At 45.0% G+C, this 57,269-nt stretch carries 55 protein-coding genes (1 of these 55 cut by a window edge); 31 read left to right on the forward strand and 24 right to left on the reverse strand.

Annotation, left to right across the window (positions count from 1 at the left end; genetic code table 11):
* Positions 1–1,254: the 5' portion of a translation elongation factor 4 gene (gene lepA / locus ACRRS1_RS03820; RefSeq protein ID WP_432468361.1), read on the reverse strand. Its footprint begins 540 nt before the window's first position; the window shows 1,254 of its 1,794 coding nt (coding positions 1–1,254); it begins with the start codon at positions 1,252–1,254; the stop codon falls past the left edge of the window.
* Positions 1,255–1,592: 338 nt separating this feature from the next.
* Here lepA and ACRRS1_RS03825 point away from each other — a divergent pair, with 338 nt between their 5' ends.
* Positions 1,593–1,976 (forward strand): hypothetical protein, encoded by a 384-nt coding sequence (locus ACRRS1_RS03825; protein ID WP_432454480.1) that lies wholly within the window; start codon positions 1,593–1,595, stop codon positions 1,974–1,976.
* Between the two features lie 117 nt (positions 1,977–2,093).
* Here the strand turns inward: ACRRS1_RS03825 and ACRRS1_RS03830 are convergent, their stop codons facing one another.
* The 3 genes from ACRRS1_RS03830 to ACRRS1_RS03840 all read right to left on the reverse strand — a co-directional run bounded on the left by ACRRS1_RS03830 (position 2,094) and on the right by ACRRS1_RS03840 (position 5,075).
* Positions 2,094–2,603 carry a YgjV family protein gene (locus ACRRS1_RS03830; protein WP_432468359.1) on the reverse strand — a complete coding sequence of 170 codons (510 nt, stop codon included), beginning with the start codon at positions 2,601–2,603 and terminating at the stop codon, positions 2,094–2,096.
* Positions 2,604–2,613: 10 nt separating this feature from the next.
* Positions 2,614–3,270, reverse strand: coding sequence for a hypothetical protein (locus tag ACRRS1_RS03835; protein ID WP_432468357.1), 657 nt, complete (start codon positions 3,268–3,270; stop codon positions 2,614–2,616).
* Positions 3,271–3,611: 341 nt separating this feature from the next.
* A complete protein-coding gene (locus ACRRS1_RS03840; RefSeq protein WP_432454477.1) occupies positions 3,612–5,075 on the reverse strand; it encodes a fructuronate reductase in 1,464 nt (487 codons plus the stop codon).
* Between the two features lie 844 nt (positions 5,076–5,919).
* Here ACRRS1_RS03840 and ACRRS1_RS03845 point away from each other — a divergent pair.
* From ACRRS1_RS03845 to ACRRS1_RS03875, 7 genes are all read left to right on the forward strand, one after another.
* Entirely contained in the window at positions 5,920–6,702 is a 783-nt protein-coding gene (locus tag ACRRS1_RS03845; RefSeq protein ID WP_432460965.1) for an FCD domain-containing protein, read from the forward strand.
* Between the two features lie 132 nt (positions 6,703–6,834).
* Positions 6,835–8,013 (forward strand): mannonate dehydratase, encoded by a 1,179-nt coding sequence (uxuA, locus tag ACRRS1_RS03850; protein ID WP_432454475.1) that lies wholly within the window; start codon positions 6,835–6,837, stop codon positions 8,011–8,013.
* 619 nt (positions 8,014–8,632) lie between these two features.
* Entirely contained in the window at positions 8,633–9,460 is an 828-nt protein-coding gene (locus ACRRS1_RS03855; protein WP_432454474.1) for an HDOD domain-containing protein, read from the forward strand.
* A 78-nt stretch (positions 9,461–9,538) separates the two neighbouring features.
* A complete protein-coding gene (gene rluF, locus ACRRS1_RS03860) occupies positions 9,539–10,402 on the forward strand; it encodes a 23S rRNA pseudouridine(2604) synthase RluF (RefSeq protein ID WP_432460967.1) in 864 nt (287 codons plus the stop codon).
* 44 nt (positions 10,403–10,446) lie between these two features.
* Positions 10,447–10,833, forward strand: coding sequence for a DNA polymerase III subunit psi (locus ACRRS1_RS03865; RefSeq protein WP_432454472.1), 387 nt, complete (start codon positions 10,447–10,449; stop codon positions 10,831–10,833).
* Positions 10,806–11,270, forward strand: coding sequence for a ribosomal protein S18-alanine N-acetyltransferase (gene rimI / locus ACRRS1_RS03870; protein ID WP_432460968.1), 465 nt, complete (start codon positions 10,806–10,808; stop codon positions 11,268–11,270). The genes ACRRS1_RS03865 and rimI overlap by 28 nt, the downstream gene beginning before the upstream one ends.
* Before the next feature lie 407 nt (positions 11,271–11,677).
* Positions 11,678–12,967, forward strand: a complete 1,290-nt coding sequence (locus tag ACRRS1_RS03875) for a DEAD/DEAH box helicase (RefSeq protein ID WP_432454470.1) — start codon at positions 11,678–11,680, stop codon at positions 12,965–12,967.
* 113 nt (positions 12,968–13,080) lie between these two features.
* Here the strand turns inward: ACRRS1_RS03875 and ACRRS1_RS03880 are convergent, their stop codons facing one another.
* The 5 genes from ACRRS1_RS03880 to ACRRS1_RS03900 form a co-directional block, all read right to left on the reverse strand.
* Positions 13,081–14,397 carry a MipA/OmpV family protein gene (locus tag ACRRS1_RS03880; protein ID WP_432454469.1) on the reverse strand — a complete coding sequence of 439 codons (1,317 nt, stop codon included), beginning with the start codon at positions 14,395–14,397 and terminating at the stop codon, positions 13,081–13,083.
* Complete coding sequence (locus ACRRS1_RS03885) at positions 14,381–14,953, reverse strand: thioredoxin family protein (protein WP_432454468.1); 573 nt, start codon at positions 14,951–14,953, stop codon at positions 14,381–14,383. Before ACRRS1_RS03885 ends, ACRRS1_RS03880 begins: the two co-directional genes overlap by 17 nt.
* Positions 14,954–15,221: 268 nt before the next feature.
* Entirely contained in the window at positions 15,222–15,407 is a 186-nt protein-coding gene (locus ACRRS1_RS03890) for a DUF2986 domain-containing protein (RefSeq protein ID WP_432454467.1), read from the reverse strand.
* 125 nt (positions 15,408–15,532) lie between these two features.
* Entirely contained in the window at positions 15,533–16,207 is a 675-nt protein-coding gene (locus ACRRS1_RS03895) for a Bax inhibitor-1/YccA family protein (RefSeq protein ID WP_432454466.1), read from the reverse strand.
* 71 nt (positions 16,208–16,278) lie between these two features.
* Positions 16,279–16,620, reverse strand: a complete 342-nt coding sequence (locus tag ACRRS1_RS03900; protein WP_432454465.1) for an HPF/RaiA family ribosome-associated protein — start codon at positions 16,618–16,620, stop codon at positions 16,279–16,281.
* A 115-nt stretch (positions 16,621–16,735) separates the two neighbouring features.
* Between ACRRS1_RS03900 and nhaR the strand changes: the two genes are divergently transcribed.
* Positions 16,736–17,629 (forward strand): transcriptional activator NhaR, encoded by an 894-nt coding sequence (gene nhaR, locus ACRRS1_RS03905; RefSeq protein WP_432454464.1) that lies wholly within the window; start codon positions 16,736–16,738, stop codon positions 17,627–17,629.
* A gap of 573 nt (positions 17,630–18,202) precedes the next feature.
* Here nhaR and ACRRS1_RS03910 read toward each other — a convergent pair.
* Entirely contained in the window at positions 18,203–18,937 is a 735-nt protein-coding gene (locus ACRRS1_RS03910; RefSeq protein WP_432454463.1) for an SDR family oxidoreductase, read from the reverse strand.
* A 120-nt stretch (positions 18,938–19,057) separates the two neighbouring features.
* Here ACRRS1_RS03910 and ACRRS1_RS03915 point away from each other — a divergent pair, with 120 nt between their 5' ends.
* Both ACRRS1_RS03915 and prfC read left to right on the forward strand, forming a co-directional pair.
* Complete coding sequence (locus ACRRS1_RS03915) at positions 19,058–19,951, forward strand: LysR substrate-binding domain-containing protein (protein ID WP_432460972.1); 894 nt, start codon at positions 19,058–19,060, stop codon at positions 19,949–19,951.
* 427 nt (positions 19,952–20,378) lie between these two features.
* Positions 20,379–21,968 (forward strand): peptide chain release factor 3, encoded by a 1,590-nt coding sequence (gene prfC / locus ACRRS1_RS03920; RefSeq protein WP_432454461.1) that lies wholly within the window; start codon positions 20,379–20,381, stop codon positions 21,966–21,968.
* 62 nt (positions 21,969–22,030) lie between these two features.
* On the opposite strand, the gene ACRRS1_RS03925 is transcribed toward prfC, so the two are convergent.
* The 4 genes from ACRRS1_RS03925 to ACRRS1_RS03940 form a co-directional block, all read right to left on the reverse strand.
* Entirely contained in the window at positions 22,031–22,996 is a 966-nt protein-coding gene (locus ACRRS1_RS03925) for an ABC transporter permease (RefSeq protein ID WP_432454460.1), read from the reverse strand.
* A 1-nt stretch (position 22,997) separates the two neighbouring features.
* Positions 22,998–24,119 carry an ABC transporter permease gene (locus ACRRS1_RS03930; RefSeq protein WP_432454459.1) on the reverse strand — a complete coding sequence of 374 codons (1,122 nt, stop codon included), beginning with the start codon at positions 24,117–24,119 and terminating at the stop codon, positions 22,998–23,000.
* Positions 24,116–25,681: an ABC transporter ATP-binding protein gene (locus tag ACRRS1_RS03935; RefSeq protein WP_432454458.1), complete on the reverse strand. Its 1,566-nt coding sequence runs from the start codon at positions 25,679–25,681 to the stop codon at positions 24,116–24,118. Before ACRRS1_RS03935 ends, ACRRS1_RS03930 begins: the two co-directional genes overlap by 4 nt.
* Before the next feature lie 67 nt (positions 25,682–25,748).
* Positions 25,749–26,744: a BMP family lipoprotein gene (locus tag ACRRS1_RS03940; protein WP_432454457.1), complete on the reverse strand. Its 996-nt coding sequence runs from the start codon at positions 26,742–26,744 to the stop codon at positions 25,749–25,751.
* Between the two features lie 419 nt (positions 26,745–27,163).
* Here ACRRS1_RS03940 and ACRRS1_RS03945 point away from each other — a divergent pair, with 419 nt between their 5' ends.
* Together ACRRS1_RS03945 and ACRRS1_RS03950 are read left to right on the forward strand one after the other, a co-directional pair.
* Positions 27,164–27,307 (forward strand): DUF5363 family protein, encoded by a 144-nt coding sequence (locus tag ACRRS1_RS03945; RefSeq protein ID WP_432454456.1) that lies wholly within the window; start codon positions 27,164–27,166, stop codon positions 27,305–27,307.
* 2 nt (positions 27,308–27,309) lie between these two features.
* Positions 27,310–28,104, forward strand: coding sequence for a TatD family hydrolase (locus tag ACRRS1_RS03950; RefSeq protein WP_432468355.1), 795 nt, complete (start codon positions 27,310–27,312; stop codon positions 28,102–28,104).
* An 84-nt stretch (positions 28,105–28,188) separates the two neighbouring features.
* Here the strand turns inward: ACRRS1_RS03950 and ACRRS1_RS03955 are convergent, their stop codons facing one another.
* On the reverse strand, positions 28,189–29,619 hold the full coding sequence (locus tag ACRRS1_RS03955) for a hypothetical protein (protein ID WP_432468353.1): 1,431 nt from the start codon (positions 29,617–29,619) through the stop codon (positions 28,189–28,191).
* Between the two features lie 608 nt (positions 29,620–30,227).
* On the opposite strand from ACRRS1_RS03955, the gene ACRRS1_RS03960 reads away from it, so the two are divergent.
* The 5 genes from ACRRS1_RS03960 (at position 30,228) to deoD (ending at position 35,688) form a co-directional block, all read left to right on the forward strand.
* Positions 30,228–31,466 (forward strand): NupC/NupG family nucleoside CNT transporter, encoded by a 1,239-nt coding sequence (locus ACRRS1_RS03960; protein WP_432460975.1) that lies wholly within the window; start codon positions 30,228–30,230, stop codon positions 31,464–31,466.
* Between the two features lie 79 nt (positions 31,467–31,545).
* The gene (gene deoC, locus ACRRS1_RS03965; protein ID WP_432454452.1) at positions 31,546–32,322 is read left to right on the forward strand and encodes a deoxyribose-phosphate aldolase; all 777 of its coding nucleotides are present in this window, start codon (positions 31,546–31,548) and stop codon (positions 32,320–32,322) included.
* A gap of 25 nt (positions 32,323–32,347) precedes the next feature.
* Entirely contained in the window at positions 32,348–33,688 is a 1,341-nt protein-coding gene (gene deoA, locus ACRRS1_RS03970) for a thymidine phosphorylase (protein ID WP_432468352.1), read from the forward strand.
* 9 nt (positions 33,689–33,697) lie between these two features.
* Positions 33,698–34,918, forward strand: coding sequence for a phosphopentomutase (locus ACRRS1_RS03975; RefSeq protein ID WP_432454450.1), 1,221 nt, complete (start codon positions 33,698–33,700; stop codon positions 34,916–34,918).
* A gap of 65 nt (positions 34,919–34,983) precedes the next feature.
* Positions 34,984–35,688 (forward strand): purine-nucleoside phosphorylase, encoded by a 705-nt coding sequence (gene deoD / locus ACRRS1_RS03980; protein WP_432454449.1) that lies wholly within the window; start codon positions 34,984–34,986, stop codon positions 35,686–35,688.
* Between the two features lie 216 nt (positions 35,689–35,904).
* On the opposite strand, the gene ACRRS1_RS03985 is transcribed toward deoD, so the two are convergent.
* Positions 35,905–36,690, reverse strand: coding sequence for a YtjB family periplasmic protein (locus ACRRS1_RS03985; RefSeq protein ID WP_432460976.1), 786 nt, complete (start codon positions 36,688–36,690; stop codon positions 35,905–35,907).
* Here ACRRS1_RS03985 and serB point away from each other — a divergent pair.
* The gene (gene serB / locus ACRRS1_RS03990) at positions 36,685–37,683 is read left to right on the forward strand and encodes a phosphoserine phosphatase SerB (RefSeq protein WP_432460977.1); all 999 of its coding nucleotides are present in this window, start codon (positions 36,685–36,687) and stop codon (positions 37,681–37,683) included. The two genes, ACRRS1_RS03985 and serB, sit on opposite strands and share 6 nt — an antisense overlap.
* Before the next feature lie 145 nt (positions 37,684–37,828).
* Here serB and ACRRS1_RS03995 read toward each other — a convergent pair whose 3' ends face one another.
* Positions 37,829–40,204 carry a PilZ domain-containing protein gene (locus ACRRS1_RS03995; protein ID WP_432468351.1) on the reverse strand — a complete coding sequence of 792 codons (2,376 nt, stop codon included), beginning with the start codon at positions 40,202–40,204 and terminating at the stop codon, positions 37,829–37,831.
* Positions 40,205–40,350: 146 nt separating this feature from the next.
* On the opposite strand from ACRRS1_RS03995, the gene radA reads away from it, so the two are divergent.
* A complete protein-coding gene (gene radA / locus ACRRS1_RS04000) occupies positions 40,351–41,715 on the forward strand; it encodes a DNA repair protein RadA (RefSeq protein WP_432454444.1) in 1,365 nt (454 codons plus the stop codon).
* On the opposite strand, the gene ACRRS1_RS04005 is transcribed toward radA, so the two are convergent.
* A complete protein-coding gene (locus tag ACRRS1_RS04005) occupies positions 41,712–42,092 on the reverse strand; it encodes a PilZ domain-containing protein (protein ID WP_432454443.1) in 381 nt (126 codons plus the stop codon). The genes radA and ACRRS1_RS04005 overlap by 4 nt on opposite strands.
* Positions 42,093–42,487: 395 nt before the next feature.
* On the opposite strand from ACRRS1_RS04005, the gene ACRRS1_RS04010 reads away from it, so the two are divergent.
* The 9 genes from ACRRS1_RS04010 to ACRRS1_RS04050 all read left to right on the forward strand — a co-directional run bounded on the left by ACRRS1_RS04010 (position 42,488) and on the right by ACRRS1_RS04050 (position 49,676).
* A complete protein-coding gene (locus tag ACRRS1_RS04010) occupies positions 42,488–43,225 on the forward strand; it encodes a type 1 glutamine amidotransferase (protein ID WP_432468349.1) in 738 nt (245 codons plus the stop codon).
* Positions 43,222–43,608, forward strand: coding sequence for a hypothetical protein (locus ACRRS1_RS04015; protein WP_432468347.1), 387 nt, complete (start codon positions 43,222–43,224; stop codon positions 43,606–43,608). Before ACRRS1_RS04010 ends, ACRRS1_RS04015 begins: the two co-directional genes overlap by 4 nt.
* A 374-nt stretch (positions 43,609–43,982) precedes the next feature.
* Positions 43,983–45,347 (forward strand): YjiH family protein, encoded by a 1,365-nt coding sequence (locus tag ACRRS1_RS04020; RefSeq protein WP_439036004.1) that lies wholly within the window; start codon positions 43,983–43,985, stop codon positions 45,345–45,347.
* A gap of 114 nt (positions 45,348–45,461) precedes the next feature.
* Positions 45,462–46,109, forward strand: a complete 648-nt coding sequence (locus ACRRS1_RS04025; RefSeq protein ID WP_432454439.1) for an HAD family hydrolase — start codon at positions 45,462–45,464, stop codon at positions 46,107–46,109.
* 79 nt (positions 46,110–46,188) lie between these two features.
* Complete coding sequence (locus tag ACRRS1_RS04030; protein WP_432454437.1) at positions 46,189–46,767, forward strand: hypothetical protein; 579 nt, start codon at positions 46,189–46,191, stop codon at positions 46,765–46,767.
* 46 nt (positions 46,768–46,813) lie between these two features.
* Entirely contained in the window at positions 46,814–46,972 is a 159-nt protein-coding gene (locus ACRRS1_RS04035; RefSeq protein ID WP_432460980.1) for a hypothetical protein, read from the forward strand.
* A 74-nt stretch (positions 46,973–47,046) separates the two neighbouring features.
* On the forward strand, positions 47,047–48,327 hold the full coding sequence (locus ACRRS1_RS04040) for a diguanylate cyclase domain-containing protein (RefSeq protein WP_432468345.1): 1,281 nt from the start codon (positions 47,047–47,049) through the stop codon (positions 48,325–48,327).
* 497 nt (positions 48,328–48,824) lie between these two features.
* Positions 48,825–49,379 (forward strand): hypothetical protein, encoded by a 555-nt coding sequence (locus ACRRS1_RS04045; RefSeq protein WP_432468344.1) that lies wholly within the window; start codon positions 48,825–48,827, stop codon positions 49,377–49,379.
* Positions 49,380–49,511: 132 nt separating this feature from the next.
* A complete protein-coding gene (locus ACRRS1_RS04050; RefSeq protein ID WP_432468343.1) occupies positions 49,512–49,676 on the forward strand; it encodes a hypothetical protein in 165 nt (54 codons plus the stop codon).
* Between the two features lie 225 nt (positions 49,677–49,901).
* Here ACRRS1_RS04050 and ACRRS1_RS04055 read toward each other — a convergent pair whose 3' ends face one another.
* Genes ACRRS1_RS04055 through ACRRS1_RS04065 form a run of 3 tightly spaced genes read right to left on the reverse strand, consistent with a single transcriptional unit; the run spans position 49,902 to position 52,187 of the window.
* Complete coding sequence (locus ACRRS1_RS04055; RefSeq protein ID WP_432468342.1) at positions 49,902–50,369, reverse strand: heme-degrading domain-containing protein; 468 nt, start codon at positions 50,367–50,369, stop codon at positions 49,902–49,904.
* Complete coding sequence (locus ACRRS1_RS04060; protein WP_432468340.1) at positions 50,366–51,415, reverse strand: oxidoreductase; 1,050 nt, start codon at positions 51,413–51,415, stop codon at positions 50,366–50,368. The genes ACRRS1_RS04055 and ACRRS1_RS04060 overlap by 4 nt, the downstream gene beginning before the upstream one ends.
* On the reverse strand, positions 51,405–52,187 hold the full coding sequence (locus tag ACRRS1_RS04065) for a DeoR/GlpR family DNA-binding transcription regulator (protein WP_432468339.1): 783 nt from the start codon (positions 52,185–52,187) through the stop codon (positions 51,405–51,407). The genes ACRRS1_RS04060 and ACRRS1_RS04065 overlap by 11 nt, the downstream gene beginning before the upstream one ends.
* A gap of 136 nt (positions 52,188–52,323) precedes the next feature.
* Between ACRRS1_RS04065 and ACRRS1_RS04070 the strand changes: the two genes are divergently transcribed.
* On the forward strand, positions 52,324–53,283 hold the full coding sequence (locus ACRRS1_RS04070; RefSeq protein ID WP_432468338.1) for an aldo/keto reductase: 960 nt from the start codon (positions 52,324–52,326) through the stop codon (positions 53,281–53,283).
* Positions 53,284–53,448: 165 nt separating this feature from the next.
* Here ACRRS1_RS04070 and ACRRS1_RS04075 read toward each other — a convergent pair whose 3' ends face one another.
* Together ACRRS1_RS04075 and ACRRS1_RS04080 are read right to left on the reverse strand one after the other, a co-directional pair.
* Entirely contained in the window at positions 53,449–53,949 is a 501-nt protein-coding gene (locus ACRRS1_RS04075) for a GNAT family N-acetyltransferase (RefSeq protein ID WP_432468337.1), read from the reverse strand.
* 131 nt (positions 53,950–54,080) lie between these two features.
* Positions 54,081–54,998: an alpha/beta hydrolase gene (locus ACRRS1_RS04080; RefSeq protein ID WP_432454425.1), complete on the reverse strand. Its 918-nt coding sequence runs from the start codon at positions 54,996–54,998 to the stop codon at positions 54,081–54,083.
* 204 nt (positions 54,999–55,202) lie between these two features.
* On the opposite strand from ACRRS1_RS04080, the gene rarD reads away from it, so the two are divergent.
* Complete coding sequence (gene rarD / locus ACRRS1_RS04085; protein ID WP_432468953.1) at positions 55,203–56,132, forward strand: EamA family transporter RarD; 930 nt, start codon at positions 55,203–55,205, stop codon at positions 56,130–56,132.
* Here rarD and ACRRS1_RS04090 read toward each other — a convergent pair.
* On the reverse strand, positions 56,116–57,078 hold the full coding sequence (locus tag ACRRS1_RS04090; protein WP_432468336.1) for an endonuclease/exonuclease/phosphatase family protein: 963 nt from the start codon (positions 57,076–57,078) through the stop codon (positions 56,116–56,118). The genes rarD and ACRRS1_RS04090 overlap by 17 nt on opposite strands.
* Positions 57,079–57,269 lie beyond the last annotated feature (191 nt).

Genomic DNA, 57,269 nt, shown 5'->3' on the forward strand with positions numbered 1-57,269 from the left:
TCCCGAAAAACGAGAGGGGGTGCTAATGCTCACCCTTACTAAGGGTTCTTCGGCATAGTTTAGAATATCGTGAGATGGAAACAGAGCTGGATTATCGACTTCTAGAATCGTGTTATTTTTTAAAATACACCGGTAATTCACGGTTGGTGCAGTGGTGATTACGTGTTGTTGATATTCCCTTTTAAGGCGTTCTTCAATTATTTCTCGATGCAGCATGCCGAGAAATCCGCAACGAAATCCAGCGCCTAAAGACTCTGATACGTGAGGCTCTACGGAGAGTGAGGCATCATTCAGTTGTAGTTTTTGCATCGCATACCTCAGGTTTTCAGCATTGCCTTGTAGGTCGGGATAAATGCCGCAAAAAACCATTGGTTTTATTTCTGTGAACTTTTGCACTAGCTCTGTTGCCGGCTGGTGGCGTGATGTTATTGTATCTCCAACATGCACCGCGCGAATATCTTTTATAGCCCCAGTGATATAGCCTACATCACCCGTATTGAGTCTTCGAGTCGGGGTCATTTGGGGCATGAAATAACCCGTCTCAATCACTTCAAATGACTGACCTGTCGATATGAATTTAAGTGTTTCCTTTGGCGATAGTTTGCCATCCATTATTCTTACATGCAGGATCGCACCACGGTAACAGTCGTAGTGAGAGTCAAAAATATAGGCTCTTAGAGGGTTTTTGGGATTGCTCCTGGGGCTAGGGAATCGTTTTGGGATCGTGTCAAGCAAGGCTTCAACACCCTCTCCGGTTCTTGCTGACAAGTGCATGATATGTTGTAGGGCAAGGCCATCAATTGCCGATAGCTGCGTCATCACCCGCGCAAGATCAGCCTGAGGGCTGTCAATTTTATTCACGACAGGCAATATTGTGAGCCCATGTTGTTGAGCAAGACGCAAGTTAGCCAGTGTTTGTGCTTGTACACCTTGAGTCGCGTCAATCAGTAGGATAGCACCTTCACAGGCAGTAATGCTGCGGGATACTTCAGAAGAAAAATCGACATGACCTGGGGTGTCAACAAGATTGAATTGCCACTTTTTTCCAGTTTTGTCTTGCCAGAGCATGTGAACGGTTTGCAGTTTAACCGTAATCCCTCGTTCTTGTTCGATATCCATCGAATCTAATATTTGATCTTTCATTTCACGGGCTGTGAGGGTATGGGTGTATTCGATCATGCGGTCGGCAAGGGTTGATTTGCCGTGATCGATATGGGCGATGATGCAGAAATTACGAGTGTTAGAATTATTCATTGAATGGAGCCTTGTATCAATATGGGGAACCCACAGAAAATCAGCATTTCTAAAGGAAGTGCTGGGGGGAGCGTGGCGCCATGAAAGCGCGTTTTGATACATTTTTTAGCCGTCGGCATGATAAAACGGCTAAAATTTTCAGTCAATTATTTTTATCGTAGGGAGATCCTGTCATTTTTGTGGGTGTGAAAAGCGTTTGGTGGCATGGCGGTGGTATAATGCCTTACTCCATACTGTTTGATCATGTGGTGACCAGAAAGCAATAAGGGAGATTCGATTGTCGACCCTCGCTTAGTTAAAAAATACCATTGTTTCCTCTGTAATAGATAAGGAATGACATGAACGCAGAAATGACGATCCTCGAGTGGACCGATACCGCGATTGGCCATCGACTGTGGCTGGAAAAACAAAGCTATTCTAGTACTAGATTATGCTTGAAAGTGGTGAAAGATGTGGTGCCGGAAATTTTATATCTCGATTTAGTGATGTGTCATGATAAGGCGGTAAAAGCGTGGCAAGGTCAAGCCTTCGCGGTATCTTCAGTGTTTGATGATGGCCACTTGTATTCTCAAGTTCGTTGTTTACTGAATCTAAGTGATGGCTGTGTGCTCTGGTTAGTTAATCATATTAAGCTACCCAATGGTCAAAAGATGTCGGCAGATAAGCTGACTTTTGTACCAGGTATGCGCTGTGTGAATGGTGCCTTAGCCGCCATTGATTAACTGCAATTATAAGCAATTCAAGCGGTGAAAGCCTTTGCCTAAGCTGTCGCAATAATAGTCGTTTATGATTGTTTTATGCCATCTACAGCCACCGTGCCCTTGGCTTATCTCGAATACTTATTCAATCGCTTGCTTGTTGTTGGCTCTGATGAGCTTGATGATGGTATAGGAATTGACCAAGATAAAGGTTGTTTCCATCATCGTGCCACCAATGGAGCCCAACAACAGGTTGTTGCCTAACCAACAAAAGGAGTTGAATAGAAGCAAGGCGCGAAGTTTTAAGCCTTCCGTTTTAAATAGCCCCCAAGTCGCTAAGGACGTACCAATAATGGGGAGCAGTTCATAGGGATTATGCATCGCCAGCACACTCATTAACCACAACAGGGCAATAAAACTCCACATGACGCCGCTGGACTGAGTTTTGCTAGACGCATAGGTTCTTAACGCGCTAATGGCACTGGCAAACACCGCCGTATAAGCCCCCATTAATATAAAGTGACCACACAGCACAATTTGAAAAATGGTCAGTCGGCGTCTAAATGCATAGCCATCTTGGGTAAAAAAGGCACTGATACCGATTAGGAAAGCGATCAGGCCGACAACTTGCGCGAGGTTTAATTCTGGCATGATAATTCCCTTAAATTTGACTGAATTGCAATTGCTCGCGTAAGTAGTGAGCGGCTAACTCGGGGCTGTTTAATATGCTTATATTTGGTTGTTGAATATATTGAGTCGCATGGGCCATCGAAGCCTGTGCAAGTACAATGACATCATCATCGAGACGCTGTTGATTGATGTGTTGGGCAATGGTACGTGCATAGTTGTCGGTGTCGCCCGCCAGATAATAGGACCAGGCTTGGGGGACTAGTTCGGCGTTTACTCTGGGGGTTTTCGCCTGTTGTTGGGCACAGCTGGCGATTAGCTCAAGGGTTGGAGTGAGTGTGCTTTGCAGCGCGGCAAATACTCGCACTCGCTGGGCTTGAACTGCTTGATTGGCCATGGGACGGTCGACTCGGATCACTCGGGCGGACACATTCGGGGTATTTTCTGCAATGTCTCCGATGGTTGAGCAGGTACATACAATCAGCTCTGCGCCTGCCTGTGCGATTTGTTGTATTACTTGTTGTACAGCTTTAATCAGCTGTTCACTTAAGCCTTGCTCGATGGCTCTTTGTAGTAATTCGGGGTGAACATAGTGCTTGATATCGAGTTTGTTCATCTCTAAGTGTTGCTCAAGGTAGGGTTTAAACAGGGCGATATTGGCCTCTAGAGTATAGAGCAGAGCTAGTTTCATGCAGTCTTGCCTCATCCCCTGTGAATCTGGAGATCATGGTTGATTTTACTGGATAAATAAAGGTTTATTATGGAAGCTTTTTGGCTTGAAGCAAGCAGTATACTCGTTCTTCAGCGGTGAAAGCGCTTGTTCCTTAAGCTGAGCATATACACCTCCAGCACCCATGGCGATCGGTTTTATGGTTTTCCGTGCCGTGCGCAAAGATTGCAGTTGCCCATATTTGAAACAATTCTTCGCCATCTTTGGATGGCCGATTATTGCGAAGCGGGTATTCGCTTCGCAATGATATGGGTTTGTTTAGCAATGCATCCTTCGACGCCCCACCTTCGGAGTCGGCTTGTTTATAGGGAAGCCACGGCCGCGCGAGCGCCTGTTTGACAAATGATTTGGTAGGCTTTGCTGATTTCGGCAACCAAGTGATGATGATTCACAAGCTCTTTACCGAAGACGGATTCAAGTCCTAGCAGGGCTTTGACTCGTGATGCTTGTTCTGGATGTGCTTGGTAAATCGCTTTTAATTGCTCTGCCATCGGATCTCGAACCTCTATGGGCTGTTGGTTTTCATCTTCGCCACCGACGTATTTCATCCAAGCAGCGATGCCCATTGCTAACCATTTGTAGTCTGAGCCTTGGTTTAAGTGATAACGCAAGGCGCTACCAAAACGCTGTGGGATCTTTTGGCTACCATCCATAGCGATTTGCCAAGTTTGATGTTTTAAACTTGGATTACTAAAACGTTCTATCAGTTGCTTGGCGTAGGCAAGCAAATCGGTACCCTCTGGCATGTTTAAAGTCGGAGCTTGAGCTTTGATCATTAAATCGAAAGCGGCTTGGCGGTAACTCTCATTGCTCATGGTATCGGAAATATGTTGATACCCTCCCAGATAGCCGAGATAAGCGAGGAAGGAATGGCTGCCGTTTAACATGCGTAGTTTCATTTCTTCGAAGGGAACCACGTTGCTTACAAATTCTGCACCGGCGATATCCCAATCAGGACGCCCATTAACAAAATTATCTTCAATCACCCATTGTTTAAAGGGTTCACAGGCGATACCACAGGGATCGGCGACGCCAAGTTGTTGGCTGATTTCTTCCAAGGTTTCGGCGGTTGCCGCAGGAACGATACGATCAACCATGGTACAGGGAAAGCTTACTTCTGCTTCGATCCAAGCGGCAAGCTCTTGATCAACCGCTTGGGCAAAATCGAGTACGGCGGCGCGGGCAACATGACCGTTTTCTTGAACATTATCGCAAGACATCACCGTAAAGGCGCGCCGACCTAAATCGCGCCGCATTCTCAAGGCTTCAACGATATAGGCGATGGCCGAACTCGGTTGTCGAGGATTAGCCAGATCGGTGGCTATCAACGAATTATTGAGATCTAAACGACCGCTTGTCGGATCGACACAGTAACCTTTCTCGGTGATGGTCATCGAGATAATTGCTACTTGTGGCTCGGCCATCTTCGCTAATACCGCCTGCGAGCCTTCAAAGCTGGGATGCAAGGATTCGGTTACTGAAGCGATGAGTTTCACGGTGGTTTCGGTAGCCCCTTTTTCGCTAACCGTATATAGATGATCTTGTTGGCGGAGTTGGCGGATTAGTTCCTCTCCGCCAAATAGGTTGATCTCGCAGATCCCCCAATCACTGCTGGATTTATCTAATACTTCGTTGGTGAATAAGGCTTGATGGGCACGATGAAAGGCGCCAAAACCAAGATGGACAATGCGACTTTTCAGATTTAATCGAGGGTAGCTCGGGCGGAGTACTCCAGCCTTAAGAGTGGTATTAGCAATATTGTTCATTATTTTTCCTTATTTTCCGTCAGTCAAACTGGCGGAATGTTTATCGATAATAAAATTCATTTTTGATTGAGTCTTCAAGTCTCACCCTTCCCCCCTGGAGGCAAAGGTTGCTTTGTGAAATCGAGTCCACTGTATTTGCGCGATAATCGAGGCTGCATAGAAGCACCTTTGTTGTTTCATTGCTTTGTTGGTGAGTTTGCTAAGCATCGAGCTGTGGAGAAATCGCATAGCAGTCGTCGATAAAGATCGCCCTCGGTTCATTGAATTTGTTAACTTTGGTATACCAATTGTTAGTTGTTTTCCATTTGAGCGAATAAAGTAACTAGTGATAAATTTGGTTGAGCAGTTATTTTTGACGATAAATGGTCTTGGGCTTCTTTAGGTCAGGATTATAAGGAAATACCATGAAACAGATGGTGATCGGTGTCACGCAATTGGTTAACCAAAGCGTTGGGTTGAATTGTATTGGTCGGTTATTTCTGGATATTGGTTTGACATTGCGTTGTTTTATCGCGAATATGTGCGTCGAAGCTGAATCAAATCGAACTTACAAGCTTTGAGGTTTCTACTGCTCGAGAGTAAAGCGATGAAGCTGGCTCTGCTTTGGCCGCTGTGAGTGCTATACAGCAATAAACGGCGATGCAACTGAAGTATTTCGGCCTAGAACGCGTGGCTCTGCCGCTGTATTGATGATTTCTTTAGGGCGATTGGGGAAGCCAGCTGTTGAGCCGATGAAGGCTATTAATTCAATTGATTATTGAAACATGAAAACAAGGTGTTACGGCAGTTTTAGATAAACAGGTTGACCAATTTGCTTGGGCCATTATGATGAACGCATAATGTAATGGACAATAGTGATAAGCAGATCATGATGCTTTTTGAACCGAAACGACCGTATCAGGAACTCGGTCTAATACTGAGACAAGAATTAATGGATGGTCATTACCAAGTGGGTGACCGTCTACAACCTGAGCGTGAGATTGCCGAAAGGCTTCAGGTGAGTCGCACCGTGGTGCGTGAAGCCATTATTATGCTGGAGTTGGAAAATTTAGTTGAAGTCAAGAAAGGTTCTGGGGTTTACGTTGTGAATATTCCGGACCAATCGAATGGCCGTGAAAATGTGATGAAAGATGATGCAGGCCCTTTTGAAATGCTGCAAGCTCGGCAATTACTCGAGAGTAATATTGCTGAATTTGCGGCGATTCAAGTAACTCCAGGCGATATCGTGAAGATGCGGGCGGCTTTAGAGCTGGAACGCAAAGAACTGGCCGAAGGCTCTTGTAATAGCAGTGGCGATGAGTTGTTTCATTTAAGCATTGCCGAGGCGACGCAAAACTCGGTTTTGGTGGATATGCTGAAGCATTCTTGGGAGCGCAGAGAACAAAGTCCAATGTGGAAAGTTCTTCATTCATACATTACTGATACGGCTTATCGTGAAGAGTGGCTTGCTGACCACGCCCGTATTTTGGCGGCGATGCAACGTAAAGATCCGATAGCGGCTAAAAATGCCATGTGGCAACACCTTGAAAATGTAAAACAGCGACTATTGGAGCTCTCAGACATTGACGACCCCAGTTTTGACGGCTATTTGTTTAGCTCGAATCCGGTGGTGTCGTTGGGGAAATGATGATCGGCCCCTGTTGGTTCTCCAAAATTGCTATGACTTAAATTTTGCAATGAATTGCTATTTTTAGTTTGTTTCATCGTTGGCACTACGATGGTGAAGTAAATTGATTATATAGATAAAAAGGTGGTTGTAATGGAACAAACTTGGCGTTGGTATGGTCCCAATGATCTGGTGTCTCTCGACGATATTCGTCAGGCGGGGGCGACCGGAATTGTGAATGCTTTGCACCATATTCCTAATGGGGAAGTATGGAGTAAACCGGAAATTCTAAAGCGTAAGCAAATCATCGAAGCGAAAGGTTTAAGCTGGTCGGTGGTAGAGAGTGTTCCGGTACATGAAGATATCAAAACTCAAACCGGTGATTACCAACAATGGATCGAAAACTACAAGCAAACCCTGACTAATTTGGCGCAGTGTGGCATCGATACGGTATGTTATAATTTCATGCCTGTTTTAGATTGGACTCGCACTGATTTGGCATTCGAAATGCCTGATGGTTCCAAAGCGCTACGCTTCGATCAAATCGCTTTTGCCGCGTTTGAGCTACATATTCTTAAACGACCAGCGGCCGAAAAAGATTATTCCGCTGATGAGCAACAACAGGCGCTGGCATATTTTCAGCAAATGTCTGAACAAGATGTGATTAAACTGACCAGCAATATTATTGCAGGTTTGCCGGGCGCAGAAGAGGGCTATACGCTCACCGAGTTTCAGGCTCAGTTGGACCGTTACGCGGGTATTACTAAAGATCGTTTGCGTGAACACATGGTTTATTTTTTACAGCAGTTAATGCCTGTTTGCGAAGCTTATGGTTTGAGAATGGCGGTTCATCCGGACGATCCACCACGACCTATTCTAGGTTTGCCGCGCATCGTATCTACCATTGAAGACATTAATTTTCTCACTGAACAAGTTCCCAGTAAAATGAATGGGATTACCATGTGTACTGGCTCTTATGGGGTACGTGGTGACAACGATTTGGTGAATATGATTAAGCAACATGGTGAGCGTGTTTACTTTACTCATCTGCGTTCGACTATGCGTGAAGAGAATTCGAAGAGTTTTCATGAGGCGGCTCATCTGGAGGGTGATGTTGACATGTATCAGGTCGTCATGGCGCTGTTAGCAGAAGAGCATCGCCGTAAACAGCAGGGGGAACAAAGACTGATCCCAATGCGTCCTGATCATGGCCATCAAATGCTCGATGATTTGAATAAAAAAACTAACCCTGGTTATTCGGCAATTGGCCGTTTGAAGGGCCTTGCTGAAGTCCGTGGCCTTGAGCTCGCTTTGCGCCGCGCTTTTTTTTAAGCGGGTTGTTTAGCGAATCTTAAACATTTTCTTAAGCTGGATCTGCTGCTGAGTGCTTATGCCACTTCGCTGTGATTCGATTGCCCGTTTGAGTCTCGAGCGCAGATTTGTGTCTCGCTCGATATTTTGCCGCTACAGTGAAGTGACAGTTGATGAATATTTGTAGTCGGTGCTGATCCATGCGGTGTTCGAAGGGCTAAAACTCGCGTGGTTAGCGGGGCGTCATTTTGGCTAGTTCGATTGGCTCATTAGCTTATGCTTTAGCTGACACTTGAATCGGTCGCCTGCGAATCTATTCTTTGGCTCATCGTCTGAGCGATCAATCATAAAACTTTAATTATAAGTAGGGCGCTACAGATGTAGTGCCTTTTTTACTTACAATATTCACTAGTTTGTCGCTGACTAATTGGCCGGGTGAACGTTGGTTTGCGCTTACGCAGATTTATCTTTATTGTGTGTTATCAAATACTGATAAATTTCATATTTTAACAATTCGTCAACTCAAAGTTACTCGACTGGCTTAAAGCAGCTATATTAGTAGTTAAAATTCGTCCTTAAATCGACATATTGAGTGAGTCTGCCGACACTCAGCAATGATATTGGTGGCAGGGAGGTTAGGATGACCGAACAAGAATTGCTTGCCCGGGTTAATGAATTACCGAAAGTTTCGAGCGTGGTGCAAGAGTTAGTGAGTATGCTTAATCACCCTGATTGCGATTTTGCGGTGCTCGCCAAGAAAATCTCGATGGACCAAGTGATTAGCGCACGGGTATTGCGCTTGTCTAACTCCGCTCATTTTGGTCATAGCAGAACGATTGCTTCGGTCAATGAGGCGGTGATCCGTTTGGGGGTTATCCCTTTAAAAACAATGATTGTGGTCTCTTGGTTGACCAATGCTTTCCCCAGATTTAAAACCTTAGACATGAAATTATATTGGGGAGATACCTTCGAGATTGCGATTATCGCCAGTAAAATTGCAAATAAAGTTGGGATCGATGCCAACGAGATGTTTACGGCTGGTATTTTGCACAACATTGGCGACTTGATGATCCATAGCTTGGTACCCGATATTGCCTGCGAAATTCTCGCGAGGGTGGCAGAAGGTGAAGATGAGCTTGAGTTACAACGGCGTTTGTTGGGGACGACAACTGCCAAATTGGGCGCGGAATTGGCCCGCAGCTGGAAGTTTGCACCGCGTTTAGTGGATACCATTGAGTTTTATATGAATCCTGATTTAGCGACTATTGAGCCGCTCAGGGCGTTGGTATTGAACTTTGCCTGTAAAGTGCATCGAGACTGGGACTCATTAGAAAGTAAAGCCGCGAAAATCGATTACTTGGTTAGCCATGCCCATTCTGGGCGTTTGATTCTGCCTTCGTCATACTATGTATCGATCGATAAGGTGAGAGGACAGGGGCGTGAAATGGCCGAGCAAATGTCTAGTTAGCTTGTTGTCGCATTTATTGGATTGGTGTTAGCGACCTGTGTTCTAATAGGCGGGTAAACTAGCCAGTGGAAGCCCTTTGTGAGTGCCTCAAGCGAAAAACGTCTAAATAAATTTATCAGTGACTCCGGTTTTTGTTCTCGTCGTGAAGCAGACAAGCTCATTGAGCAGCAGCGAGTCACCATTAATGGCATCAAACCCGAATTGGGAACCAAGGTTCAGCCTACCGATCGGGTTGCCGTGGATGGCAAATTAATTAAAGCCATCGCTAGCAATAAGTCTGATCGGGTTTATATCGCTTACAATAAACCGATTGGGATCACCAGCACCACCGAGCGTCATGTGAAAGGTAATATCATCGACGCTATTGCTCATAAACAGCGTATTTTTCCGATTGGTCGACTGGATAAGCCCTCTGAAGGTTTAATTTTTCTAACCAGTGATGGCGACATCGTTAACAAAATTTTGCGCGCTGAGAATGCCCACGATAAAGAATATGTGGTGACTGTGGATAAACCGCTGAGTGAGCGTTTTGTGGAGCGAATGTCACGCGGCGTACCGATCCTCGATACGGTTACCAAGCCCTGCAAGGTCAAAGTAAATAGCAAATTTGTGTTTACTATTATTCTCACCCAAGGACTCAATCGACAAATTCGTCGGATGTGTGAATACCTCGGCTATGAGGTGCTGAAGCTCAAGCGTACCCGGATTATGAATGTGCGTTTAGATGATTTACGACCGGGGCAGTGGCGTAATTTAAGCGAAGCTGAAATGTCTGAAATTAATCAGGCGGTGGCTCACTCGAGTAAAACGGCGGTTGAAGCGAGCAAATCTGGCGCTAAAACAGTATGGCATAACAAACAAGCGACGAGCACTCATCGGCTGAAGAATGCTCCCAAAAACAGTGGCAAAACCACGCTGAGTTTAAAGAAAAAACCACGTTGAGAACGGTTCGTGTGGATAACTGAAGATAGATATAGAGGCGTGAAATGTTAGATAAGCAGGCGCTGACCTACTTGGCTGAGATGGATATTGATGTTTGGCAAACTCGTGCTAACCTCGTCAGCCAAGTTATGACTGAGCCCTTGGCTTGGCCTTTGGTGATAGTGATTGAGCCAGATGAGTTACAAGTGCATATCGATCTATTTAAAGCTATTGTTGCTGCTATGGAGCTCGAATGGCAGGATGTTCATTGCGTTAGCGCCGCTCATTTTCCAGCGGCTTACCAAGCGTGGGTATTATGGGCAGATCCGCATCAGCCGGCACCAATTCACCCTTGCTTGATTGAATGTGATCCGCAACGCCTGCTCAGTGATCGCCAGGCAAAACGTATTTTATGGCAGCAAATATGCACTCAGCTCCTCAAGTCGAAGTAAGTCATCTGTCGGTGATGGATGTGCCGATGATGTTGAATATTGAACAGGCGGCTCATTCACATCCTTGGAGTCGCCAATTACTCAGTAGTAATTTTGGTGGTTTGTACCGTAATTTGGGTCTGTGGCACAAAAATCATTTGTTAGCTTATATGATCTTACGGGTGGTCGCCGGAGACGCAGAATTGATTAATTTGGCCGTTGATCCAGCACATCAAGGGCAGGGTTTAGGTAAGCGCCTGATGCAAGCGATGTTTGCGTTGGCTGAGCAGCAACAATGGCAGCAAATTATGCTGGAAGTTCGTCGCAGTAATGTGATTGCTCAGAGTCTATATCAGCGTTTTCAGTTTGTTGAAATTGATTGTCGTAAAGGATATTACCCCTGCGATAAGCTGGGCCGAGAAGATGCCCTGATTATGCAATATTGTTGCACTGTTTAGATTTATCAATTTGTTTTCTTACTCCTTTAGACTAACTGATGATTTACATCAGTGTATGTAGGATGCGATTGGCTTTGTTCATGCGCTCGTATTCCCGATACTAGCCTAGCATCGTCGTTATTAAAGCACGCAAAGCGCTCACGCTTTGGCGGTTCATCATGGCCTTCGAATTGACTAAACCGCTTACTCAATTCGCAATACTTGGCGTTTTCATTGCAAGATTGCGCAAAATAGCTGATTTGAGTCGATGTTGTCGACTGAGCTTGATTCTGTTGTTAGGATGGCCGCCCTATTATTTGTCGGTATTTTCCAATGTATAAAATGGCTGTCTCAACATTTTGTATTTTATTTGGATACTGACGCTGTGCGCTTGAGCTTGGCGTGATGCTGTAAAGGAAGATTTATCTATGTCATTTGGCTCTTTAGGCTTGTGTGCTCAGCTGTTGAAAAGCGTTGCCGAGCAAGGTTATGTAAGACCATCTCCAATACAGCTTGAAGCGATTCCGGTGGTACTTAGTCAGCGTGATGTGGTGGCAGTGGCACACACTGGCACTGGAAAAACGGCTGGTTTTACCCTGCCTATGGTGCAGCTATTATCAGGTGGCCCTTGTCCACAGACTCATTCGGTAAGGGCTTTAGTGATTACGCCAACCCGAGAGCTTGCCGCTCAAGTGGTCTTGAGCGTTCAAAATTACAGCCGGCATATGAATATTCGCTCTGCGGCTGTGTTTGGTGGCGTGAGGATTGAACCACAGATAGCTCAGTTGGAAAGTGGTTTGGATGTGCTGGTTGCGACTCCTGGTCGTTTGATTGATCTTTATAATCAAGGGGCGATTAACTTTGAACAGCTTGAGATATTAGTCTTGGATGAAGCTGATCGGATGTTGGATTTAGGATTTGTCGACGATATTCGTCACATTCAAAGCTTGCTCCCGAGTAAACGTCAAACGTTGATGTTTTCAGCAACATTTTCTAAAGAGATCAAGTTGCTTGCGAAGGGGATGTTAAATAACCCTGTTTTGATTGAAGTAACCGCTGCCAACAGTACCGTTGATACGGTTAAGCAGCTTATCTATCCAGTCGATAAGGCGCGTAAAAGCGAGCTATTGATCCACTTAATTAAAAGTAATCATTGGCATCAAGTTTTAGTCTTTACTCGTACTAAAGTAGGCGCCGATAACATGGTTACTCAGCTACAAAACGCTGGGATTAGTGCCGCATCAATCCATGCTAATCGAACTCAGCACGCCCGCACTCTTGCTTTAGAGGGTTTTAGAAATGGTGAACTAACCGTTTTAGTCGCCACTGATATCGCCTCTCGGGGGATTGAAGTTCACCAGTTGCCTTGTGTGGTTAACCTTGATCTCCCTTATGTACCGGAAGACTATGTGCATCGTATTGGTCGTACCGGGCGTGCAGGTACCTCTGGTTTGGCAGTTTCATTGTTTAGTGAAGATGAAGCCAAGCAGTTAGCGGCGATTGAACGTGTGATTGGTGGTAAATTTAAGCGGGAGTTCATTCCAGGCTTTGTGCCCACCCCCAAAGAGAAGGTCACAGTAGATGTATCCGATGATGAGGAGTATGGTAATTTTGAGCCCGATCCAGCACCTCAAGGTCGAAGAAAATCGAAGGGGCGTGGGAAGCGTGGTGGGAGTTCATCGAGTCGAAGCCGTAACAAAGGAAGTCGCAATAAATAAAAAGCTTAGAGCCCAGTATTCGATAAATTGATTTATCAGAGATTTTGATACTTAGGCTTGTTTTTGTTTGACTGTCGGAACCACAATATTCGAACTATATTGCGTAACCTAGACTACCAGGTCCATTGAATATGTAGCCCTTGGTAGTTGCTACCACCTTTAATACGGCCAAATAGTGAAGAGTTTTCAAATATCCCCGAGCGATGGTGGATGTTGTAACCTACCCAAATATTTTCTAGTTGCTTCTTATTGAGTAAATCACCTAAGTTAAGGTCTAGAGAAAAGTTCAAATAATTTAATAGCTTACTAGGCTTGTAACCCTTTCCTTCCTCACCTAATTCTGATGCTTCGAGGTAGGTTATGTTGCTGGTATAAGATAAACCTTCTGCAGCACCAAATCGCCAGCGTAATGGCCAGTGAAAGGTGTAATAGGCTTTAAATGCCAAGATGTATTCTAGGATCGGATCTTGAACCGCCGAGCTGTAGTGATAGGCGAAGCCGGGCGTGAGATATACTTCAACGGGATAACCTAGTAGGGTCTTACTGAGTAAATGTCCATAAAAAATTGAAGTTAATTGATTGTTATATTCATCTTTTTCCGCTTTAAAGTGGATGATGTCCCCTAGATTCGATGGTGTTGCCCAGGCGTGGGAGAGTTGTAAGTACCCCTTTGGCCATTTGCTGGATGTATTTGAATATTGATAATTAAAGAAGCTGATCCCTAAAAAGCTTTCATATTGAAAACGTTGATCGATGATCGGGATATTTTGAGTGCGCTTACCCAGATAAGAAGCGCCAACCTTCGCCATTAAGTAAAAGTCTCGCCACACTTGATAACGTAAATTGATGCCCATTTTTAAGTCGGTATCGGCTTTGGTTTTAAAAATTTCAAGGCCATAGTAGCGAGTATTATAGTTACTACTCTTCAAGTGGGCTGAGGCATAGGGTTCGAAATACCAAGCTTGATAGAATTGTTGCCAGGTTAGCTCAAGTTGACTGTGAAAGTGACCGAGGTCGTCACTCAATAATTCTAGGTTGAGCGAATAGTCGGGTTTAAAGCGCCATTGAGTCCTTAAACCAAAGTCGATGCCATCGCCACGTATCTTGTTTTGGTAGTTCGCCGGAATGTCGAAAAAACGGTAACGCCCCATTAGCGCGAGGTCAAAATCTTGTTCTTTCCATAATTTATAGCCAGCGCTTAAGCCATCTAAATACAGTCGCTCTCCTCGATAATAAAATAAGGGAACTACATCGGACACGGTACTAATGTTAGAAGTGTAGGGAATACTCGCATGACGCAGACCTAATGCAATTCCCCAGTCGTGCTGTTGTGGACCATCAAGTATGGGGTTGGCATGAGATGGTAAACTGGTGAGGCATAGACTTGCCAATAGACACGCAACTACTTGAACGTTAAGGAATTGATTCAACGGTAGATTTATCCCTGAGCGCAGCTTCTTGGGCCAGTATTGTTGCATGGCTGAGAGATAAACGAAAGCTCGCTTCAGAGAGCGGCATAAAATTACCACTATTGATATTATCTTGGGCGACCCAAATTTGTTGCATCGCTAACACTAAATATAGCGAAACCGGGTGTTCGTCGTCGAAAAGGATAAATGCAGATGGATAGGTATTGAGTTTAAAACGTTCGGCAAATAATCGATGACGGCGGTCGGTATCGGTAAGGATTTGCACCTTCACATAATCCGCTAATACTCGTTTTAATTCGGGATTATTCAGATAGTATTGTTCGAATGCTAAGCAACGTTGGCAGGCTTTACGCCGCAGATATAGAAATACCGGACGTTGACTCAGCTTTGATTCGCGAATCGCACCGTAATAGCCATCGATATCAAACAACCAGCCATCTTTAGCGCTGACACCTCTATCCTTTACATGATAAATAAAAATGTAACTTAGAGCGCCTACACCGAGTCCAATCAGTAGCAGGCTAAAAAATGTTTTTTTTATCGGTGCTAAGTTCATCTCATCTGCTCTTCTTGTTTCACAATGACGATGCGGCTACAAGTCTATATCGGCTTTGTATCAGTAAGCTTGAATTACATTAGAAAATCAACTGAGTACTTGAAAAGTGTGGCTTGAGTCTGCGATTCAGCTAAAGCGACTCCGCACTAAATTTATTTATCACAAATTTACGATTTTATTCTGCTTCAATCGGGATGTTTTACTTCTCGATTGGTTTTAAATGGTAATTAATGACGTCTATTTTGATGAATGATTCAATTTCAAGAGCTTAGGCTTGATTTGGCGACTCGCTGTCAGCTAAGGGGGGATCATTTGGGATGCCCGCGTCTCGTTCAGCTAAGGTCGCTCGTTCGGCCTTGCTGACGTAGCGAGGTTTGTTGGTTTTTTGATTTTTAGCATTCGCCTTTTTTGCTTTCTTTTTGAGGGTTTCGTTAATTTTCTTTTTACGATTCATCTACGGCTCGTTCAAGGTATTATTTATGCCTGTAAGGATAACAAATTCGTGCTTTCTTCGCATAGTTGAGCGTTAACAGAAAGGGCAGCACATTGGTGCTGCCCTTTGACGCGGACTAAAGCGTGTTAATCATCGCCATTAAGAAAGCCAAGCAATTGCAGCAGACTGGTGAATAAGTTAAAGATGGCAACAAATAAGGTGACGGTCGCCATAATGTAGTTGGTTTCTCCACCGTGAATAATGTTGCTGGTTTCATAGAGGATCAGTCCAGACATCAGCAATACAAACATCGCCGATACACCTAATGACAGGGCTGGGATACTAAACAGCATCGCACCTAATCCGGCTAGAAACGCCACCAAAATACCAACCATTAAAAAGCCACCCATAAAGCTGAAGTCTTTTTTGCTGGTGAGTGCATAAGCTGATAATGATAAGAAGATGGCGGCGGTGCCTACCATAGCTTGCATCACAATTTGGCCACCATTTGGTAGGCTTAAGTAGCTGCTTAAAATCGGCCCTAGAGTGAGACCCATGAAACCAGTTAGGGCAAATACACAGACTAAGCCCCAGCCACTGTTACGACATTTTGTCGTGGCAAACAATAGTCCAAAATAGCCAACCATAGTGAGGATTAAACCAGGGTGGGGGAGGTTTAGAGCCATCGAGGTGGCAGCCATCAGCCCGCTAAAGAGCAGGGTCATGGACAATAAGGTATAAGTATTACGGATCACTTTATTACTTGCCAGCACGCTCTCGTTGGTGGTGCTTGGTGCATTTGAAAAAGGTGATGTGTTCATTTTGGTATTCCTTATTACTGCGAATCGCTCAGTTGTTTGTGGTAAATAACGCTCAAAGTGCGCTTGGTCGTTTATATCGGTTCGCTGATTAGCGGTGCGCGTAACGCTTTGTTGCGTATTCGAGCTATTTTACGATTTACAGTGCGGCTGGCTCGGCTGGCCGCGCGATCAACTGCAACACTGATCTGCGATTGAGTATCCTCAATCACCACATCTGCTTGACCACTCAGTTTCACTAATATTTGACAGCGTTTATCGTTGCCACCGCGCGTCCCGTTCGTATCGGAAAGTCTCACCATAATGCGCTTAATACGTTGGTATTGAGATCCCATGGCGAAATGTAGCCGACGGCGAATATAATCTTGTAAAGACGGTGTTAGGGGTAAATGACGTGACTGCATGTCTATTTGCATCTGCTTCTCCTCACCAATAAAAACTGATTAGAGCGATTAGCTTATGTTGCTTTCATTGGCAGGTATACTCGAATATAGTTGTTGTATGGTTCGTATAAAACGAGGTATTTGATTCGTGATTAATTACAAGCACCTGCATTATTTTTGGGTCGCAGCCAAGCAAGGCGGAATAGCTCGTGCCAGTGAGCGCTTGCATATAACGCCACAGACAATTAGTGGACAAATTACGTTGCTGGAACAGCATTTTGGTGAAGCCTTGTTTAACAAGGTGGGGCGAAACCTAGAGTTAACCGAAATTGGTCGTTTGGTGCTGAGTTATGCCGATGAGATTTTTTCCTTGGGTGATGAACTTGAAGATACGATGCGCAATAAAATTGCACAGCGTCCACAGTTATTGAAAGTTGGGATTGCCGAAGTTGTGCCTAAATCCATCGCTTATCGTCTATTGTCACCGGCGCTCAATTTGGCGGACTCGGTACGTATGATATGTCGAGAGAGTAGCCTTGATAATTTACTGGCCGAACTGGCCTTACATCGCTTAGATATTGTGATCGCCGATGCGCCAGTTCCCCCAGGTTTAGGGGTTAGAGGCTTTAATCACTCTTTGGGGGAATGTGGTGTGAGCTTTCTCGCCATTCCTAGCTTAGCCGAGCGTTTGGTTGGTGATTTTCCTCATAGTTTACATGGTGCGCCGTTATTGATCCCTAGTGAGAGTAGTGTGATGCATGTGCGTTTATTGCAATGGCTGGATAAACTTCACATTCATCCGCGAGTGGTGGGCGAATTTGACGATAGCGCATTAATGAAGGCTTTTGGTCAAGCCGGGGTCGGGGTGTTTCTTGTGCCGAGTGCAATTGCCGCGGAGGTCGCGGCGCAATATGGTGCAGAAGTGATTGGTGCGAGTGATGTGGTACGCGAGCAGTTTTTTGCGATTTCGGCGGAACGACGTTTATCCAATCCTGCGGTGCTTGCGATTACTGAAGCGGCCAGAGAGTGGCTAAAAAAATAGACTAAATATGCTCGCAGAGTTTGTTTAGATTTAGCGTTTAATATTGCTTGCTCATCACAATAACAAGCAAAAATCAGCGAACGCAGGTGTTTGCTCGGGATTGCTCAATGGCGAATTTTTGATTATTCAGAGTCTTCCTAACACCCTAAATAATGAATGGTATTTGAATGGCAATTAATATTAATTCCTCTCGGTTCGGGCCAGCTATATGTTGGTTTTCGAATATCCCCATCCTGTTTTAGCAACGCTAATCGCTGATCGTTCCATCGGCGTTGCATGTGTCGAGGTGATTAATGAGCGAGTGCTTAAAGTTCGCATTGCTTGCTCGTTAGTTCGTGTAGGCAAAGCGCAACACTCACACTGCAATCGTTGGTGGTTTTACCATAAACCACCATGGCACCACGCTCTCACTCGGCCGGTCATATAACAACTGCGCATATCAGCTTGGAATTGGCTGAAACAGGCATTCAGCTAAGCACTTCGAAAAGAACGCCTCTTGTCACGGTGGCGCCTGGAGCGACATCGATAGAGAGCTTTAGTGATGATGTTCGGGGTCTGGCTTCTTACTTTGGTTTAAATCATACCGCCATTGGCGCGAATAACCTGACCATTTATCCAGCCACCTTCTGGACTCGCCAAAAACATCACCACATTGGCAATATCTTGTGGGGTGCCAAGGCGCTCTAATGGGTTCATATTTGCCAAACGGTCAATCAATTGTGGTGATTTTCCGTCTAAAAACAAATTAGTGGCAGTAGGGCCGGGAGCCACGGTATTGACTGTAATACAACGTCCACGAAGCTCCTTTGCCAGTATTGCAGACATTGTTTCTACCGCTGATTTAGTTGCCGCGTACACGCCGTAGCTTTCTAGTTTTAGTCCTACGATGCTGGTGGACAGGTTGATAATCCGTCCTCCATTTGTGACTCGTTCTGCAGCGAGGCGCAGGGTATTAAAGGTGCCTTTAAAATTCACGGCGACTTGGCTATCAAACAGCTCCTCATCACTCTGAGAGAGTTGAGCAAGTTTCATGATTCCAGCATTGTTCACCAATAGCGAGATCGCTCCCAATTTCTCCTCGACAACATTAAACATGTGTGCGACCTCTGTTGAGTTGCCCACATTACCCTGTACCGCGATAGCGTTTCCTCCACTGGCTTTAATGTCTGCGACCAGACTTTCTGCCACATCTGCACTTGATGAATAATTCACGCCGACGGCATAACCTTCAGCGGCTAATTTGTTTACGATTGAAGCACCGATTCCTTTGGAGCCGCCAGTAACAAGGGCGATTTTTGACTGAGACATATTGCATTACTCGTGAGTTGTTAAAAGATTATGGCCAGTATATGGTTATATCAATGCTTAATAATTACCCATTATTTAACTTAATAATTCCAAATAAATTAATAATGTCGAGGTGAGTGGGTGGATAGATTCAAAGAGATGCAGGTGTTCGTGAGGATTGCAGAGCGTAACAGTTTTGCTTTAGCGGCGGATGACCTGAGTATTCCAAGGCCGACGATGACAAATATAATCAAGCGACTTGAAAGTCGCTTAGGGATCCGCCTGTTAGAACGAACTACCAGGCAAGTGCATATGACTCATGAAGGTGAATCCTATTATCGGCAATGTGTTGGGCTACTTTCAGATCTAGAGGAAATTGAATCTTCCTTTTTGGAGGTTTTACCTAAAGGTCATTTGCGGGTAAATCTGCAAGGCACTTTGGCAAAGTACTTTGTGATGCCCAAGATTGCTGACTTTATTCGCCAGTACCCGGATATTACGCTACACATCGCTGAAGATGATAAGTTAATCGATCTCGTCCATGAAGGAGTCGACTGTGTTCTCAGGGCTGGACCACTGCAAGATTCCTCGCTGATTGCTCAGAAAATAGCTGAAATGACGCAAGTCACTGTGGCAAGCCCTGCGTATCTTGAAGCCTTTGGGATCCCTAAGTCGCTGGATGATTTACAAGAGCATCTTGCTGTTGGTTATTCTTTTGCGCAGTTATCTAAACCTTCAAGCTTGGCGTTTAAGTTAAAAAACAAGTATATATCTATCAATTTAGCTAGCAGAACTTCAGTGGCTGGCGCAGATTTGTACACTGGGTGTGCTGTCGCGGGTTTAGGTTTAATCCAAGTGCCTAAATATCGTTTGGTGAATGAACTCGCAAATGGTTCTTTGGTTGAGGTGTTAGCGGACTTTCCGCCTCCACAGATGCCAGTATCCATTGTTTATCCAAATCATCGACATCTTTCCGCCAGAACCCGGGTATTTATCCAGTGGCTTAAAAGCCAGTTTCAAGAGAATAAAAGATAGCGAATACAAGCTAGCCTGCAGTTAGTGAAAGCGTATAAAAGTGAAGTTTATACTATGGCTTATTGAACCTAAATCAGCGGGATTGAATAAGCATTGATTGTTTATATAGTCAAGATCGGTGAAAATAGCGCCCAATTATGATTAACATCGCAGATTCGCCCAGAGCAGAGCCTCGAGAGGGACTTCTAAATGGTTTGCCAATCTGTGTGTAAACTAAAAGAACTCTAAGCCATGTAAAAATTAAGCCTGCATTACGACTTACTGAGCCTAAATCAGCGGGACTGAATAAGCATTGATTGTTTATAAAGTCAAGATCGGTGAAAATAGCGCCCAATTATGATTAACATTACAGATTCGACTAGAGAAAGCCCTCGAGCGGGATTTCTAAACGGTTTGTCGATCTGTGTATAAACTAAAAGAATTCTTAATGACAGAGCCCAATTCTCTTCACCAAATCAACAAGCGAAGAACCTTTGCTATCATCTCTCACCCGGATGCGGGTAAAACCACCATTACTGAAAAGGTGTTGTTATTCGGCAACGCGATTCAGAAAGCCGGTACCGTAAAAGGCCGAGGCAATGCTACGCATGCTAAGTCGGACTGGATGGAGATGGAAAAAGAACGGGGGATCTCGGTGACTACCTCGGTGATGCAATTTCCCTTTAACCATTGCATCGTCAATTTATTAGACACTCCTGGCCACGAAGATTTCTCGGAAGATACTTACCGAACTCTCACCGCGGTTGATTCGTGCTTGATGGTAATTGATGCCGCCAAGGGTGTGGAAGACCGTACCCGTAAGTTGATGGAAGTGACCCGCCTGCGGGATACACCAATTGTGACTTTCATGAACAAATTGGATCGAGATATTCGTGATCCTATGGAAGTGATGGATGAGGTTGAAAACGAACTTAACATTATGTGTGCGCCAATTACTTGGCCAATCGGTTGCGGCAAGTTGTTTAAGGGGGTGTACCACATCCCTAGAGATGAAGTGATTTTGTATCAAACAGGTAAAGGTCACACCATTCAAGATGAGCAAATCATTAAGGGTCTTGATAACCCTGAAGTTGAGGCGGCAATCGGAGACGAATTGGCGGAGCAAATGCGTGAAGAGCTCGAGTTGGTTTTAGGTGCTTCCAACGAATTTGATCACGAGTTATTTTTACAAGGCGAGCTTACCCCCGTTTACTTTGGTACTGCCTTAGGTAATTTTGGCGTGGATCATATGTTAGAAGGCCTAACAGAATGGGCGCCTTCACCCAAGCCTCGAGCAACCGATGTGGGTGAAGTGCAGGCCAGCGACGCTAACTTTTCTGGTTTTGTATTTAAAATTCAAGCCAACATGGATCCGAAGCACCGTGATCGGATTGCCTTTATGCGGATTGTTTCCGGTGAATATAATAAAGGCATGAAGATGCGTCACGTACGTTTAGGGAAAGATGTCAGCATTTCGGATGCGGTTACCTTCATGGCTGGCGACCGTAGTGCTGCAGAAAATGCAATTGCTGGTGACATTATTGGCTTGCATAACCATGGCACCATTCAAATTGGCGATACTTTTACTCAAGGTGAGATGATTAAGTTCACCGGTATTCCCAATTTCGCTCCGGAGTTATTCCGTCGAATTCGATTGAAAGATCCCTTGAAGCAAAAACAGTTGTTAAAAGGCCTGATTCAGTTATCTGAAGAAGGTGCAGTGCAATTGTTTAGACCTTTACGTAACAACGATTTAATCGTGGGTGCCGTTGGGGTATTGCAGTTTGATGTGGTGGTTCACCGGCTTCGTACCGAGTATAAGGTGGAAGCGGTCTACGAAGGGATCAGCGTCGCGACTGCGCGTTGGTGTGACTGCGATGATAGTAAGAAGTTTGAAGAGTTTAAGAAGAAAGCGCATGATAACCTTGCTTTAGATGGCGGGGATAACCTGACTTACCTCGCGCCAACCATGGTGAATTTAAACTTAGCCATTGAACGTTATCCTGCGGTGCAGTTCTTCCAGACTCGGGAACACTAAGCAATTTTGGATAAATAAAAAGGTCGCATTAAGCGACCTTTTTTTATGGGGGAAGTTATGTTTTATTCGCGTTCTTTGGTGTAAGGCACGCCAATCGCTTTGGGGGCCACAGCTTTACCAATAAAGCCAGCCAATAAGAAAACGGTGAGCACATACGGAATGGCTTCGATGGCTTGTACTGGAATCGCGAAGTTACCAATCGATACCCCTTGCAGACGAATAGCCAAGGCATCCAAAAATCCAAACAACAAACAGGCGCTGAGCGCAGTAAACGGACGCCATTTCCCAAAAATTAATGCGGCTAGGGCCATATAACCCTTACCCGCACTCATGTTGGGAATAAACTGAGCCGTTTGTGCCACCGATAAATATACGCCACCAATGCCAACCAGCAGACCACAAATGAGTACTGCGCTATAGCGCATTTTTACCACCGAGATCCCTGCGGTATCTACCGCTGCGGGCGATTCACCGACAGCTCGAAGACGTAAGCCAAATCGGGTTTTAAACATCACATACCAAGCTAATGGTACGGTGATAATCAGTAAGTAGACTAAGGCAGAGTGGCCACTGATCAGTTCTGAATAAAGTAAGCCGATCACCGGAGTATCGGCGAGAGCATCTGCGCCGGGTAGGTGGATTGGCGCAAAACGTGCGGCACCACTTAAAGCTGGCGTTTGCCCGCCTTGATGGAACCAATGTCGGCCTAAGGTAATTGTTAATCCGGCGGCTAAAATGTTAATCGCCATACCACTGACAACATGGTCTCCGCGGTGAGTAATGGTTGCAAAACCATGGAGTAGTGCGAGTAGCATCGAAATAGCTACCCCAGCCAGTAGCCCTAGCCAAGCAGACCCTGTCACATGGGCGGTGGCAGCACCAGTAAAGGCCGCGGCTAGTAATTTTCCTTCTAAGCCAATGTTCACGATCCCTGAACGTTCACAGAACATGCCCGCAAGCGATGCAAAAATTAGCGGTGTGGCAACCCGAATCGTTGCATCTAGCATTAAGATAATGGTTTCAAACATCTTAAGCAGCTCCTTCTGAATGGTTTGGTTTTTTGCCAAATAGCTTAAGATAGCCGCGCTCCAGCGAGGGCTTAAACATGTGCTCTAAGGCTCCAGAGAAAAGGATCACCAGCCCTTGCAGTACCACCACAATATTACGGTCTACCCCATATTCAAAGCTGAGTTCAGCACCGCCTTGATAAAGAAAACCAAATAGTAAGCTGGCGAGTAGCACTCCGAGTGGGTGGTTTCGTCCCATCAGGGCCACCGCAATTCCGGTAAAACCAAAACCTTCTACAAAGTTAAGCTTGATTTGGTGCAGTTCTCCTTGCAGAACATTCAGACCGAAGAAGCCCGATAACATACCGGAAATTAACATGGTTAAAACTACGATTTTTAGATAGTTGATACCAGCATATCCAGCGGCGTTGGGATTCGCGCCCACCGATCTGATCTCATAGCCCCAGCGAGTGTTCCAAATAAATAGCCAAACAAATACACAGCAGGCTAACGCAAATACGAAGCTTAAATTGAGTGGACTCGGTGCTAGTTGAATACCAAACCAAGCCAGCATTTCGTGCACTTTCGGTAGCCAAGATGAGACTGCAAAAACGCGACTTTCGGTGGCCATGGTACTGTCTGGTTTTAAAACGTCGACCAGTAAGTAGGCCATTAGGGAAGCGGCGATAAAATTGAACATGATGGTGGTAATTACGATGTGTGACCCGCGTTTCGCCTGTAAATACGCAGGAATAAAGGCCCACGCCGCACCGAATAAACCGCCAACTATAATGGCAAGGGGAAAGACTAGATACCAAGGTAAATACTCACCGACGGTTAGGCAGACTAAACCGACGCCAAGACCACCGATGTAGGCTTGACCTTCGCCACCAATATTAAATAGTCCAGCGTGGAAGGCCACCGCTACGGCTAAACCCGTGAAGATAAAACCAGTCGTGTAGTATAAGGTATAACCAAAACCTTCGGCATAACCAAAGGCGCCAGTCCACATGACTTTGATGGCATCTACCGGTGATATATCGATGTACATAAACAACAGGGCAGACACGAGAAACGCGGCAAAAACGTTGATCGCAGGCAGTAAGGCTACACTAACCCAAGCCGGTACCGGTGATTGACTCATTGTGCGCCTCCTTGTGCTGAGTTTTTAATATGTTCAGGCACAATGTTGGCCATCATTAATCCTAAAGTTTTTTCATCGGCCTGTTCAGCACTGACTTCGCCAACGATGGCGCCGTCGAAGACCACTAATATACGGTCTGCCAAATTCATGATTTCGTCGAGTTCCACCGAGACCAATAGTACCGCCTTACCGGCATCGCGGGAGTGGATAATCTGTTGATGAATGTACTCAATGGCACCAATATCGACGCCACGGGTTGGTTGCCCTACCAAGAGAATATCTGGATTTTGTTCCATTTCGCGGGCAATCACTAATTTTTGCTGATTGCCCCCAGAAAAGTTAGCGGTTTTTAAATTGCTATCATCGGGTCGAACATCCCATTTCTGCATGCTGTCCAGACAAGCCTTATCAATAGCGGCTTTATCTTGTAACAGCCCTTTGTTGTATTCTGCTAAATGATGGTAGCCGAGAATATAAGCTTCCTTCGCTGAAAACTTATTGATTAAGCCCTGTTTATGGCGGTCTTCTGGAATGTGACCAACGCCCATGGCTCTCACTTCTCGTGGGTCTTTGGATTGTTCGGCGCTCAATTGGTGTTGATTAAGGCGAACGCTACCGCTACTCGGTTTTAAGATCCCGCTAAGCAAGCCGAGGATCTCTGACTGACCGTTGCCTGATACACCCGCGATCCCCACAATTTCTCCTGCGCGCACTTGGAAAGAGACTTCTTTCACTCGTTTTACGCCTGCGGGATCAACATAACTGAGTTGATTCACTTCGATTAAGGCTGCTTCCGGTTTTGCTTCGCCGCGCTCTACTTGTAATAACACTTTTCTGCCAACCATTAGTTCAGCGAGATTCTCTTGGTCGGTTTCGGCAGTCACCACATGTGCAACCATTGCACCTTGTCGCATCACCGAAACGTTATCGGTAATGGCTAATACTTCACGCAGCTTGTGGGTGATAATCATCACCGTGGTGCCCTGTTCGCGTAGTTTCGCTAAGATATCAAACAGGTGGTTTGCTTCTTGAGGGGTTAATACACCAGTAGGCTCATCTAAGATTAAGATTTTTGCCCCACGGTAAAGTGCTTTAAGAATTTCAACCCGCTGTTGTAGTCCAACCGCTAGATCTCCCACGAGGGCATCTAAAGGGACATCTAGGCCATAATCAGTCGCAAGTTGTTGCAATTTTTTACGGGCTTTACTAAGGCTTGTTTCTAAATTCCAGCCGCTTTCGGCACCTAATACAATATTCTCTAAGACGGTAAAGGTGTCGACCAACATAAAATGTTGATGAACCATACCAATGCCGGCTTGAATGGCTTCTTGAGAATTATGCGGCTCGTAGGGACGACCGTTGACTCGCATTGAGCCTGAGTCGGCATGATAGAAGCCGTAAATGATACTCATCAGAGTGGATTTACCGGCACCATTTTCACCAATAATGCCGTGAATAGTGCCTTTAGGGACTGCTAAATCGATGTTTCGATTCGCGTGAACGCTACCAAAACGCTTGTCGATTTGTTCCAGTTCAATGGCAAAATCAGCTGCTTGTGTCACTTTAGATTTCCAATATCTAGCGAATAAAAATACGCCAACCCCGTGGGTTGGCGTATTTTATCGACGTTTAGAAGTTACAGGTATTATCAGACATGTAGTCATGAACGCTGATCTTACCAGCGATAATGTCAGCTTTAAGACCATCTACGTATGCTTTCATTTCATCGCTAATTAAGGCTGCATTGTTTTCATCTAGCGCCCAATCGATAGAATTTTCTTTTAAACCTAAGGCTTTAATCCCTGGTTTCCAAGAATTGTTGATGCCGTCTTCCCAAGTTCCGTAGGCTGCGACACCGACTTTCTTAACCATAGAAGTCAGCATAGTACCCGGTTGAAGGTGGTTTTGGTTTGAATCAACACCAATCGCAAATTTACCAGCGTCTTTTGCTGCTTGGTAAACCCCTAAACCAGTACCGCCTGCGGCAGCGTAGATTACATCAGCTCCTTTAGAGAACTGAGATTTAGCCAGTTCTGAGCCCTTTGCAGGATCGGCAAAGGCTGCAGGTGTTGAGCCTGTCATATTTTCTAATACTTTAATATCAGGATTGGCGTAAAGCGCGCCTTGTTTATAACCACAGGCGAATTTACGGATTAATGGGATGTCCATTCCACCAATAAAACCAACGGTGTTGGTTTTTGAGGCTTTTGCCGCAAGCGCTCCGACTAAGAATGACCCTTCCTGTTCTTTAAATACGATAGATTGCACATTCGGTTTATCAACGACCATATCGATAATGGTAAATTGCGTATCTGGAAACTCAGAGGCGACTTTTTCGACTGAAGATGCAAAGTTAAATCCGACAGCGACAATCGGTCCAAAACCGCGACTGGCTAAGCGACGTAAACCCTGTTCACGTTGTGCTTCGTTTTGCGGTTCAAATTCGCGAACATCTACGCCTTTGTCTTTTTTAAATACTTCGACACCGTTGCGATATACGGCTTCGTTGAACGACTTATCAAATTTACCTGCGGTATCGTAAACTACTGCTGGTTTAGCGGCTAAAGCGCTAAAAGATGCTACAGCGAAAGCGGCAGCTGTAAGCTTGGTTGCGAATTTTTTCACGGTTAACTCCCTGTTTTTTTAGAAGTGTTTGTATTATTTACAGCAATCTGACTAGCCTAGCTTGACCTGTTATATTTTCTGAGCTGCAATTGTGACTAAGCGCATAGCCTGCCTTACATTTCCTTGGTTAGCTACGGACTATCGTTTAGGCCGAAACATAACCAGTATCATCTGTAAGTATCAACGGACTTGCGCTGCGTTACAGTTGTCCGATGAATAACTATCATTGCATCATGAAATTATCTTATGTTAGGCCTTTCTACCACTGATAAATATGCAGTGATCGAACTATAGAGTAGGGCGAAGGATAAATGAATTCAATATTGCTGCTTCAGTATTTCACTAGATCATTGGGGTGATTAAGAGATATTACCTAGTTATGTGGGTAATATGCAGATAAAATCCAGTTTACAGCTAAAATGAGGAAGGATATTTTGAACCAGATCGTCAGATTTTTTCGAAAGTGCTTAGTGCGTTATGATCGTTGGTTAGCTGAAACTGGTTTAGATAAGCCTTGCCGAAGCTGTATTCCACGGGAGCATCTCAAGTCAGAGGACGATTAACTATGGCTTGGTTTGATACGCACTGTCATCTTGACTTTCCTCCCTTTGATGCGGATCTTGCCAGTCACTTAATGAAGTTTAAGCAGCAGAATATTGCTCAGTGTCTGGTGCCAGCTGTGGGGCCGGATAATTGGCTACGGGTGTTACATCTATCTTCCCATCCAATGTTGCATGTTGCGCTGGGCTATCATCCCTGCTTTTTCGATCCACAAGCTTTACAAGGTCAGCCTGAATTACTCTTAGCCGATTTATTACAGCTTGAACAGTTAGTCGAAGCTCATCGTCAGCAAATCATTGCTTGGGGCGAATGTGGCTTAGATGGTCGCTTCCCAGAAACTCTTGCTCACCAAGAGTTTGCTTTGGTGCGGCAAATTGCCGCTGCACAACATCAGCAATTGCCGTTACTCATTCATTCGGTACGTTTACATGATCGGGTTGCGCAATTATTGAAGCTGGAACAGTTTAATCAAGGTGGGATTATTCATGGCTTTAGTGGTAGCTATACTCAAGCCAGTCGTTTTGTTGATTTAGGTTTTAAGCTCGGTATCGGCGGAGGAATTACTTGGCCTCGCTCTGAAAAAACGCGCAAGGCACTGCGACGTCTACCATTACAGGCTTTGGTATTGGAAACCGACGCACCAGATATGCCTTTGTACCAGATGCAGGAGGCGTATAATAGTCCACTCAATTTACCAACGATTTTTAACTGTTTGTTAGAGTTACGCAATGAGTCTGCGGAACAGCTTCAACAGGCCTTATGGGAAAATAGCCATCAGGTCCTAAATTTGTCGATATAAGCGGTCTTGACTACCGCCATTGTGCTGTTGCAATTTGTAGGAACGGCGTCACTTCCATAGACCTTGGTTTCGAGTTTATCGCCATCAGCGCTTAAATTTGTCGATATGTTCAGAGTTTACCGCCGCCACTGCGGCGCTGACGAGTTCACTTGCAGTCATTTGTTGCTCGCAACAGCCCAAACGCATCGCGGGGGTAAGACCCTCTTTATCTGGGAGTAGATAGTTAAATAAAGCTCGGTTTATTTCAAATAAGGCATCAACGGAACTAAAACTTTTCAGTTGTTTAGGCATATTTAACTGCAGGTGTTGGAAAAAGTTTTGGCAAGCTAAGGGTTGGGCTAAGGCGACCTTTGTCGGATTTTGTTGAGCATTGGTGATTGAGCAAAAAGCTCCGAAATCGGCGGGATACCAGCGATCGTTCCACCAACCAACCTTGTTACCCGCCGATCCCATATCAGTTTCACTGCGGGGGTGGCGATAGACGTAATAAATATCGGCTCGTTGCTGTTTTATCTCTTCAACACACGACATAAGGGCTGCGCCACGGATACTACTTTCGTGCTCGATGTAGTGATGGAAATTTTGGTTTTGGCTGGTAAAGGCGCTTAGTAATTGAAAGTGAGCGTAAGCCGTAAGTGCTGGCTGCAATAGCTGGCTGCCACGCAAGGCAGCGGTGCTACCGTAATGTAGATCTTCAAAGTGATAGCGATTCAGGGTGAGTTGGTAACGTCGTTTTAGCGCCTCAACGATCGGGCTATCCGATAATGGGGGTAACAGAGTAGAGGTTTTTTGTTGATAGTGAGCGCTATCGTTTAACTGCAGTTGGCTTTGGTTATGGGTGTGCAGTAACACATAACCGGAAGTGACTTCAGTTGAGCATAGTGTCCAGATACGTTTCTGTTCAGAAAACTCATGGATCTGGCTTTCGGTATGTAGTGCGCAGAAGCTTCTATGCAGCACCCTTTGCTCCTGTTGCCGACTATAAAAGCGTAAACATTGATATAGGCGTTGCAATAGCTGGTAATAGATCTTCGGAGCAATCTCTAGCTGTTGCATTATTTGTTGTGGGTTGTGGCCTCGATTTAACAGGCTGAATAACCTTGATAAAGGCTCAAGCCCCTTGATGTTCACTTGGGTAAACACGTTTTGGCACTTGCGGCATTGATAACGCTGGCTATTGGCTCCCGTCTTACCGTAGCGTTTCACCCCAACAGTCGTACCGAGGAAAAAACCGGGTTCGCAGTGGCTGCAGCCACAGGGGGATTTCGTTAGCTGCTGTTTGGCTTTTTCCTCAACAATTAAATTGACACTGTGGCTGTCGACCAATGGCGGATAACTGCCACAGGCTTTGCAGTGCAAGGCTGGATAACCCAAATGTTGACTTTCAGCTAGATAGTCAGAACTTTCGGTCAGGCCAAAATTTGGGCAGCGGCAGTTTTTGCAGCAGTTAAACTGGTGTCTAAAACTATGTGCGGAGGCATTTTGCAGCTTTGCTGCCGCCTGAGCCTCATTCACAATACACTCTCATTATCAACATATTCAGTTACAACTCTCACATTTTGTTCTCATTGACCACAATAGCGTGACTTGAGTCACGAATTGCCGTTAATTTAGGTCCTACACTCATCAGCCTGTAGTCGCTAGTCATTTAATCGTCGAATTTCGACTCTGCTTAGTGAATCACTAAGGCTTCTGTAAATAGAACGTCTCTAGCTCGCTTGAGTGGTTTGCGAGCAAGAATGATTGCCATTGGCAGAATTCAGCAGGCGATTTGCTGGTGCGCGTTTATTTACTTATTAAAAATTTAATCTCAGTTATATTTTGTTGGATTTTTAATCTGATTGTCATGGTTATGCCATCTTAGGCAAGTCAGGTTTCATTATCAACACATTTGGTTATTTAATCGGCCGTTAGGCCGTATATGTCTATAGGGTTTGATCTGTCCCTCATTTAAGGCCTAGGGCCACGGTATCATTGCCGCCGTTATTATATCGGCTCGCAAACGGCCTTGCTGGGGACTCGATGTAACTGCAAACGTTATGATGCTTCGTTGATATTTGTTTCGGCTGAGAAAAATGAAACGGTGCTGATTGATTAAAAGACAACTTAATCGAGAGACACGAATGAATAGTACGGTAATGAGTTTGGTTGGCGTATTCGCGCTACTAGGAATAGCATTGTTGCTTTCCGATAATAGATCCCGAATTAATAAACGCACGGTATTCGGCGCGTTTGTGATTCAAGCTGGATTTGGCGCTTTTGTGCTTTATCTTCCCTTTGGGCAGGAGGTTCTTGCCACTGTCTCTAACGGCGTTCAATCGGTGATTAATAGTGCCCAGGCGGGAATTGATTTCCTATTCGGTGGTTTAGCCACTGACGCCATGTTTGCCAATGGTGTCGGTTTTGTATTTGCTTTTCGGGTACTGCCAATCATCGTATTTTTCTCGTCTTTAATCGCAGTTTTATACCATCTCGGTATTATGCAAAAAGTGATTTTTTTGATTGGTGGCGGCTTGCAAAAAATACTTGGAACGAGCCGGCCGGAGTCGATGTCGGCTACCGCGAATATTTTTGTGGGTCAAACCGAAGCGCCGATTGTAGTGAAGCCCTTCATTCCCAAAATGAGTGAATCGGAGTTATTTGCCATCATGGTGGGTGGGCTTGCTTCGGTCGCAGGTTCTGTTTTAGCGGGTTATGCTGGACTCGGTGTCGAGCTTAAATATTTGATAGCTGCATCATTTATGGCGGCTCCCGGCGGCTTGTTGATGGCGAAGATGATCAAGCCCGAAACCAAGCCATCAGAGCAAGATATGGATGCCGCTCTTAATGAAGTTGAGCGCCCGGCAAATGTAATTGATGCGGCCGCCGTTGGTGCTTCAAATGGTATGCAACTCGCATTAAATGTGGGGGCGATGTTGTTGGCCTTTATTGGTTTAATTGCTTTAATGAATCATATGGTTGGTGGGATCGGAGCCTGGTTTGGTTTAGAGCATTTAACGGTTCAATTAATTCTCGGTTACATTTTTGCGCCACTTGCTTGGATTATAGGGGTGCCTTGGGCTGAAGCTGTTCAAGCGGGTAGTTTTATTGGTCAGAAAGTTATTGTGAATGAATTTGTCGCTTACGTCGATTTTGTGAATGTACGAGCGACGTTATCGGAACACACTCAAATCGTGGTGACTTTTGCTTTGTGTGGGTTTGCCAACCTGTCTTCTATCGCAATTTTACTTGGTGGTTTGGGGAGTATGGCTCCGACGCGTCGCAGTGACATTGCGCGTTTGGGGCTTAAAGCCGTTGCTGCTGCGTCACTAGCTAATTTAATGAGTGCGGCACTGGCAGGATTTTTTACCAGTTTGTTATAGCGACTGTCGTTTTTTGGCCTTGTGCCGAGAAGCTAAGCTATATCGCTGGTCTACTTTTTATTAACTTTGAGGAATAGTTATGTCTCAGTCTCTCACCGTGGTGGCGCAGCAAGCGCTATCTTTGATGGATCTTACGACGCTAAATGATGATGACACTCGTGCGAGTGTCGCAGCTTTGTGTGCTCAAGCCAGTTCAGCTCAAGGGCAAGTTGCTGCGGTATGTATTTACCCTCGATTTATTCCTTTTGCTCGTCGCATATTAGCGGAACAAGGTGCCAGCGAAGTAAAAATTGCGACGGTGACTAACTTCCCTCTGGGGGAAGATGATGTCGCTTTAGCGGTCGCTGAAACCAAGGCCGCAGTTGCTTACGGTGCCGATGAGGTGGATGTGGTCTTTCCATGGCGAGCTTTAATGGCGGGTAACCAACAGGTGGGAACAGACTTAGTTGCTCAATGTAAGGCAGCCTGTGGCAGCGCGGTGAAACTGAAAGTGATTATCGAAAGTGGAGAACTTAAGTCAGCTGATTTGATTGCCAAAGCCAGTGAGCTGGCGATAAAAGCTGGGGCCGATTTTATCAAAACCTCAACTGGCAAGGTAGCAGTGAACGCCACTCCAGAAGCTGCGAAAGTGATGCTGAATGCCATCGCTAAATTTAATCCTAACTGTGGTTTTAAAGCGGCTGGTGGGGTGAAAAGTGCTGAACAAGCCAAGATTTATCTTGACCTTGCTCGTCAGATCTTAGGGGATGAGTGGTTGAGTCAAGCGCATTTTCGGTTTGGCGCGTCTAGTTTATTAGCTGCTTTACAAGCCACGATTTTAGGTGACTCAAAGGCTGAAGCTGGCGCTGGTTATTAAGCCCTAAGATGGTTAAGGAAAGCTAATGTTGCTACCTCAAGAAATTATTCGACGTAAACGAGATGGAAAAACGCTCTCGTTGGCAGAAATCCAATTTATGGTGAATGGGCTCAGTCGTGGTCAACTCAGCGATAGCCAAGTTGGGGCTTTTGCGATGGCGGTGTATTTTCAGGGGATGAAACCTGAAGAAGCCACTGCATTAACCTGCGCAATGCGTGACTCTGGTCAAGTACTCAGTTGGCAGCATCTCGAATTGCCTGGGCCTGTGGTCGATAAACATTCAACGGGTGGGGTTGGCGATTTAACTTCCTTGATTTTAGGACCAATGGTTGCAGCTTGTGGGGGTCATGTACCGATGATCTCAGGCCGCGGTTTAGGTCATACCGGCGGTACTCTGGATAAACTTGAAGCTATCCCCGGTTACTCCATTAGCCCGACGACTCAGCAGTTTGAACAGATCGTCAAACAGGTTGGGGTTGCGATTATTGGCCAAACCGGAGAATTAGCTCCTGCCGATAAACGTTTGTATGCGATCCGCGATGTGACTGCCACCGTTGAATCTATTCCGTTGATTACTGCATCTATTCTTAGTAAAAAGTTGGCCTCTGGTCTCGATGCTTTGGTCATGGATGTGAAGGTGGGGAGTGGCGCATTCATGCCTGATTACGCCCAATCTCAGTGTTTAGCCGAAAGTATTGTACAGGTTGCCAATGCCGCTGAGGTGAAATGCTGCGCCTTGCTGACGGATATGAACCAGCCTTTAGCGCCCAGTGCCGGTAATTCGCTAGAGGTGGCCGAAGCCTTACGCTACCTGAAAGGTGACCGCTCGGCACAGCGTCTGCATCAAGTGACGACGGCCTTAGCCGTAGAGATGTTGTTAGCGAGTGGCTTAGCCAGTAGCCAGCAACAAGCGGAACAAAAACTTGCGGTAAGTCTCTCGTCGGGAGCTGCCTTAGAACGTTTCTCGATGATGGTGGCAGCACTTGGCGGGCCGCATGATTTTGTGCAACGTAGTGAGCAATATTTACCGAAGGCTAAGCTTATCAAACCACTTGTTGCTGAACGCGATGGTATTGTGACACAAATCGATTGCCGCGCATTAGGCATGGTTGTTGTTAGTTTAGGTGGCGGTAGAACGGTCGCTGGTGCAGCCATCGATCATAGTGTTGGGATTAGTGATTTAGTCGAGTTAGGTGCTCAGATCATTCAAGGGCAAAGCTTACTCTACTTGCATGCGCAAGACGAGTCATCTTGGGAAGCAGCAGCGAGGCTGTTACAGCAAGCTATCACGATAGAGTCGTCCGTGACTGTATCGACAACGGTTGTCGCGGAACATCCGGTTTATCAACGTATTGGTCCGCAATAAGGAGATCTTATGAAACGTGCAATTATCTTAATGTTGGACTCATTTGGCATTGGTGCCAGTGCTGATGCTGACAAATTTGGAGATCAAGGCGCCAATACCATGCTACATATTGCCGAGCAATGTGCCGCAGGCAAGGCTGATATTGGCCGCAGTGGGCCGTTAACATTGCCTAATTTGAATCGGCTTGGTTTGGGCCAGGCTTGTGCCGACAGCGGCGGTGTTTACCCACCAGGTTTAGATCCTAAGGTTAATTTTGAGGCCTGTTATGGTTATGCCGCAGAGATGTCTAGCGGCAAAGATACCCCGAGTGGGCACTGGGAAATCGCTGGGGTACCGGTACTATTTGACTGGGGCTATTTTAGCGAGACAGAGAATAGTTTTCCGCAAAGTTTGCTGGATGAGTTAGTTGAACGGGCTGAACTGCCAGGTTATTTAGGGAATTGCCATGCTTCTGGTACTGAGGTCCTCACGCGCTTAGGGGAAGAGCACATGGCAAGCGGTAAGCCGATTTTTTATACTTCGGCGGATAGCGTGTTTCAAATAGCGGCGCATGAAGAAACCTTTGGTTTAGAGCGTCTATTAAAGTTATGCGAGTTGGCTCGAGAGCTGGTGGACCCTTATAACATTGGTCGAGTCATCGCTCGTCCTTTTATTGGTGCTAATGCGGCTGAGTTTGCTCGTACTGGTAATCGCCGTGATTTATCAGTCTTACCACCGGCCCCTACCTTATTAGATAAGATGGCTGAAGCGGGTGGCGAAGTGGTTAGTATTGGGAAAATTGCAGATATTTATGCTCAGCAGGGGATTACCCGTAAGGTGAAGGCGACAGGGCTTGAAGCGCTATTCGACTTAACTTTGAGCGAGATGGCTCGGCAAGTGGATCACAGCATAATTTTTACCAATTTTGTTGATTTTGATTCTTCTTATGGACATCGTCGTGATGTGGCAGGTTATGCCGCAGCCTTAGAATATTTTGATCAGCGTTTACCTGAACTGCTGGCGCAGCTTGGTGATGAAGACATCGTGGTACTTACCGCAGACCATGGTTGTGATCCAACATGGCCAGGTACCGATCATACGCGTGAACACATTCCGGTTATTTTCTTTGGGAATAATTTGACCGCTAAGAATGTCGGGAAGCGTGATAGCTTTGCTGATATAGGCCAAACCATCGCCGACTATATGGGTTTACCAGCCTTACAATATGGACGTAGTTTTTTACAAGAATAAGTATTTTTAGCAGCTAATACGGCTTTATCTTGCTGCTGTCGACATAACTTTTATTAGGAGAATATATGGCAACCCCTCATATCAATGCTAAGCCTGGTGATTTTGCTGAAACGGTACTGATGCCCGGCGATCCATTGCGTGCGAAATATATTGCGGAAACTTATCTACAAGATGTAGTTGAAGTGACAGGTGTGCGTAACATGCTCGGATTTACTGGGACTTACAAGGGCAAACGAGTCTCTGTCATGGGCTCGGGCATGGGGATCCCCAGTTGTTCTATTTATGCCCATGAACTGTATACCCAATATGGTGTAGAAAACATTATTCGTGTGGGAAGTGCTGGCGCGGTTAGCGAGCAAATTAAATTGCGTGATGTGGTGATTGCCATGGGCGCGTGTACTGACTCCAAGGTTAACCGAAGCCGTTTTAAAGGACATGACTTTGCGGCAATCGCTAATTATGACTTACTACGCGCAGCGGTGGATAGTGCAAAGACTCATGGCATTGATGCGAAAGTTGGTAATATTTTCTCTGCCGACCTATTCTACAGCCCAGAGCCTGATATGTTTGATGTTTTAGAAAAACACAATGTTTATGCGGTGGAAATGGAAGCGGCCGGTTTATACGGTGTTGCTGCAGAATGTGGTAAGGCGGCGTTATGTGTGGTGACCATTTCTGATCATATTCGTACCGGCGAGCAAACCACAGCCGAAGAGCGCCAAACAACCTTCAATGAGATGATTATTCTTACCTTAGAATCGTTACTTTAAGTTGGTTTTGAGAGAGGCTTTGGCGGTGATATAACGGTGGAAAGTCAACTTCCATCGAACGTCCTCAAAGCACTCTCAATTTATTCTCAATCGATGATGATTGAAGGACAGGAACACCGCCTTAATGACGGCTTTTGGACAGCGACTTTATCGGGAGCACAAAGCTCGCCGAGCCGCTTCAAAGCACTCTCCATTGATATATGATTAGCCTAAGTTTTACTTGTTGCTGCTTCTGGCGGCGATGCTTGCCAATAGTTGCTTCGCTTGTTTACTGTTTTTGCGTTGTGCTCGGTTATTAATCCGTAGCAACATTGCGAAACGACGTTTTCTTGAGAGCACTCGGGTAAGAAAAAAACCGATGGATATCGACATTAAAAACATTAGCATCATTCGTGCTTGACCATCACTCACATAAGTATTGGCTTCGGCTAATAGAGTTGTGTGCTCTAGCGTAATCCGTAAATAACCTAAAGTTTCTCCCTGTGGGCCTCTAATTTCAGCAATGTAGGGGCGTCTGCCGAGGCCCTCTAAAGGTGTATGGCTACTTCCGGCTAAGGGGAGAAGCTTGCTTAAAGGCAGTGCTTGTTGTGATTGGGCTAAGCGGAGCCCTTGATGGTCATAAATGGTCGCGTCTTTAACAAAATGTTCTTTGACTAAGGCATTCACCAAGTATTTTAGTTCGGCTTGATTATCTTCTCCGATAAAAGCCGCTGCGTTCAAGGCTGCTAGCGAGGTGAGTGAGCGCGCTAGTTTTTCAGTTTGATTTTCAATTAATTGCTCACCGCTATGCTTTAAGTCCAAATAGCCGTAAAGAACCCAAATGCAGCACCCAATGGCAATAACAAATTGGAAAAATTGAATGAATCGATAGCGTTTTACTGCTGATTTGGCCACGCGAACCTCTTTTTTATCGTCAAAGCTATTGTAGGTGCTTGCCAAACTAAAAAGCAATACGCTATCTTGATGCGCCGCATTTGTAATTAACAAGGAATCAGTTTGCAATCACCTCATAGCCTAGACCGCTTACCGCAGTCCTTAACTCAGTGGTCTCTTTCTCTAAAACAGTTTCCCTACCAAGTTTGCCCCGAGTTGGGCCTGCAGGAAACTAACCAAGGCCTCACTGGTAGCTACATCTTGGCTTGGGCGAAAGAGTTACTGATTAGTGATTTTATTAGCTTAAGTCAAAGCTTCATGTCGCAGCAAGCATTGCAGCTCTGCGGAGTGATGCCTGCCGCAGGAAATATTTGTGTTCTGTTACGTAGCGACGCCGACGCGCAATGGTGTAGAACACAGCTAGAGGCACAAGACTTTGCTTTTGATGTGGTGGTCTTAAATCATTTACCAGACTTAAGTGAACCCGGTTTAGTGTTGATGGATATGGATTCCACCACGATTCAAATCGAATGTATCGATGAGATTGCCGCCTTGGCTGGCGTGGGAGAGCAGGTGAGTGCGGTGACTGCAGCCGCGATGCGTGGTGAGTTAGATTTTGAGCAGAGTTTGCGTAGTCGAGTTGGCTTACTCAAAGATGCACCGCAAAGCATTTTACAGCAGGTGGCTGACCAAATGCCCTTGATGCCGGGTCTAGAGTGCTTGATTAAAACGGTTCAGCAAGCGGGCTGGAAGGTAGCCATCGCCTCAGGAGGATTCACCTTCTTTGCTGAGCGGCTGCAGCGTGACTTAGGTTTTGACTATGTGAAAGCCAACGTACTCGCGATAGAACAACAACGACTCACTGGTGAAGTGATTGGTGGAGTGGTTGATGCGCAGGTGAAAGCAGATGTATTAGCGCAGCTAAAACAGCAATATGGCGCTAAGCAAACCATGGCGATAGGCGATGGGGCGAATGATTTGAAAATGTTAGCGGTTGCCGATTTTGGGGTCGCGATTCATGCCAAGCCTTTGGTACAACAGCAGGCGCAATTGTCGGTCAAACACAGCGATTTAGATGGGGTGGTATGTATCCTACAAGCCGCTAAGATGCTGATTGCTTAGACGATAACCTGTATATTTCTGTATCCTTGCGGCGAGATTGATGCCTGCCCGATAGAACTGAGTGCTATCGGGCCCATAACATCGATTTTTATCGTCGTTTTTTATATGAAGTATCGCGTCGATTACGCTCCGCTATAGGGGCGTGTTAATCGCGACTTAAGCGAAAGCGCTGCATTATTTCAGCACTGATATCTGTTAACTCAATCAGACCTGCAACACTCCATAACTCATCTTCTAATTGTTTGGCTCGATGGATGGCGTAATTGCTAATGTAGTCTAGTTCACGTTGTATATACTCGGTATCTGGGCGGCCCACACGTGATAACAATAAGGAGAAGGCATGGACCTGACCGCGGTCTAGACTCAGCTGAATAAATTCTCGTTGTTGTTGGCTTGACTTAAAGCCACTACTGAGTCGCTGGCTGAGTAGTTTTTTGCCATCTTTTGAGAGCACGACGATCAGCTCGAAGCGTTCGGGTGGATCACTCGGTCGATGGTCTTTTAAGCGTGAAGAAATAAGTGAGCCAAGGTTCTCATGGGCTAGAAATTGGCTTAAATCCGCAGTTTGCTTGTGTTTATCAATATTGAGTAGCAGATCGCTAGCCTGAGGGATCGTGCCATAGGCAACGCAGCCCACTTCCAGATTGCCAGGGATCTTATTAATGTATAAGGCTCGGCAAAAGAGCGGCGCACAAACAAGTTGTCGCAGCGCATCTGATAATCCCGAAATATTTCTTCCTTCTGGCACCAGTGGTAGTTTATCTAAGTTATGATCGATTAATTGTTTAAAGAAACCTCGACCTTGATGTACTTTCCCTTTTGTATCCACCGCTTTTAAGTTGTAGATGGTATGGCTGGTATTACAGTTAACCACCTGGTAGTTGAGCTGGGTTAAATTAAAACTTTTCACTAGTTTTTGAAATTGAGGGAGAGCCAAGTTCAAGTGATCGTCAGGATTGAAATCCAGAGGTGTTTCAACTTGGATTTTCATTCCGCCGAGCGAGAAATCGACCACCCATCCACTTTCTATAAGGCCTCGGTGTTCAACCTCGACCAGAGAGCGGTATTGGTAGCGATTTTCTTTACGCAGCTGCATATACTTGTAGCTAATTTGCTCAAAAGCGGTAATTGATTGTTTTGTTTGGTTGAATAAAGCCAGTTTATTGGGGTTATCGTTTAAGGGGTAGTTCTGCTGATAATCGCTGCCATTATCTGCCCCGGTGATATCACTTAATAAGCCGACCACACTCAAATTTTCAAGGGCATTGGCAACCCGCTCTTGTTCAATAGCAGAATCTTTTCTAGGCAAGGGAGTACTCACTTGCGCATCGCTCGCTTGGGCTTTTTGCCACTGAAATCTAAACACTTTCCAGCTTGGCTTACGGCAGCCAAAGGCGAAGTAGAGCGCGCGAATTTCCGGGTGTTCTGCGAGTTCTTCACTGCTGGCAGAATAAAAGAACAACTTGTTATTGGTGGTATGGGTAAAGCAATAAATCAGGCTTTCACCTTGATTTATTGCCTGATAACGCATCATTCGCGGATGATGAAATAGCTGGGATAAATGGCTGGTATTGGTTTCATCTCGCCAGTAAGACAACAGTTCTAAATTGTTCGGCGTGGCTAAAACATAAGTTAGTTGCGGTGGCGTTTGACCGGTAAAATATAGCGGGACACTGCTGAGTCGCGGCATCAAATATTGTTCGTAGCCTTTGGTGATGACCGCCGCGGTGATATTATCCACATCAACTCGGTAGCGCCCCCGGTATGAGCGCAAGAAAGTACTAAAAAAGTGGTTAAACTCTTCGCTGGGATCGATCACGGTCATTCGTAACCACTTTTTCTGATCCTTCTGGTCAATTCCTACGATTCGATATTCAGTTCCCGCGCTGAGAACCCGATTGGCAAACTCTTTTTCCAAACCGGTGAAGTAAACTAAATAGTGTTCGCCTAGAGTATAGGCTCGCTTAGGGTCAACCTGAACCCGTAAGCCCGAGACCGACATATTGGAGCTTCGAGCATCAAATTGTTCGCCGTTTAAGGTCGCCATTTTAATGGGAGCTGTGAGGTGCATTCGCTCTTCACTGCGGCCAATGTAGTGGCCTAAACGTATTGCTCTGGCCTCCACTATTTTAGGTTTACGAGCCGCTGCTTGCTGAGGGCTGATGTTTTTTTGCTGCATCACCTTAAAGTTATTTTCGGTGCTTTGCAGTTTTTCAAAAATACCTAAGGTGTATTGATTTTGATAAAGCTGGAGTTGTTGTTTAAATACTTTAATTGCGACTTCATCTAGGTAATGGGTTTTACCTTGGTAAGTAAATTCGCCGCATTCCCCGTCTACTTTATCTCGTAAATCGACCAATCGTTGGCAAGGAGCCGACAAGCGTTGCATTTCCATTTTTAGTAAGAAGCGTTCATTGTTTGACAGCTCCTGAGTCGCGCGATTAAACACTTGGTTAAAATCTTTGCTGCCCATGAGTGGTAATAAACGTTCGATTAATGCATAGCCCTTAGTATGTGGCATTGGTCTGGGTATTTTTCCTTACTGATTGGTTTTACTGTCAAATCTTTGGCTGAGTCTTTACACTTAGCAAAGATTGTGCCTTCAGATCGGATTAAGGCAAGGTTTTTTAATGATATTTTTGCACTGAGTTGTGGTTAGGGGGCGAAATGGCAAAAGTGAAAACGGCCTATGTATGTAACGACTGTGGTGCTGACTTCCCGCGCTGGCAAGGTCAATGCGGTGAATGTAAAGCCTGGAATACCATTAGTGAAGTCCGTTTAAGTGCTGCGCCTGCGCGTAATGACCGCTTTAGCGGATACGCAGGAGGGACCAGTGTCGGTAAGGTTCAAACCTTAGACAGTATTGATTTAGCTGAATTACCACGTTTTTCGACTGGATTTGTTGAGTTTGATAGGGTTCTTGGCGGTGGCGTTGTGCCGGGAAGTGCCACTTTGATTGGAGGCAGTCCAGGTGCCGGGAAGAGTACTTTGTTACTGCAGACCATGTGTGGCTTGGCTCAGCATATGACTACCTTGTATGTCACTGGTGAAGAGTCGCTTCAACAAATCGCTTTGCGAGCCCAACGTTTGGGCTTACCGAAAGACAAACTGCAATTGTTAGCCGAAACCAGTGTTGAGCAAATTGGTCAAATCGCCTTACAAGTTAAACCTAAAATGATGGTTATTGATTCGATCCAGGTGATGCATATGGCAGATATTCAGTCGGCTCCCGGAGGCGTTAGTCAAGTTCGAGAGAGTGCCGCTTGGTTGACTCGTTTTGCCAAACAACACCATATAGCGATGTTTATGGTAGGACACGTGACCAAAGATGGTTCTTTGGCAGGGCCTAAAGTGTTGGAGCACTGCATCGATTGCTCGATTATGTTAGAAGGTGATGCCGATGGGCGTTTTCGTACCTTGCGCGGCCACAAAAACCGTTTTGGAGCGATTAATGAGTTAGGGGTGTTTGCGATGACCGAGCAGGGGATGCGGGAAGTTTCCAACCCTTCGGCAATTTTTTTATCGCGAGGTCAAGAGCCCGCACCTGGCTCGGTGGTGATGGTGGTATGGGAGGGGACTCGTCCGCTGTTGGTGGAGATCCAAGCCTTGGTTGACTATAGCCAAATGGCTAATCCGCGACGGGTTGCAGTGGGTTTTGAGCAAAACCGTTTAGCGATGTTACTGGCCGTGATGCATCGCCATGCGGGGGTTCAGATGTCGGATCAGGATGTATTTACCAATATTGTTGGTGGCGTGAGAGTTGCCGAAACTGGTGCCGATTTAGCCCTGTTGGTGGCAATGGTCTCGAGTTTTCGTAATCAAATCTTGCCTCGTGATTTAGTGGTTTTTGGTGAGGTGGGCTTATCGGGTGAAATTCGACCGGTGAGCAATGGTCAAGAACGGCTAAATGAAGCGGCTAAGCATGGTTTTAAACGCGCTATAATCCCTTTGGCAAATCGACCCAAAGTAGCCATTAAGGGACTTGAGGTGATAGCGGTTGCTAAGCTGGTTGAAGCTTTAGAAGCGGTTTAATCCGCTTCTATAGGTTGTGCAACTAAGTGTTCTAACTCTCGGTGTAGCAGTTCATCATCACCTAAATTGAGTTCAATCAGGCGTTTAAGGTGACTGGCGCTTTCTAAGTCAAGATGAAGACAGCGTAAGCCTAGCTGTTTGTCTCGTAGATGTTTTACTTCTACATCCATGGTAATGGTCAGTTCTTCAACGGCCATGTCAGTTAAGTTAAAGCTAAGCGTGAGTTGACTTAATTGTTCATCCCAGTCTTGGGGGAGCGTAACCAGAGCTCCACGCAGAGATAAGTCTAATAGTTTACATGACCAAAATTGCTCTCCGTGGTTGAGAGAGGCTGGGCGGTCAAATAATACTCGCAAAAATTGGCGACGTTCATGCATAAAGCGCTTCCTAATATGGCCTTTAACTTGCCCCTAAGACTAGCTTAAATAAGTCTAATTTGCAGCAATCAAGATAAAAATCATCTGCTGCTGAAATGCGGTGAGTATTTGTTGATGTAGAGGATGTTGCTTTAGCCCGCTTCTAGACCAAAGTATTTGTCGCTGTTTTCTAGCTTGTGATTAGGGGGGCATTTTCATCATTGCATGTTAGCGTTTCTTCCTTCGTATAAAGAAGCGAGACATGGCGCTAAAATTATTCATCAATGCTCAACAAGCCTTAGGTTCATGATTTGGCCGCGTCGCTTAAATGAGGGGGAAGCACTATGATTAAATAGACGCCGTATGGGTTTGGGAAGACACAGTGATCCCTCATGTTCGTATAACTAGAGTGATAGATGAATCGATCAGCAGAGCAATTAACGATTTTGTTGATTCAAATTCGCGATGATTTGAATACACGTATCGAAGAACTCGCTAGTTTTAGCCATTTTTGTGGCGTACCAGCGGCGCAATTTCGCGTGCTGAATGTCTTTGAGCAAGCTCATTTTGACGAACGAGTATTACTTGATGTGGATGCGGTATTCGTGGGCGGCTCTAGTGAAGCCAGCGTGCTGCAACCGCATCGTTATCCTTTTGTATCCGCCATTCAAGGTTTATTACTCGCCTGTATTGAGCGACAGCTTCCGACTTTTTGTTCTTGTTTTGGCTTTCAGTTATCGGTATTAGCTTTAGGAGGAGAAATTCATCACCAGTCGCAAGGTTTTGAAATGGGAACCTTGGCGCTTCATCTTCACCGAGCCGCAGCCAAAGACCCGCTGTTTAAAGAACTTCCAGACCCGTTTTTGGCGGTATCGGTCCATCGAGATAGTGCACTTTGTTTACCGGACTGTTGTCAAGTATTGGCTTATAGTGAACAATGTTTGCATGCCTTTAAGCACAAACGGGCGCCGTTTTGGGCAACTCAGTTTCATCCTGAAGTGAATCGCAGTATCTTGGTTGAGCGGTTAAGCCAATTTAAACATCAGTACACGCAGGGGGAGCAGCATTTGCAGCAAGTATTGAGCCGAGTTCAGGAAACGCCAGAGAGTAATGCGCTATTAGCCAGTTTTATTCAACGAGTCGTGCTCGCATGAAAATAGTCAAAATTCTAGTGCTCTGTATTTTCGGCTGGTTTTTCTTGGCTGCAAAACCCAACTTAACCGGCTTTCGGCCAGAGCAAGTATGCCAAGCAGGCATCGCAAGCATGGCCTCGGTGGCTCCAAAACAAGTCAGTATTTATCGCAGTCAAGCTCCCTTATGGCAATTGCGACTAAGCAAACATGGCCAAACTCAAAGCTATTATTGCCAATTACAAGCCGATGAAATTTTGTGGCGACGTGCTGAAGATAGCCTGTGGCAGGACAGTCCAAAGCTGCGTTTTCAAAGCAATTCGAGTTCTCGGCAATTGATTATCACTCACTACCTTGGGCAAGCACGCTTGGCTGAACATCATTTTCGTGGTGAAGATTTCCTCTAGTACGCATGATATCCCATCGATTAAGGCGCGCAGCTACCTCGATGGCTCAAGCTCGCCTTGTGTCGTTTTGGGGCTACAGTTTTGCAGCCTTATCTAAAACCACATCATTGATTTGTGTGCAGCATTGCTTGCGATGGCATTGGTTTGATATATAAGCCAAAAACCACTTTAGAGGAATTGGTTTTAGTAAGAGGTGTCTGGTTCAATATCTAGTTTATGATTTTGCTTTAAGTCAAAAAAGCAGCTTAAAAATCTTGAATGGCTAGTGTTTTGCAGGTATTCTCCCGCGAAAATATATATTCATCTCCTGTGAATATAACAACACATTTAGCTTAATAGAGTGATTTTATATGCGTGACGTGGAGGCGCTCAGCGTGCCTGATTCCGATCAAACCATCCCCTCAACTCAAATCCCAGCTTGGAAGTTTATCTTACCGTCTTTGCTGGGGATCTTTTTGTTCATGCTACCGCTGCCTTATAACGGTTCTTACACGATTCCGGTGGCTATCTTGGCAAAAAGCTTGGTAGCAGGCCTGGGCGATAGCGCCTTATGGCTGGTCGTGGGGTTTATTACGATTAGTGCCATCATGTCGACTTATACCTTGCTTACCAAGCCTCGTTGGTTGGGTAAAAATGCCTTATTAACGTCTCTGTTTAAGGTCTCAAAGGCTTGGTATGGGATCCGTATGCTGGGCTGGGTATTAGTATTGCTGTGTGCCTTCAAGATAGGCCCCGAGGCGATTTGGTCGGGTGATACTGGTGGACTCATTTTAGGAGACTTACTACCCACACTACTCAGTGTATTTATTTTCGCTGGCTTGTTATTACCACTCTTGTTGAACTTTGGCTTGCTAGAGTTTGTGGGCACTTTACTGAGCAAGGTGATGCGTCCGGTATTTGGGCTGCCGGGCCGCAGCGCCGTAGATTGTATGGCATCTTGGTTAGGTGATGGCAGTGTCGGGATCTTGTTGACCAACAAACAATATGAAGACAAACACTATACTCAGCGTGAAGGCGTAGTGATAGCGACAACCTTTTCGGCGGTGTCGATTACCTTTAGTCTGGTGGTATTAGCGCAGGTTAATTTGGAGCACATGTTTGCGCCCTTTTACTTAACCGTGTGTGTCGCTGGTGTTGCAGCTGCGGTTATTGTACCGCGCTTGCCACCCCTGTCGGGCTTTAGTGATAAGTTCATCGATGGCAGTCAGCGCCAGAAAAATAGTGAAGTGCTTCCCGAAGGCTATAGCAGCGTTGCTTGGGCATATAGCTTAGCGCGGCATCAAGCGGGCCGAGCCAGTCATCCAAAACAATTGCTTAAAGAAGGGCTGCACAACGTATTAGACATGGTTCTTGGGGTATTACCGGTAATTATGGCTGTGGGAACCGTCGCCTTAGTGATTGCAGATACCACCCCTATTTTTGCTTACTTAGGCAAGCCGTTTATTCCTTTATTAGAGTTGTTGCAATTGCCAGAAGCCGCACGGGCCTCAGAAACCTTGGTGGTAGGCTTTGCCGATATGTTTATTCCTTCGATTCTTGCCGCATCTATCGAAGCCGATATCACCCGTTTTGTGATTGCCGCAGTGTCGGTGACGCAGTTGATTTACTTATCGGAAGTGGGTGCCTTAATTATGGGGAGCCAGTTGCCGGTGAAATTGTGGCAGTTGTTTGCGATATTTTTAATTCGTACCCTAGTCACCTTGCCGTTGATTGCGTTGATGGCGCATCTATTCTTTTAGAACTGACATTTTGGCGATACTTAATACTGTAGATTGTTAAGTATCGCTGCTATGGTATTGCTCCAATCAATATTTACCCTCATCAATTAGCGAGTAATCAAAGTGGAAAAAACTATGGCTTATCGCGCCGCTGTATTTGATATGGATGGCTTATTACTCGACAGTGAGCGGGTGTCGTACGATACCTTCGCAGCTGCTTGCGCCGAGTTGAGTATCGAATTTAAAGAGTCCGTTTACTTACAAATTATTGGGACTAATGCGCAACAGATTAAAAAAATCTTATGTGCAGGCTACGGCCAAGACCTCCCTTATGACCAGTTACGGGCGTGTTGGATAGCTAAGTATCATGCAATTGTGATGCATCAAGCGGTTCCCTTAAAAACTGGGGCGCTGGCTTTGTTGCAATGGTTTAAATCTGAATCGATTCCGGTAGCGCTGGCCACTTCATCGGCCCGAGATACGGCAGAAAAGAAATTGGAGCATGCGGGGATCCGTCAGTTTTTCGATCATATCTCAACCGGTTGTGAAGTCACATATAGTAAACCTCATCCGGAGATTTTCCTTAAGGCTGCGCAGGGTTTGGCGGTAGATCCACAGCATTGTCTGGCCTTTGAAGACTCAGACAATGGCGTGCGTGCAGCGGTGGCTGCCGGGATGCAAGTGTATCAAGTTCCCGATCTGATCCCCCCTAGCGAGCAGCTTAAGCTATTGAATCATGAGATCCGCTTGTCCCTTAGCGAGGTCCTAGCAGAGCTGGCTTAATCGCCGTTAATTTTTTGACGCTAGCTGCTGGCACTGTTTTTGCTCAATCAAGATGATTAACATCAGGATTGAGCAAATTATGATAGAAATACAGATCAGTGAAAATGTGCAAGCCAGCTTACCACGGGCATTTCCTTCTTTAGAGCATGCTTTTTTCCGCCATCGCTGGAGTGCTCATGCTTTTGCTGTTGGTGACCACGAGTGTTTGGCCGTGATTGAGCGAAATAGTGGCTACGTCATATTATTTTTTGATTTATGCCAAGCGGATTACCTGCATTTTTCTCGGGTTCTACAGCTGCGCTTATTAACAGAAGCGATCGCCGTGGCGGATCTGGAAGAAGATGAAGCCGCGTGTTTAAAACAGCGAATGCTGGCTGATTTTCAGAATATCATGGTCACCGAAGGGGTCAATCACCCGATCACCCCGCAACTTGATAAAGTGAAAGGTTTGGTATTGGCAATGGCTCAGCGCGAAGGCGGTGTGCCTAAGCAGCAAATGGAAGAGTTTCGTTGGGGAGTTATTTTAAATGACTTTGCACAGCGTCATTCTGGCTTAAGTCCTTATCAACAGATGCAGCAACAATGGCAAGAAATGGCGGTGAACGTACCTTTGAGTCGCGATCATGTTTCACAGGCGAAGCAACCCGTTCTTCACTAATGGCTAAGCTTTAAGCCACCACAGCTTGTGGAGTTCTAGGGCATTTATGGCTTCGGTCAATGCTGAACAAGTGATATCATATTTTGCCGTTGGTATCGCCGATAAGTGCAGCATTGAGCGACTAAAAAGCATTTGGTATTTTATTGATAAAACAGAACACCGCACCGAGTTTGTATTGAGTCGCGTATTAGAGAACTCGAGTTAGAATGAGGGCGTCACAAGCTCATTCGTTTTAAGCAACATTATTCAGTCGTCTCAACCTGGACATTGTGAATATCGATGAACCAAAAATATAGTCACTTACCTCATATCCGCTCTCATGACGAGTTGCCCCTATACGAACTTATTCCTAACGTTGTTTGGATATTTGATCTGGATAAGCACGGTTGGTGGTGGGGGAACTCGGCGGCGGTCCGTTTTTGGGGCCTGGAAAACCTTGGCCAACTGATTGCCAAAGATTTGTCGGGGGATACTCAAGGTGCCCGAGAACGTACTGCCCAAACTTTTGAATTAGCGGCAAAAAATGGCTTAACCGTTGATCCGTGGACAACTTATCCCAACGGTAAACCTAAAACCTTACATATGATGCATCGCGCGGTATTAGTCGGCCCGGACAAACATCGCGCCATTATTGCTTTTATTAACGAAGAGGTCGACCTGGGGGCTGAGCCAGAAAACTTACTACTGGTTGAAGCAATGCGTTATACCACGGTGCTGGTCACCAGTTTTACCCAGGCTGGTGAGGTGGTGATCGAAAACCCCGCGGCGACAGAAGCTTATAAACACCTCAATCATAGTGAAATCGTCAACGACGGGTCTACTTTCGCGGCGCGCTTTGCTGATCCCAAAGAAGGTGAACGTTGTCGTGAGCAGGCATTAAAAGAGCAAGGTGGGCGCTGGGAATATGTGATGAATACCAGCCAGGGAAAACGCACCCATACTTTAGATATACGCATCACTCGTCATCCGCTCAGTGGGGATTTTTTATTACTGGTCGTTGAATACGATATTACCGAGTTGCATCTGGCATTGACAGTTGCCGAAGAAGCACAGGAGCAGCTTCGACAACTGGCGCATTACGATGCGCTGACCGGGCTTTCGTCGTTACATCTAATGCAGGAAAATGTCGCGTTGTTGATCCATCAAGCGGCCCGAGTGAAGCAGCGTTTAACTTTAATGTTCATTGATCTGGATGATTTTAAAACCGTTAATGATACCTATGGTCATGACGCAGGTGATGAAGTGTTAAAAGCCGTGGCCGAGCGCTTGAAATTGAGCTTGCGTAAATCAGATTTTATCGCTCGGCTAGGCGGTGATGAGTTCATTATTGTGCAAATGGATAGCCATACCGAACAACAAGCAGCCAAGGTGGCCAGCAAAATAATTGAAACACTTGCCAAGCCTTATGCCTTAAACAATGGTCAGGCGGAGATTGGCGCAAGCATTGGCATTGCTTTTTATCCTGAGCACGGCAACGACCTTGAGTGCTTAATTAAAGCGGCCGACGAATCGATGTATGTTGCGAAACGAAGGGGTAAAAATAGCTATTATTTTGCCTAATGTTTTATTTTGATACTTAGAATTGCTGTTTGATGATTGCTAGGGCGTAAATATAACGAAAGATCGTATGCAGACTTACCATTCTTATTCGAGAATTTCGCCTCGCGGCGAGGTTATTACGCTTTAACGGCCCAAGCTTAGCGAAGCCAAAACAAAGGTCGCCCTGCATTATCTTTATCTTTGCTGGCTCAGTGCCAAGCACCTGCGCAACTCGCTACGCTCAAACAGACTTCAACTTTGCTCCCTTGTTCATTTGCGCTACTCGGCGAAGATGATGGGATTTAAAAGCGTAATCTTGGCTATCGAGAGTATGAAAGGTTTTTGTTTTTAGAATGGGTGTCTAGTTTATTAGTCAAAATGGTGATTCACTGATATGCTGTTGATAAAATTGAATATTAAAGGCTGTGTGAATTTCTGTGCTGCGTGATAGGTGGTAACTTCGCATGCGTGAAAGATGGGAATTTGCATATTAATATACTGTTAGGAGTTCAGTCACAATGATGCCAATTTCCGACTTAATGAATTATTTCGGGCCACTTCATGATGATGTGGAGCGCTGCCTTGTAGGTATAGAAATTGGTGATGACTTAGAGTACTGGAAACGTTCTTATCTTCGTTGTCTATGTACATTTGTTGAAGCCAGAATTTACTTGCTTAAATCAGAGTTAAAAGCAGTCGATCATCTAATTAATAGTGCAGAAATATCTCAAGAGCAACTTGGCTTTCTTAATGGTACTGATTGGAAAATAAGTACGAATGGTGAGATTAAGCCGAGAGTAAAAATAGTTTCACCTGTAGATGAATTAAAAGCTGTCATAAAAATTTTAGGCAACTTCTATCCAAATTTACTTTGGGACTTTAGTTCTGTTCGGTGGGCGAGAGTTAAACAACTTTATAATTCTCGAAATAGTCTTGTTCACCCTAAAAGCCCCGATGATATATCTGTTAGCGAAAAAGAAATTGAAGATTTTGAGGCTTTTAGAGTAGACTTTAATGAGTGGTCTTCATTGATATATAAAGAAGCTTGGGGTGTAGTTGAAAAGAACTCCTAACAAGCTGTTAAACAAGGATAAAAACAGTTGGCTTTTGCTCCTTCGTCGCTAATTTTAGCCAACAATTTTATTGCCTGTTAACAGGGCGTTAAAGCGCAAGCATAATAATTCGAATCCAAGGATTTCAATAAAATGATTTTAGAAGAGTTTGATTTTGGAAATGAAGCAGGCGATGACGTACCTGCTGATGAGTTAGCTACATATTTCGTAGAACAAAAAACTTTTAAGAAATTCACTAATGAAAAAAAGCGACTGTTTGTTGCAACAGCAAAAAAGATAGCTAGACACCCATCATAACTCGATGAGTGAAAGGCTGTCCTAATTGAGCCAATGGCTCACTTTGCAACGCTGATTTGAATAAGAAAAATATTCAGTCGCGTGTGAATTTAAATAGAGACAGCAGATGACTAGATAGCTCTGCCAATTCACGACGGTGAGCTGCTCGGATACGGCTAATGGGAGAAATCCTTCCATTGTTAGTCTTGCCATCACTACAATAAATTCGTATATCCTAGGGTTTAACTACTTAACTAAACCTGTGAGAGCATCAATGACCATTTGATGATCCTCTTCTTCTGGGAGGCCAGAGACAGTTACGACACCAACCAAACCACAATCTTTTATCCTAAGCGGAAATGCTCCACCATGCGCGCAATATTCATATGCATTAATATGTGCCTGCTGTTCAAAGGCTCTATTTTTAGCTTGGTTGTATTGACCAACATAGTATGAGCTGTGACCAAATCGCAAAACAGTTTGTCGCTTTCGTTTTATCCAATGTTGATTATCCAGCTGGGTGCCATGCATCGCATAACTGAATAAGTTCTGGTTAAAGGCATATACTTCAATGGCAATAAGAACATTTTTTTCTTCAGCGAGCTCTTTCAATTTGCAACCTAACTGCCATGCAGTTTGATTATTAAATCGTTCAAATTGCAGTTCGCTTTCCTGAAGTAATAAATCAGGCAATATATTATCGGTGCTCATCATTCAACCTTCATTGTTTTACCTAAACGACTACTTTCCATTGCCAATTCAATCAGTCGAATATTCCACAATGCATCTTCTGCGGATACCGGAGGCGGCGTTCCATTACGAATCGCATCGGCCAGTTGCTGGTAAAAGTGCTGGTAATCGCCACACTCGGTTACCTCAGCTTGGGATGATGCTTCAAAGTATAAACGGCCGCATTGGTCTTGGTTTTCCCTACCCCAGTCCCTTGTATTAGGCAGTACACCTGCTTTTAATCTCTCTTCCTGTGGATCCAAACCTAATTTAATGTAATTCCCTCGATCCCCTTGAACATTGAAACGTAAGTTGGGACCTGCAGAAAATAATGAGGCGTTTAATCGCGCAAGTTTGTCTGGGTAATGCAGGGTTAAGTTAAAATAATCGATATTAGTAGAGCCTTCTCGCATTACTTTGCACTGCGCCGTTACTGCTTCTGGTAAGCCGAATAGTTGTAAGGTCTGATCAATTAAATGGGGGCCTAAATCGAATAATATGCCGCCGCCGTCTTGGCTTTGTTCTCGCCAGCGTTGGCGAACGTTTGGTCTAAAACGATCAAAGTGGGATTCAAAATGTTTAATATGACCCAGTTTGTTTTCTGCAATCAATTTTTTTATAGTCAGAAAATCACCATCCCAACGGCGATTGTGGTAAACACTTAATAGCAGATCTTTCTCTTCTGCTAAACGGATCAAAGTCTCACCATCCTCGATTTTAGTTACAAAGGGTTTTTCTAATAGAACATGTTTATTATTTTCCAATGCCAATTTAGCCAGTGAGAAATGCACATCATTTGGAGCTGTAATAATCACTAACTGGGCTTCACTATTTTGCAACATCTCTTCCGCGGTAAAATAATGCTCCGCATGCGGCCACTCCTGTTGAACTATATTGCGTTGACTGCTGCTAATTGCCGAGACTTCGAATTCGGGTCGTGTATCGATAAAAGGAAGATGGAAGGTTTTTGCCGAGAAGCCATAGCCAACGATCGCCGTTTTAATCACATGGGTATTTATTTTATTGTTCATTGTTATTCCCTTTGTTTGTCTGATTAACGACCAGAAGTTCTATTCCCTGTTTTTCAAAGGCGCTGAGTAAGTTTTGGCCGGGGGGCTGATCGGTGATGACCATATCGACTTTATCTAAACCACAAATATGGTGGAAATTCTGCTGTTCAAATTTTTGACTGTCGCAAACTAAGATCAACTGTTGTGCCTGCTGAATCATCGCTTTTTTGATATCCGCTTCATCTTCACTCGAGGTTGATAAGCCAGATTCAGACAGTGCGCATACCCCTAAAAATACCTTATTAACTTGATATTCTAATAGTTGTTTAACGGCCTTGGGTCCTAAAATTGCCCTGTGGTAGTGATTTAGTTTTCCACCTAATAGTTGAACATGAATACTTTCTTTATCCGCGAGTAGGGCTAAACAATCGATAGAATTGGTGACCACCGTTGCTGGGTTGGTTAAATATGTCGCCATCGCCGTTAAACTTGTTCCACTATCGACAATAATAAAATCATTTTCATTTACTAAATGTGCGGCGGCTTCGCCAATTGCCAGTTTACGGTCGCTCAATTGTTCACGTTGCAGGTAAGGTAATGTGCTCTCTTGCACAGGAACTAATATTGCTCCTCCTCGAATACGTTGCACATCTGCCAACTCACCAAGTTTGATTAAATCGCGTCTAGCGGAGTCTCGAGATATGTCGAAGTGCAGACAGATCTGTTCTGTCGTTAGTTTTTTAGCCTTTAACAGTAATGCATGTTGTGCGAGTAGGCGTTCGTCTTGAGTCATTACATTCTCTTTTATGCCTTATAATTGCTTACAGTAACAAATTATCACACAGTTTTGTAAGTAAATTTAAGTTTTTAATTTAGTTTCACTTAACATTGCGTATTTGTTATGGTGAATTAATTTCTAAGGAGGTGTTATGTTTACTTCAACGATGCCAAAAGTTGGTTTAGGATTATGGAAAATTGCCAACAAGGATTGTGCCCAAACGGTCTATGACGCGATTGCCGCCGGTTACCGACATTTAGATAGCGCTTGTGATTACGGTAATGAAAAAGAGGTTGGACAAGGTATAGCAAAGGCTCTTAAAGATGGCTTATGCACGCGTGAAGAGCTATGGGTTACCTCTAAGCTATGGAATACCTACCATGCCCCAGAGCATGTAAAACCTGCATTAGAGAAATCGCTGGAAGATTTGGGTCTGGATTACCTTGATTTATATTTAATTCATTTCCCCATTGCTCAAACTTTTATACCTTTTGCGGAACGATATCCACCAGGATGGTTATTTAACACCGATGATGAATCTCCAACGATGAGTCTTGCAGCTGTCTCGCTTCAGCAAACTTGGCAAGCAATGGAAAAACTTGTTGATGAGAAACGAGTCAAAGAGATTGGGGTTTGTAATTATAATTCGGCATTAATACATGACCTAATGAGTTATTCTCGGATTAAACCCTCGGTGTTGCAAATTGAATCGCATCCTTATAATACGCAGCAACGCTTAATTTCGATGTGTAAAAATTACAATATAGATGTGGTCGCTTTTTCCCCTTTAGGCGCTTTGTCATATTTAGAATTAGGTATGGCAGGTGAAAATGAAACGGTATTAGAACAACATGTGGTTCAAGCTGCTGCAAAACGTTTAAGAAAAACACCTGCGCAGGTTGTATTGCGTTGGAACATTCAACGCGGATGTACAATTATTCCTAAAAGTAGCAAATTGGCACGACTTAAAGAAAATATTGCGCTATTTGATTTTGAATTATCAGAGCAAGAAATGGCGGCTATATCAGCCCTTAATCAGAATCGACGTTTCAACGATCCGGGGGATTTTTGTCTTTCGGCATTTAATACATTACACCCAATATATGATTAGTTGCCGTTCAATTTGAATCACAAATAAATGGACATCCATCCTAGTTCTTATCTATTAATGGCTTGGGCTGCCACTCGAATATAAATAAATGAGTGCTTTAGATGGTTGTCTTATTTTCGATTTTCTGTTCGATTCAATAAGCTGTGGCCTAAGAGAAAAGAGTGTTCATCTGTCGTCTGTTTTTCGTTTTGAATGGGTGAGAGGGGTCTCTGGGTTGAGTTTTAATTCCATCGGTACAAAACGTATACCATTACGACTTTGCTCTGTGGAGAGAGGCTCAAATCCTAATTTTTCATAGAAACCCAAAGCGTTCACCGAGGCTTTGAGTTGAATTGACTCGGCTGAACAGCGCGCTAACATGCCCTCCACTAGGCGTCTGCCAATTCCATAACCTTGGTATTCTGATCTCACATAGAGCTGAGCAATGTAATTGCCATGTCGCCATGCAATATAGCCAACTAAGCGCTGGTCCACTAAGGCCTTGAGGCTGCAATAAATCTTGGGATCGCTTGCTTGAGCGATATCCTTGACACGTGCAATACGCATTGCTTGCTGCCCTTGTGGATTTAAGTAGGGCACAACATTTGCCTCGTTTACCGATTCACCTAGTTGTAAAATGGCGGCCTGATCTTCAGGTCTAACTTCGGCAAGTACAATCTTCATCATCGTTCCGATTCAGTATCGATAGTCTATTGATGATTAAATGCTAAACTGTCATTGAAGGCAATCAAAAGCACATAAAAATACAGATATCAGCGCCTTAGCGCTGATTCGAATTTGCCGAGTCCTGTACCGCTTTAACGGGCGATTTGGCTGGCGACGTTTTCAAGGCATTTGCGAGCCGATGAGCTAACAGCCGACAGTTGAAAGAAACCGTGAATGACCCCTAAATAGCGTTCGCAGTAAGCTTCGACGCCATTGGCGACGAGTTTTTTATAGAGCTGCTCCCCTTCATCTCTTAGGGGATCGAATTCTGCCGTCACAATAGACGTTGGCGGCAAACCTGAGAGATCTTCGCGTAGTAAAGGCGATATTTCAGGGTGATTTTGTGCGACCCCAGAATTGCCTAAATAAAGTTCAAATCCAGATAACAACATGGCAGCTGTAATCACAAAGTCTGTTCCATATTGTTGGTAGCTTGCTGATTGCCCATAAGCATCAAGCATGGGATATAGAAGAATTTGCTGACTTGGCAACCAATCGGCCTGCGTTTTTAGTCTTAAGCTGGTCACTAAAGCCAAGTGAGCGCCAGCACTATCGCCAACAAAGACGATCCGCTGTGGATCTCCGCCGTATTTTTGAGCGTGCAGACGAATGAGTTGTGCAGCCTGATAGGCGTCATCATGAGCTGCCGGATAACAATGTTCGGGAGCTAGTCGATACTGGATACACACTACAATACTGTTGGATAGCTTAGCTAATTGCCGGAGTTGTTGCTGGTGAGTATTAAAACCACCACTGATGAAGCACCCCCCGTGAAAGTAAAGTGTGATGGGGAGCGAGGCCTCATTGGAGGGTTTAAATACCTTAAGGGTTATTTGGTCAAGCTGGTCAACAAACTCCTGATACATTTCTGGACCATCGCCAGCTAATACTGTGCTTTCGATATATCCTTGTCGTCTCTGGCTAATCGGCAGACTTGAAGGATTTGGCTTGTCTGATTGGATGAACGCTTCGACTAACGCTCTGATCCCTGGTTCAATTTGATTTAACACTGCAACCTCCCATGAAGCGACTATTTAAGAGGGCCAATTATAGCGTCTATCAATAAGGCTGTATATATGTACAGTCTCAAAGCGTTTAACTTAAGCGATACTTTGCCAAGGCAGCGATAGCTTGATGTTGACTAAAATGCTTGCGGTAGGCCGATATTTACTGCTTAATCGGTGTCCATGTTTGACTATTGAGCTGTAATTTTGGTGAATGGACGCCCCTCTTCGCAACTATATCTTGGCTTGGCCTGCTCTGTATTGGCATCCTGTCTGTTTGCTTTTTTGCCTTGGTATATTCATTTTTTTCCACTTGAAGCTCATAGTGGAAATTGGTTAGCTGCGCAACGAATTCTATGGAGTAGTGGCCTTATGCTGCTGTTGCTCAGCTTTACGGGTCAGCTGCCAAGCTTAGTGAGGCTGCTCCTCGATTGGCGAACATGGCCTCGTTTGTGGGCATCTGCATTGCTTGTTGGCATGCAGTTCTGGGTGTTTATTTGGGCTCCGGCTAACGGTCAAACCTTGGCTGTTGCGCTCGGCTATTTTTCGTTACCTATAATTTTGGTATTGGTCGGGCGTTTTGTTTATCAGGAAAACTTAAACTCAATGCAGTGGGCTGCGGTGAGTCTGGCTGGCGGCGGGGTTGCTTATGCTTACCTGCTCGCGGAAGGCTTGTCTTGGGTGATGTTGTTGGTGGCGTTTGGTTATCCGCTATATTTTATGTTACGTCGTAAATATGCGTTGCCGGGTCATATTGCCTTCTCTATTGATAACTTATTGCTGTTGCCTCTGGCCATTGCTTATTTGTGTTTTAATCTGCCCCCGGTTTGGTCTGCGGAAACCAGCTTAACGCTATTTGTCGATTACCCTTGGATTTATTATTTGGGTTTGGGGATCGCGGGTACAATTCCAATGCTGCTATTTTTAGCGGCTTCTAACCGTTTGCCGCTAAGCTTGTTTGGTTTAATGGGGTATTTAGAGCCGCTATTGGTATTTGCTGTTGGTTGGCTACTGGGAGAGCGGCTGTCGCCGGAGCAATGGCCAACCTATATTTTGATCGTTTTGGCCTTGTTGTTGTTGGCCTTCGATGGGGGTAAGCGTAGTTTGCAAGGTCGTATATCGATTAAGGCCTATAAGTAAAACTAGCTAATATTGGATGATGATCCCCGCCAACGGCAGCCAGTGCTTTGGCGGATTGAATTGAAAATTCATCCGAGGCTAAAATGTGGTCGATCCGGGTTCCATGCCAAGTGGTATATTTGCTGTAATTAATGCCACTACCAACGGTGTCGATTGCGTTCTGATAAGTCGATAAATATTTTTGATAAAGTTTTTCTTGAACCGTCATATTAAAATCACCAGCGATAATGAAATCGCGATGTTGCTTGGCCCATGATCCCACTAGTGAAGTCTCCATGTTGCGGGCGAAGTGTAAATCAGCAAAAGCGTTCTTATCCACGTTGCGATGCAGCAAGCTAGTGATCGTTGAACGTGGTGTTTCTAAATGAATGTTCGCGAGGTGGACGACTTGGTCATTTATCGTAGTTTGGTAAAATACCGCAAAGTTTCCCCAGCCGCCAAAGGTGCTGCGCGATATGCTGCCCTGATGCTCAAGGGGGGTTCGGCTTGCCGTACACAAGCTATCACAGTGTCGATACCAACGCGCATCAAATACTTTTTCGAGCAGGGCCAAATTTGATTCTTGCATAAACACAACATCGGGTTGATATTGCTCGACTAAATTGTGGATCTCTGCGGCATTGGCCCCGCCGCCGCTGTTTAATGTGAGGATACTCATCTCACCGCGTCGCTCGGATGGCCAATGCAGCTGAATATCTTGAAATTGAAAGAATACTACTGCGCAGAGTGCCCAGCTCAAATATTGCCATTTGGATAACTGTTTTAGCACAAATAGTGGTAATAAACTGAGGATGATCAGCCACCACCGTGGTGAAAATAATAGTAAATAGCTAAGAGAGATACTAAAGGTCGTCTCTGGCCAATAGCCGAGTGTCATGATGAGTGTGGCGAGTAGTAAACTGAATAACGACAGGGTGATTGAGAAATACTTCAGTAATAAGCTCATTGTTAGCGGTTCATCCTTAAACAAACAAAAGGTGCCATCGTGATCATGCGGAGTTTGGCTTTGATTTAATGGCGTTGATGAAATTTTAATTTAATCAACTTTAACTAAGCTACAGCCTACACTCTAATATGTAAATAAGTTGTAAATTGGTTTGCTCCATATATTGCTTTTAGTCTGATGATTTTTACGAA

The sequence above is a fragment of the Agarivorans sp. Z349TD_8 genome (genome assembly GCF_050870825.2).
Lineage (GTDB): Bacteria > Pseudomonadota > Gammaproteobacteria > Enterobacterales > Celerinatantimonadaceae > Agarivorans.

What these genes read in the sequence shown, in the direction of transcription:
- uxuA (WP_432454475.1), top strand. Translation starts at nt 6,835, where the DNA reads ATGGAACAAACTTGGCGTTGGTATGGTCCCAATGATCTGGTGTCTCTC.
- ACRRS1_RS03890 (WP_432454467.1), bottom strand. Translation starts at nt 15,407, where the DNA reads ATGAATCGTAAAAAGAAAATTAACGAAACCCTCAAAAAGAAAGCAAAA.
- ACRRS1_RS03900 (WP_432454465.1), bottom strand. Translation starts at nt 16,620, where the DNA reads ATGCAAATAGACATGCAGTCACGTCATTTACCCCTAACACCGTCTTTA.
- ACRRS1_RS04005 (WP_432454443.1), bottom strand. Translation starts at nt 42,092, where the DNA reads ATGCATGAACGTCGCCAATTTTTGCGAGTATTATTTGACCGCCCAGCC.
- deoC (WP_432454452.1), top strand. Translation starts at nt 31,546, where the DNA reads ATGTCTCAGTCTCTCACCGTGGTGGCGCAGCAAGCGCTATCTTTGATG.
- deoA (WP_432468352.1), top strand. Translation starts at nt 32,348, where the DNA reads ATGTTGCTACCTCAAGAAATTATTCGACGTAAACGAGATGGAAAAACG.
- ACRRS1_RS03895 (WP_432454466.1), bottom strand. Translation starts at nt 16,207, where the DNA reads ATGAACACATCACCTTTTTCAAATGCACCAAGCACCACCAACGAGAGC.
- ACRRS1_RS04025 (WP_432454439.1), top strand. Translation starts at nt 45,462, where the DNA reads ATGGCTTATCGCGCCGCTGTATTTGATATGGATGGCTTATTACTCGAC.
- ACRRS1_RS03885 (WP_432454468.1), bottom strand. Translation starts at nt 14,953, where the DNA reads ATGAACTTAGCACCGATAAAAAAAACATTTTTTAGCCTGCTACTGATT.
- ACRRS1_RS04065 (WP_432468339.1), bottom strand. Translation starts at nt 52,187, where the DNA reads ATGACTCAAGACGAACGCCTACTCGCACAACATGCATTACTGTTAAAG.
- ACRRS1_RS04075 (WP_432468337.1), bottom strand. Translation starts at nt 53,949, where the DNA reads ATGATGAAGATTGTACTTGCCGAAGTTAGACCTGAAGATCAGGCCGCC.
- ACRRS1_RS04090 (WP_432468336.1), bottom strand. Translation starts at nt 57,078, where the DNA reads ATGAGCTTATTACTGAAGTATTTCTCAATCACCCTGTCGTTATTCAGT.
- ACRRS1_RS03960 (WP_432460975.1), top strand. Translation starts at nt 30,228, where the DNA reads ATGAATAGTACGGTAATGAGTTTGGTTGGCGTATTCGCGCTACTAGGA.
- ACRRS1_RS04030 (WP_432454437.1), top strand. Translation starts at nt 46,189, where the DNA reads ATGATAGAAATACAGATCAGTGAAAATGTGCAAGCCAGCTTACCACGG.
- ACRRS1_RS04040 (WP_432468345.1), top strand. Translation starts at nt 47,047, where the DNA reads ATGAACCAAAAATATAGTCACTTACCTCATATCCGCTCTCATGACGAG.
- ACRRS1_RS04055 (WP_432468342.1), bottom strand. Translation starts at nt 50,369, where the DNA reads ATGATGAGCACCGATAATATATTGCCTGATTTATTACTTCAGGAAAGC.
- ACRRS1_RS04010 (WP_432468349.1), top strand. Translation starts at nt 42,488, where the DNA reads ATGAATCGATCAGCAGAGCAATTAACGATTTTGTTGATTCAAATTCGC.
- ACRRS1_RS04035 (WP_432460980.1), top strand. Translation starts at nt 46,814, where the DNA reads ATGGCTTCGGTCAATGCTGAACAAGTGATATCATATTTTGCCGTTGGT.
- ACRRS1_RS03830 (WP_432468359.1), bottom strand. Translation starts at nt 2,603, where the DNA reads ATGCCAGAATTAAACCTCGCGCAAGTTGTCGGCCTGATCGCTTTCCTA.
- deoD (WP_432454449.1), top strand. Translation starts at nt 34,984, where the DNA reads ATGGCAACCCCTCATATCAATGCTAAGCCTGGTGATTTTGCTGAAACG.
- ACRRS1_RS04060 (WP_432468340.1), bottom strand. Translation starts at nt 51,415, where the DNA reads ATGAACAATAAAATAAATACCCATGTGATTAAAACGGCGATCGTTGGC.
- radA (WP_432454444.1), top strand. Translation starts at nt 40,351, where the DNA reads ATGGCAAAAGTGAAAACGGCCTATGTATGTAACGACTGTGGTGCTGAC.
- ACRRS1_RS03825 (WP_432454480.1), top strand. Translation starts at nt 1,593, where the DNA reads ATGAACGCAGAAATGACGATCCTCGAGTGGACCGATACCGCGATTGGC.
- ACRRS1_RS04045 (WP_432468344.1), top strand. Translation starts at nt 48,825, where the DNA reads ATGATGCCAATTTCCGACTTAATGAATTATTTCGGGCCACTTCATGAT.
- ACRRS1_RS03995 (WP_432468351.1), bottom strand. Translation starts at nt 40,204, where the DNA reads ATGCCACATACTAAGGGCTATGCATTAATCGAACGTTTATTACCACTC.
- ACRRS1_RS04050 (WP_432468343.1), top strand. Translation starts at nt 49,512, where the DNA reads ATGATTTTAGAAGAGTTTGATTTTGGAAATGAAGCAGGCGATGACGTA.
- prfC (WP_432454461.1), top strand. Translation starts at nt 20,379, where the DNA reads ATGACAGAGCCCAATTCTCTTCACCAAATCAACAAGCGAAGAACCTTT.
- ACRRS1_RS03930 (WP_432454459.1), bottom strand. Translation starts at nt 24,119, where the DNA reads ATGAGTCAATCACCGGTACCGGCTTGGGTTAGTGTAGCCTTACTGCCT.
- ACRRS1_RS03835 (WP_432468357.1), bottom strand. Translation starts at nt 3,270, where the DNA reads ATGAAACTAGCTCTGCTCTATACTCTAGAGGCCAATATCGCCCTGTTT.
- ACRRS1_RS03945 (WP_432454456.1), top strand. Translation starts at nt 27,164, where the DNA reads ATGAGGAAGGATATTTTGAACCAGATCGTCAGATTTTTTCGAAAGTGC.
- ACRRS1_RS03875 (WP_432454470.1), top strand. Translation starts at nt 11,678, where the DNA reads ATGTCATTTGGCTCTTTAGGCTTGTGTGCTCAGCTGTTGAAAAGCGTT.
- rimI (WP_432460968.1), top strand. Translation starts at nt 10,806, where the DNA reads ATGCACTCAGCTCCTCAAGTCGAAGTAAGTCATCTGTCGGTGATGGAT.
- ACRRS1_RS03865 (WP_432454472.1), top strand. Translation starts at nt 10,447, where the DNA reads ATGTTAGATAAGCAGGCGCTGACCTACTTGGCTGAGATGGATATTGAT.
- ACRRS1_RS04015 (WP_432468347.1), top strand. Translation starts at nt 43,222, where the DNA reads ATGAAAATAGTCAAAATTCTAGTGCTCTGTATTTTCGGCTGGTTTTTC.
- ACRRS1_RS03910 (WP_432454463.1), bottom strand. Translation starts at nt 18,937, where the DNA reads ATGTCTCAGTCAAAAATCGCCCTTGTTACTGGCGGCTCCAAAGGAATC.
- ACRRS1_RS04070 (WP_432468338.1), top strand. Translation starts at nt 52,324, where the DNA reads ATGTTTACTTCAACGATGCCAAAAGTTGGTTTAGGATTATGGAAAATT.
- ACRRS1_RS03925 (WP_432454460.1), bottom strand. Translation starts at nt 22,996, where the DNA reads ATGTTTGAAACCATTATCTTAATGCTAGATGCAACGATTCGGGTTGCC.
- ACRRS1_RS03975 (WP_432454450.1), top strand. Translation starts at nt 33,698, where the DNA reads ATGAAACGTGCAATTATCTTAATGTTGGACTCATTTGGCATTGGTGCC.
- ACRRS1_RS03950 (WP_432468355.1), top strand. Translation starts at nt 27,310, where the DNA reads ATGGCTTGGTTTGATACGCACTGTCATCTTGACTTTCCTCCCTTTGAT.
- ACRRS1_RS03855 (WP_432454474.1), top strand. Translation starts at nt 8,633, where the DNA reads ATGACCGAACAAGAATTGCTTGCCCGGGTTAATGAATTACCGAAAGTT.
- ACRRS1_RS03845 (WP_432460965.1), top strand. Translation starts at nt 5,920, where the DNA reads ATGGACAATAGTGATAAGCAGATCATGATGCTTTTTGAACCGAAACGA.
- ACRRS1_RS03840 (WP_432454477.1), bottom strand. Translation starts at nt 5,075, where the DNA reads ATGAACAATATTGCTAATACCACTCTTAAGGCTGGAGTACTCCGCCCG.